The organism is Brenneria sp. g21c3, from assembly GCF_040240345.1.
Taxonomy (GTDB): Bacteria; Pseudomonadota; Gammaproteobacteria; order Enterobacterales; family Enterobacteriaceae; genus Brenneria.
Genome location: NZ_JBEIAB010000001.1, coordinates 288,357 through 346,027, shown reverse-complemented (window position 1 = coordinate 346,027; position 57,671 = coordinate 288,357). Strand labels below are relative to the sequence as shown.

The 57,671-nt window shown below is 55.9% G+C and carries 45 protein-coding genes (2 of these 45 cut by a window edge); 22 read left to right on the top strand and 23 right to left on the bottom strand.

Annotated features, from left to right (window positions below):
* Both ABRZ28_RS01570 and ABRZ28_RS01565 read left to right on the top strand, forming a co-directional pair.
* Positions 1–937: the 3' portion of a TIGR00366 family protein gene (locus ABRZ28_RS01570; RefSeq protein WP_319603504.1), read on the top strand. 386 nt of this gene lie to the left of the window's left edge; only the last 937 of its 1,323 coding nucleotides appear in the window; its start codon lies off the left edge, out of view; the stop codon is at positions 935–937.
* Positions 938–961: 24 nt separating this feature from the next.
* Complete coding sequence (locus tag ABRZ28_RS01565) at positions 962–2,143, top strand: acetyl-CoA C-acetyltransferase (protein WP_319603503.1); 1,182 nt, start codon at positions 962–964, stop codon at positions 2,141–2,143.
* 162 nt (positions 2,144–2,305) lie between these two features.
* Here ABRZ28_RS01565 and ABRZ28_RS01560 read toward each other — a convergent pair whose 3' ends face one another.
* Positions 2,306–2,773, bottom strand: a complete 468-nt coding sequence (locus ABRZ28_RS01560; protein WP_319603502.1) for an NfeD family protein — start codon at positions 2,771–2,773, stop codon at positions 2,306–2,308.
* Positions 2,773–3,687, bottom strand: a complete 915-nt coding sequence (locus ABRZ28_RS01555; protein WP_330519335.1) for an SPFH domain-containing protein — start codon at positions 3,685–3,687, stop codon at positions 2,773–2,775. Before ABRZ28_RS01555 ends, ABRZ28_RS01560 begins: the two co-directional genes overlap by 1 nt.
* Before the next feature lie 132 nt (positions 3,688–3,819).
* On the opposite strand from ABRZ28_RS01555, the gene ABRZ28_RS01550 reads away from it, so the two are divergent.
* Positions 3,820–4,002, top strand: a complete 183-nt coding sequence (locus ABRZ28_RS01550; RefSeq protein ID WP_319603500.1) for a hypothetical protein — start codon at positions 3,820–3,822, stop codon at positions 4,000–4,002.
* A 27-nt stretch (positions 4,003–4,029) separates the two neighbouring features.
* Here ABRZ28_RS01550 and yfaE read toward each other — a convergent pair whose 3' ends face one another.
* The 5 genes from yfaE to ABRZ28_RS01525 form a co-directional block, all read right to left on the bottom strand.
* Positions 4,030–4,290 carry a class I ribonucleotide reductase maintenance protein YfaE gene (gene yfaE / locus ABRZ28_RS01545; RefSeq protein ID WP_319603499.1) on the bottom strand — a complete coding sequence of 87 codons (261 nt, stop codon included), beginning with the start codon at positions 4,288–4,290 and terminating at the stop codon, positions 4,030–4,032.
* A 4-nt stretch (positions 4,291–4,294) separates the two neighbouring features.
* Positions 4,295–5,425, bottom strand: a complete 1,131-nt coding sequence (nrdB, locus tag ABRZ28_RS01540) for a class Ia ribonucleoside-diphosphate reductase subunit beta (RefSeq protein ID WP_319603498.1) — start codon at positions 5,423–5,425, stop codon at positions 4,295–4,297.
* Positions 5,426–5,719: 294 nt separating this feature from the next.
* A complete protein-coding gene (gene nrdA, locus ABRZ28_RS01535) occupies positions 5,720–8,005 on the bottom strand; it encodes a class 1a ribonucleoside-diphosphate reductase subunit alpha (RefSeq protein ID WP_330519334.1) in 2,286 nt (761 codons plus the stop codon).
* Between the two features lie 495 nt (positions 8,006–8,500).
* Positions 8,501–9,220: a bifunctional 2-polyprenyl-6-hydroxyphenol methylase/3-demethylubiquinol 3-O-methyltransferase UbiG gene (gene ubiG / locus ABRZ28_RS01530; protein WP_330519333.1), complete on the bottom strand. Its 720-nt coding sequence runs from the start codon at positions 9,218–9,220 to the stop codon at positions 8,501–8,503.
* Positions 9,221–9,303: 83 nt separating this feature from the next.
* A complete protein-coding gene (locus tag ABRZ28_RS01525; protein ID WP_330519332.1) occupies positions 9,304–11,430 on the bottom strand; it encodes a DKNYY domain-containing protein in 2,127 nt (708 codons plus the stop codon).
* A gap of 188 nt (positions 11,431–11,618) precedes the next feature.
* Here ABRZ28_RS01525 and gyrA point away from each other — a divergent pair, with 188 nt between their 5' ends.
* Together gyrA and rcsC are read left to right on the top strand one after the other, a co-directional pair.
* Positions 11,619–14,261 carry a DNA topoisomerase (ATP-hydrolyzing) subunit A gene (gyrA, locus tag ABRZ28_RS01520; RefSeq protein ID WP_319603494.1) on the top strand — a complete coding sequence of 881 codons (2,643 nt, stop codon included), beginning with the start codon at positions 11,619–11,621 and terminating at the stop codon, positions 14,259–14,261.
* 123 nt (positions 14,262–14,384) lie between these two features.
* The gene (rcsC, locus tag ABRZ28_RS01515; RefSeq protein ID WP_319603493.1) at positions 14,385–17,255 is read left to right on the top strand and encodes a two-component system sensor histidine kinase RcsC; all 2,871 of its coding nucleotides are present in this window, start codon (positions 14,385–14,387) and stop codon (positions 17,253–17,255) included.
* Positions 17,256–18,249: 994 nt separating this feature from the next.
* Here rcsC and rcsB read toward each other — a convergent pair.
* From rcsB to ABRZ28_RS01500, 3 genes are read right to left on the bottom strand one after another with little or no spacing between them, the layout of a single operon-like run.
* Complete coding sequence (gene rcsB / locus ABRZ28_RS01510; RefSeq protein WP_319603492.1) at positions 18,250–18,900, bottom strand: response regulator transcription factor RcsB; 651 nt, start codon at positions 18,898–18,900, stop codon at positions 18,250–18,252.
* Positions 18,893–21,565, bottom strand: a complete 2,673-nt coding sequence (gene rcsD / locus ABRZ28_RS01505) for a phosphotransferase RcsD (protein ID WP_330519331.1) — start codon at positions 21,563–21,565, stop codon at positions 18,893–18,895. The genes rcsB and rcsD overlap by 8 nt, the downstream gene beginning before the upstream one ends.
* A 16-nt stretch (positions 21,566–21,581) precedes the next feature.
* A complete protein-coding gene (locus ABRZ28_RS01500) occupies positions 21,582–22,748 on the bottom strand; it encodes an MFS transporter (protein ID WP_319603490.1) in 1,167 nt (388 codons plus the stop codon).
* Positions 22,749–23,060: 312 nt separating this feature from the next.
* Between ABRZ28_RS01500 and menF the strand changes: the two genes are divergently transcribed.
* From menF to menE, 6 genes are all read left to right on the top strand, one after another.
* A complete protein-coding gene (gene menF, locus ABRZ28_RS01495; protein WP_330519330.1) occupies positions 23,061–24,389 on the top strand; it encodes an isochorismate synthase MenF in 1,329 nt (442 codons plus the stop codon).
* Positions 24,390–24,572: 183 nt separating this feature from the next.
* Complete coding sequence (menD, locus tag ABRZ28_RS01490) at positions 24,573–26,249, top strand: 2-succinyl-5-enolpyruvyl-6-hydroxy-3-cyclohexene-1-carboxylic-acid synthase (RefSeq protein ID WP_330519329.1); 1,677 nt, start codon at positions 24,573–24,575, stop codon at positions 26,247–26,249.
* Positions 26,249–27,028 carry a 2-succinyl-6-hydroxy-2,4-cyclohexadiene-1-carboxylate synthase gene (menH, locus tag ABRZ28_RS01485; RefSeq protein ID WP_330519437.1) on the top strand — a complete coding sequence of 260 codons (780 nt, stop codon included), beginning with the start codon at positions 26,249–26,251 and terminating at the stop codon, positions 27,026–27,028. Before menD ends, menH begins: the two co-directional genes overlap by 1 nt.
* 5 nt (positions 27,029–27,033) lie before the next feature.
* Complete coding sequence (gene menB / locus ABRZ28_RS01480) at positions 27,034–27,891, top strand: 1,4-dihydroxy-2-naphthoyl-CoA synthase (RefSeq protein ID WP_319603486.1); 858 nt, start codon at positions 27,034–27,036, stop codon at positions 27,889–27,891.
* The gene (menC, locus tag ABRZ28_RS01475; RefSeq protein WP_330519328.1) at positions 27,891–28,862 is read left to right on the top strand and encodes an o-succinylbenzoate synthase; all 972 of its coding nucleotides are present in this window, start codon (positions 27,891–27,893) and stop codon (positions 28,860–28,862) included. Before menB ends, menC begins: the two co-directional genes overlap by 1 nt.
* Positions 28,850–30,244, top strand: a complete 1,395-nt coding sequence (menE, locus tag ABRZ28_RS01470) for an o-succinylbenzoate--CoA ligase (protein WP_330519327.1) — start codon at positions 28,850–28,852, stop codon at positions 30,242–30,244. The genes menC and menE overlap by 13 nt, the downstream gene beginning before the upstream one ends.
* A 505-nt stretch (positions 30,245–30,749) precedes the next feature.
* Here the strand turns inward: menE and ABRZ28_RS01465 are convergent.
* Positions 30,750–32,192, bottom strand: coding sequence for a catalase (locus ABRZ28_RS01465; protein ID WP_319603694.1), 1,443 nt, complete (start codon positions 32,190–32,192; stop codon positions 30,750–30,752).
* A gap of 249 nt (positions 32,193–32,441) precedes the next feature.
* Here ABRZ28_RS01465 and ABRZ28_RS01460 point away from each other — a divergent pair, with 249 nt between their 5' ends.
* The 3 genes from ABRZ28_RS01460 to ABRZ28_RS01450 all read left to right on the top strand — a co-directional run bounded on the left by ABRZ28_RS01460 (position 32,442) and on the right by ABRZ28_RS01450 (position 35,703).
* A complete protein-coding gene (locus ABRZ28_RS01460) occupies positions 32,442–32,984 on the top strand; it encodes a YfaZ family outer membrane protein (protein ID WP_319603483.1) in 543 nt (180 codons plus the stop codon).
* Positions 32,985–33,254: 270 nt separating this feature from the next.
* Complete coding sequence (locus ABRZ28_RS01455; RefSeq protein WP_330519326.1) at positions 33,255–34,502, top strand: nicotinamide mononucleotide deamidase-related protein YfaY; 1,248 nt, start codon at positions 33,255–33,257, stop codon at positions 34,500–34,502.
* 274 nt (positions 34,503–34,776) lie between these two features.
* Positions 34,777–35,703: an Rpn family recombination-promoting nuclease/putative transposase gene (locus ABRZ28_RS01450; RefSeq protein WP_330519325.1), complete on the top strand. Its 927-nt coding sequence runs from the start codon at positions 34,777–34,779 to the stop codon at positions 35,701–35,703.
* A gap of 202 nt (positions 35,704–35,905) precedes the next feature.
* Here ABRZ28_RS01450 and ABRZ28_RS01445 read toward each other — a convergent pair whose 3' ends face one another.
* From ABRZ28_RS01445 to tesA, 3 genes are all read right to left on the bottom strand, one after another.
* Complete coding sequence (locus ABRZ28_RS01445; RefSeq protein ID WP_330519324.1) at positions 35,906–36,766, bottom strand: co-chaperone YbbN; 861 nt, start codon at positions 36,764–36,766, stop codon at positions 35,906–35,908.
* Between the two features lie 91 nt (positions 36,767–36,857).
* Positions 36,858–37,634 carry an SDR family oxidoreductase gene (locus ABRZ28_RS01440; RefSeq protein ID WP_330519323.1) on the bottom strand — a complete coding sequence of 259 codons (777 nt, stop codon included), beginning with the start codon at positions 37,632–37,634 and terminating at the stop codon, positions 36,858–36,860.
* A 28-nt stretch (positions 37,635–37,662) separates the two neighbouring features.
* A complete protein-coding gene (gene tesA, locus ABRZ28_RS01435; protein WP_442878660.1) occupies positions 37,663–38,346 on the bottom strand; it encodes a multifunctional acyl-CoA thioesterase I/protease I/lysophospholipase L1 in 684 nt (227 codons plus the stop codon).
* Here tesA and ybbA point away from each other — a divergent pair.
* Together ybbA and ybbP are read left to right on the top strand one after the other, a co-directional pair.
* Positions 38,269–39,000, top strand: a complete 732-nt coding sequence (gene ybbA / locus ABRZ28_RS01430) for a putative ABC transporter ATP-binding protein YbbA (RefSeq protein ID WP_330519322.1) — start codon at positions 38,269–38,271, stop codon at positions 38,998–39,000. The two genes, tesA and ybbA, sit on opposite strands and share 78 nt — an antisense overlap.
* The gene (gene ybbP, locus ABRZ28_RS01425) at positions 38,997–41,426 is read left to right on the top strand and encodes a putative ABC transporter permease subunit YbbP (RefSeq protein WP_319603477.1); all 2,430 of its coding nucleotides are present in this window, start codon (positions 38,997–38,999) and stop codon (positions 41,424–41,426) included. The genes ybbA and ybbP overlap by 4 nt, the downstream gene beginning before the upstream one ends.
* Positions 41,427–41,470: 44 nt before the next feature.
* On the opposite strand, the gene speG is transcribed toward ybbP, so the two are convergent.
* A complete protein-coding gene (gene speG, locus ABRZ28_RS01420; protein WP_319603476.1) occupies positions 41,471–42,046 on the bottom strand; it encodes a spermidine N1-acetyltransferase in 576 nt (191 codons plus the stop codon).
* Between the two features lie 605 nt (positions 42,047–42,651).
* On the opposite strand from speG, the gene ABRZ28_RS01415 reads away from it, so the two are divergent.
* Positions 42,652–43,080 (top strand): hypothetical protein, encoded by a 429-nt coding sequence (locus ABRZ28_RS01415; RefSeq protein WP_319603475.1) that lies wholly within the window; start codon positions 42,652–42,654, stop codon positions 43,078–43,080.
* 75 nt (positions 43,081–43,155) lie between these two features.
* Here ABRZ28_RS01415 and ABRZ28_RS01410 read toward each other — a convergent pair whose 3' ends face one another.
* Together ABRZ28_RS01410 and ABRZ28_RS01405 are read right to left on the bottom strand one after the other, a co-directional pair.
* Positions 43,156–45,276: a TonB-dependent siderophore receptor gene (locus ABRZ28_RS01410; RefSeq protein WP_330519321.1), complete on the bottom strand. Its 2,121-nt coding sequence runs from the start codon at positions 45,274–45,276 to the stop codon at positions 43,156–43,158.
* Positions 45,269–46,375, bottom strand: a complete 1,107-nt coding sequence (locus ABRZ28_RS01405) for an ABC transporter substrate-binding protein (RefSeq protein ID WP_319603473.1) — start codon at positions 46,373–46,375, stop codon at positions 45,269–45,271. Before ABRZ28_RS01405 ends, ABRZ28_RS01410 begins: the two co-directional genes overlap by 8 nt.
* Positions 46,376–46,653: 278 nt before the next feature.
* Between ABRZ28_RS01405 and ABRZ28_RS01400 the strand changes: the two genes are divergently transcribed.
* Together ABRZ28_RS01400 and ABRZ28_RS01395 are read left to right on the top strand one after the other, a co-directional pair.
* Positions 46,654–49,002: a PAS domain-containing hybrid sensor histidine kinase/response regulator gene (locus tag ABRZ28_RS01400; RefSeq protein WP_319603472.1), complete on the top strand. Its 2,349-nt coding sequence runs from the start codon at positions 46,654–46,656 to the stop codon at positions 49,000–49,002.
* Entirely contained in the window at positions 48,986–50,044 is a 1,059-nt protein-coding gene (locus ABRZ28_RS01395) for an HD domain-containing phosphohydrolase (RefSeq protein WP_330519320.1), read from the top strand. The genes ABRZ28_RS01400 and ABRZ28_RS01395 overlap by 17 nt, the downstream gene beginning before the upstream one ends.
* 3 nt (positions 50,045–50,047) lie before the next feature.
* On the opposite strand, the gene purN is transcribed toward ABRZ28_RS01395, so the two are convergent.
* Both purN and purM read right to left on the bottom strand, forming a co-directional pair.
* Positions 50,048–50,686, bottom strand: coding sequence for a phosphoribosylglycinamide formyltransferase (gene purN, locus ABRZ28_RS01390; protein ID WP_330519319.1), 639 nt, complete (start codon positions 50,684–50,686; stop codon positions 50,048–50,050).
* Positions 50,686–51,723: a phosphoribosylformylglycinamidine cyclo-ligase gene (gene purM, locus ABRZ28_RS01385; RefSeq protein ID WP_330519318.1), complete on the bottom strand. Its 1,038-nt coding sequence runs from the start codon at positions 51,721–51,723 to the stop codon at positions 50,686–50,688. The genes purN and purM overlap by 1 nt, the downstream gene beginning before the upstream one ends.
* 320 nt (positions 51,724–52,043) lie before the next feature.
* On the opposite strand from purM, the gene upp reads away from it, so the two are divergent.
* The 3 genes from upp (at position 52,044) to hda (ending at position 55,082) form a co-directional block, all read left to right on the top strand.
* On the top strand, positions 52,044–52,670 hold the full coding sequence (gene upp / locus ABRZ28_RS01380; protein ID WP_319603692.1) for a uracil phosphoribosyltransferase: 627 nt from the start codon (positions 52,044–52,046) through the stop codon (positions 52,668–52,670).
* Between the two features lie 331 nt (positions 52,671–53,001).
* A complete protein-coding gene (uraA, locus tag ABRZ28_RS01375) occupies positions 53,002–54,294 on the top strand; it encodes a uracil permease (RefSeq protein WP_319603468.1) in 1,293 nt (430 codons plus the stop codon).
* Between the two features lie 80 nt (positions 54,295–54,374).
* On the top strand, positions 54,375–55,082 hold the full coding sequence (hda, locus tag ABRZ28_RS01370; protein ID WP_319603691.1) for a DnaA inactivator Hda: 708 nt from the start codon (positions 54,375–54,377) through the stop codon (positions 55,080–55,082).
* 18 nt (positions 55,083–55,100) lie between these two features.
* Here hda and arsC read toward each other — a convergent pair whose 3' ends face one another.
* The 4 genes from arsC to ABRZ28_RS01350 form a co-directional block, all read right to left on the bottom strand.
* Positions 55,101–55,457: an arsenate reductase (glutaredoxin) gene (gene arsC / locus ABRZ28_RS01365; protein ID WP_330519317.1), complete on the bottom strand. Its 357-nt coding sequence runs from the start codon at positions 55,455–55,457 to the stop codon at positions 55,101–55,103.
* Between the two features lie 21 nt (positions 55,458–55,478).
* Positions 55,479–56,942: a beta-barrel assembly-enhancing protease gene (gene bepA / locus ABRZ28_RS01360; protein WP_319603466.1), complete on the bottom strand. Its 1,464-nt coding sequence runs from the start codon at positions 56,940–56,942 to the stop codon at positions 55,479–55,481.
* Positions 56,943–57,142: 200 nt separating this feature from the next.
* Positions 57,143–57,610, bottom strand: coding sequence for a thioredoxin-dependent thiol peroxidase (gene bcp / locus ABRZ28_RS01355; protein ID WP_319603465.1), 468 nt, complete (start codon positions 57,608–57,610; stop codon positions 57,143–57,145).
* A gap of 2 nt (positions 57,611–57,612) precedes the next feature.
* Positions 57,613–57,671, bottom strand: partial view of a glycine cleavage system transcriptional repressor gene (locus tag ABRZ28_RS01350; RefSeq protein WP_319603464.1) — the final stretch only. Its footprint extends 511 nt past the window's final position; only the last 59 of its 570 coding nucleotides appear in the window; the start codon falls outside the window, past its right edge; it ends in the stop codon at positions 57,613–57,615.

The window sequence follows — 57,671 nt, the reverse complement described above, 5'->3', positions numbered from 1 at the left end:
TCGCGTACCTGGCTCCGATTATCCGCTGTTAATCGCCTGCGCCTACATCGGTTTCCTCTCCTGGGGCGGGGGATTCTCCGGCTCAATGCCGTTACTGGCGGCGACGCCGGGTAATCCGGTGGAGCATATCGCCGGCATTATACCCATCGGTGAAACCCTGCTGACCGGCTATAACTTTTTCATCACGATTGGGCTGATTATCGTCATGCCTTTCGTGACGAGAATGATGATGCCGAAGCCAGAAAATGTGATCGCCATCGATCCCGCATTGCTGGAAGAGGAACCCGATTTTCAGAAGAAACTGCCGGCCGATGCTTCGATAGCGGAAAAGCTGGAAGAAAGCCGGATTATTACGCTGATTATCTGTGCGCTGGGCGTGGCCTATCTCGGCATGTACTTCTGGAAAAACGGTTTCAATATCACCATCAATACGGTCAATCTGATGTTTCTGGTCGGCGGCATGTTACTGCATAAAACGCCGATGGCGTATATGCGGGCCATTTCCGCCGCGGCGCGTAGTACCTCCGGTATTCTGGTGCAGTTTCCTTTCTATGCCGGTATTCAACTGATGATGGAGCATTCCGGCCTCGGCGGCATGATTACCGAGTGGTTCATCAACATCGCCAATAAAGACACCTTCCCCGTCATGACGTTCTTCAGTTCCGCGTTAATTAACTTTGCCGTGCCTTCCGGCGGCGGACACTGGGTCATTCAAGGACCGTTTGTTCTGCCCGCCGCTCAGGCTCTGGGCGCCGATCTGGGCAAAGCCACCATGGCCATCGCCTATGGCGAACAGTGGATGAACATGGCTCAACCGTTCTGGGCGCTGCCGGCGCTGGCCATCGCCGGGCTGGGCGTGCGCGACATCATGGGCTATTGCGTCACCGCTTTGCTGTTCTCCGGCGTCATTTTCGTTATTGGTCTCACGCTGTTCTGACCCTCATCATAAGGAATACAAATAATGAATAATCCCGTTATCGTCAGTGCTACCCGTACCGCGGTAGGCAGTTTTAATGGCGGTCTGGCAACCGTGTCGGCCACCGATCTGGGCGCGTACGTGATCCGTGAAGCCATCCGCCGGGCCGGCATCGAGGCCGGCGTGATTGATGAAGTTATCATGGGAAATGTTTTACAGGCGGGGCTGGGACAGAATCCGGCGCGCCAGGCGGCGTTGAAAGGCGGTATTACGCAAGAAATCAGTTCATTCACCGTGAATAAAGTCTGTGGTTCCGGCCTGAAAAGCGTGGCGCTGGCGGCGCAGGCTATCCGTTCAGGCGATGCCCATGTCGTGCTGGCCGGCGGTATGGAAAATATGAGTCAGGCGCCGTATCTGCTTGATAGCAAAGCCCGCTGGGGATACCGCCTCGGTCATGGCAATCTTCAGGATGTTATTCTGCAAGACGGTCTGCTTTGCGCCATTAATGGTTACCACATGGGTATTACGGCGGAAAATGTGGCGAAAGCGTACCAGATTACCCGGGAACAACAGGATAACGCCGCGTTGGCTTCCCAGCAAAAAGCGGCGGCGGCGATAGAGCAAGGCGCTTTTGCGAAGGAAATTATCCCTGTGGTGATTAAAGGCCGAAAGGGCGAGGTGATTTTCGATACCGATGAGCATCCGCGGCCTGAAACCACGCTGGAAAAACTGGCTGCGTTGCGCCCGGCATTTGATAAACAGGGTTCGGTGACGGCGGGCAACGCCTCCGGCATCAACGATGGCGCGGCGGCGCTGATCGTGATGTCCGAAGCGCGCGCCCGCGAGCTGGGGCTGAAACCTCTGGCGCGTATCCGTGGCTATGCCAGCGGCGGCGTCGGGCCGGATGTCATGGGCATGGGGCCGGTGCCTGCAACGTTGAATGTACTGAAAAACACGGGATTAAGCCTGTCGGATATCGATCTGATTGAAGCGAATGAAGCCTTTGCCGCACAGTTTCTGGCTGTAGGGAAAGAGCTGGGGTTTGCTGAGGAAAAGGTCAATGTGAATGGCGGCGCGATTGCGCTGGGACATCCGATTGGCGCCAGCGGCGCGCGTATTCTGGTGACGCTGTTGCACGCGATGGAGGCCAGGGATAAAGCGCTGGGTCTGGCGACGCTGTGTATCGGCGGCGGTCAGGGAACGGCAATGATCGTTGAACGGGTTTAAGGATTGAGATACTCGGGGACGAGAGGTTTAGCCTCATCATGCTGTTTGCCTGAGTATCTTGACGTTCGGCTATCATCAGCGGTGTAGACGATACCCGTTTAAGGAAGGGTATTTAAGGTTCTGGCGTGGTATTTTCACGCCAGAATCCGATGGAGTATGGCGTCAACTCAGGGATTGCGGCGTGACCGGGCGCACATGCAGCGTAATGCCATCAATGGCGATCACTTCAATATGCGTTCCGGCTGCCAGATCCTGCTCTGATTTTACCCGCCAGGTGCCGTCGCCGATTTTGATGCGGCCAAAACCATCCACTATGGGTTCGACAAGCGTGGCGCGCCGGCCAATCAGCTGTTGTCCGCGCTGATTGAGCGTGGAGGCCGGACGGGCAAGCGTGCGCTTACGCAGCCAGTACCACCAGAGCACGGCGGTGATGATGGTCAGAACCGCAAAAGCCATGCCTTGCCACGGCCACGCCAGCGGCATCAGCCAGACCAGCAGCCCGACCAATACCGCGGATATCCCGCTCCATAACAGATAGCCGCTGGCGCCCAGCAACTCGGCCGCCAGCAGCAGACCGCCGAGCGACAGCCAGAACCAGTGCGCATTTTCCATCACCAGTTCAATATCCATTATCGACTCCGTTTATCCTGGCTATCTTTAATCAGTTCGGTAATACCGCCGATAGCCCCCATCAGGTTGCTGGCTTCCAGCGGCATCATGATGACTTTGCTGTTGTTGGATGAACCGATCTGTTGCAGCGCGTCGGTATATTTCTGCGCCACGAAATAGTTGATGGCCTGAATATTGCCCGCGGCGATCGCCTCGGAGACCATTTTGGTCGCCTGCGCTTCGGCTTCCGCCGCACGTTCACGCGCTTCCGCTTCTAAAAAGGCGGACTGGCGCTGGCCTTCCGCTTTCAGGATCTGCGACTGTTTCTCCCCCTCGGCGCGCAGAATGGCGGCCTGGCGAACCCCTTCGGCCTCAAGAATATCGGCGCGTTTGTTACGTTCCGCCTTCATCTGCGCATTCATCGCCGCAATCAGCTCGGCCGGCGGGCGCACATCGCGGATTTCGATTCGGGTGATTTTAACGCCCCAGGGGTTGGTGGCCTCATCGACGATATGCAGCAGACGGCTGTTAATGCTATCGCGCTGGGAGAGCATTTCGTCCAGCTCCATCGAACCCAGCACGGTACGGAAGTTGGTCATGGTCAGGTTGACGATCGCCTGCTCCAGATTGCTGACCTCATAAGCGGCGCGCGCCGGATCGATAACCTGGATAAAACAGACCGCGTCGATCGCCACATTGGCGTTGTCGCGTGAAATGACCTCCTGTGACGGGATATCCAGCACCTGTTCCATCATATTGATTTTGCGGCCGACGCGATCCATAAACGGCACCACCAGATTCAGCCCCGGCATTAATGTTTTGGTATAGCGACCGAAGCGTTCGACGGTCCATTGATAGCCCTGCGGGACGATTTTAATACCTGACCAGACGATGATCAGTGCGACAATAATCAAAACGGGAATGACGCTAAACATTATCTAAAACCTCCTGGTTGTTTTATCTGCCGTTAGTGTAACGTACTCAAGGATAAAAAGGGGAGGCAATGCGGTTTTATGATAGCGGCGAGGGGCGGTCTGGGGCGGGATACGTAATCAGGTAAGTGAAAGATGAAAAAACGTTTAAAATATGCGCTGATTGATTTGGTTTTCGAGCTTATTCCCATGATGGCGATAATCGCGATCGCCATTTTTTCCGTTAGTTTTTTCCCTGACCACTGGCACTATATTACCGGTGTGGGAATAGTGGTCGTGTTTATTTTATTTTGGAAATTAGCCAAAAAGCCCTGGTAAACGCTGAAGCGTCGTTCACTACCGGGCTTACATATCCAATTCAATATCGTTAACGGGCATGCAGCAGCAGGGCAGGATCTCCCCTTGCTGAATGCAGGCCAGCGGCGTCTGGCGGTAGGCGACTTTGCCTTTCAGCAGGCGCAGTCGGCAGGAGCCGCAGTAGCCGGAACGGCACTGGTACTCGACGCTGACCTGATGGGACTCCAGCACATCCAGCAAGGAATGTCCTGTCTCCGCACAGGTCAGCTGCGCGCCGGAAGCGCGCAGCGTGATGGTTGATGCCGTCATAGGATTACAGTTGGAAGTCGCTGAGGTCATCGGCATTGATTTCGGAATCAATCTGCCCCACCAGATAAGAGCTGACTTCCACTTCCTGCGGCGCGACCTGCACGTTATCGGAAACCAGCCAGGCGTTAATCCACGGGATCGGGTTGGTGCGCGTTTCGAACGGCAGCGACAGTCCCACGGCCTGCATACGAATATTGGTAATATATTCAATGTACTGACACAAAATATCTTTGTTCAGACCGATCATGGAGCCATCGCGGAACAGATATTCGGCCCACTCTTTTTCCTGCTGCGCGGCCAGGACGAACAGGTCGTAGCATTCCTGCTGACATTCTGCGGCAATCTGCGCCATATCCGGATCGTCATGGCCGGAACGCATCAGGTTCAGCATATGCTGGGTGCCGGTCAGGTGCAGCGCTTCATCGCGGGCGATCAGCTTGATGATTTTGGCGTTGCCTTCCATCAGTTCACGCTCGGCAAAAGCGAACGAGCAGGCGAAGCTGACGTAGAAACGGATCGCTTCCAGCGCGTTCACGCTCATCAGGCACAGGTACAGGCGCTTTTTCAGTTCATACAAATTGACGGTGACGGTTTTGCCATCCACCTGATGCGTGCCTTCGCCCAGCAGATGATAGTAGCCGGTCATTTCAATTAGCGTGTCGTAGTAGCCGGAGATATCCTTGGCGCGTTTGAGGATCTCTTCATTGGTGACGATGTCGTCGAATACCAGTGACGGATCGTTAACGATGTTGCGGATGATGTGCGTATAGGAGCGCGAGTGAATGGTTTCGGAAAACGCCCAGGTTTCCACCCAGGTTTCCAGTTCCGGAATGGAAATCAGCGGCAGCAGCGCCACGTTCGGGCTGCGGCCCTGAATGGAGTCCAGCAGGGTCTGGTATTTCAGGTTGCTGATGAAAATATGTTTTTCATGCTCAGGCAGCGCCTGATAATCGATACGATCGCGGGAAACGTCGACCTCTTCCGGACGCCAGAAGAAAGAGAGCTGTTTTTCAATCAGCTTTTCGAAAATTTCGTATTTCTGCTGATCGTAACGGGCAACGTTAACCGACTGACCAAAAAACATGGGTTCCAGTAGCTGGTCGTTTTTATTCTGTGAAAAAGTGGTATAGGCCATTGTTCTCTCCAAAAAAATGCCGGGAGCATTTTTTAACGCCGCTTGCGGCGGCCGTAGGGGCGGGCAGGATAGCCCGCCATAAAAAAATGCCGGGAGCATTTTTTAACGCCGCTTGCGGCGGCCCACAAAGGTGGTTGCAGGGATTGCCCGCGATAAAAAACGCAGAAGCTGCATAGCAGCCTGAGGTCGTCTGAGTCACCCTCTCCCGGCCTTCCCCTTGTCAGGGGGAGGCGCCAACTCCCTCCCCTGCGAAGGGGAGGGTTGGGGTGGGGTGTCGGCAGCCTGCGTCAAGGCTTAAATCTTACAGGCTCCGCCTTCGCAACCGTCGTCCTGCGGCTCGGCCGACAGGTCATCCTGCGCGTCTTCAGCGCCGTCGCGGGTGTTTTGATAGTAAAGCGTTTTGACGCCGAACTTATACGCCGTCAGCAGATCTTTCAGCAACTGTTTCATCGGCACTTTTCCCGATGCGAAACGCGACGGATCGTAGTTGGTGTTGGACGAAATGGCCTGATCGACAAATTTCTGCATCAGGCCGACCAGTTGCAGGTAGCCGTCGTTGCCGGGCATTTCCCACAGCAGTTCGTAAGCGTCTTTCAGCGTTTCATATTCAGGCACCACCTGACGCAGAATACCATCTTTGGACGCCTTAACGCTGATGTGACCGCGCGGCGGTTCAATACCGTTGGTGGCGTTGGAGATCTGCGAAGAGGTTTCAGACGGCATCAGCGCGGACAGCGTCGAGTTGCGCAAACCGTATTCCTTAATGTCGTTGCGCAGCGTTTCCCAGTCGTAATGCAGCGGTTCGTTGCAAATCGCATCCAGATCGCGTTTATAGGTATCAATCGGCAAGACGCCCTGAGAATAGGTGGTTTCGTTGAACCACGGGCAGGCGCCTTGTTCGCGCGCCAGCACGTTAGAGGCTTTCAACAGATAATATTGAATGGCTTCGAACGTTTTATGCGTCAGGTTATTGGCGCTGCCGTCGGAGTAGCGCACGCCGTTTTTCGCCAGATAGTAGGCGAAGTTAATCACGCCGATGCCCAGCGTACGACGGCCCATGGCGCCGCGTTGGGCGGCCGGGATCGGGTAGTCCTGATAATCCAGCAGCGCGTCCAGCGCGCGAACCGCCAGCGTCGCCAGCTCTTCCAGATCGTCAAGGCTGTCGATGGCGCCGAGGTTAAAGGCGGACAGCGTACAAAGCGCGATCTCGCCGTTTTCGTCGTTCACATCTTCCAGCGGCTTGGTCGGCAGGGCGATTTCCAGGCACAGGTTGGACTGACGCACCGGAGCGACCTCGGCGTCAAACGGGCTATGGGTATTGCAGTGGTCTACGTTCTGAATGTAGATGCGGCCGGTCGAGGCGCGTTCCTGCATCATCAGCGAGAACAGCTCAACCGCTTTAATGCGCTGCTTACGGATGCTGTCGTCCTGTTCATATTGTACGTAGAGACGTTCGAATTCGTCCTGATCGGCAAAGAAGGCGTCATAAAGCCCCGGAACGTCCGACGGGCTGAACAGCGTAATATCGCCGCCTTTCACCAGACGTTGATACATCAGCTTGTTGAGCTGCACGCCGTAATCGAGGTGACGAACGCGGTTGCCTTCCACGCCGCGGTTGTTTTTCAGCACCAGCAGACTTTCCACTTCCAGATGCCATAGCGGGTAGAACAAGGTGGCCGCGCCGCCGCGCACGCCGCCCTGGGAACAGGATTTCACCGCCGTCTGGAAGTGTTTATAGAACGGGATACAACCGGTATGGAAAGCCTCGCCGCCGCGGATCGGGCTGCCCAGCGCGCGAATGCGGCCGGCATTGATGCCGATGCCCGCACGTTGAGAAACGTATTTCACAATGGCGCTGGAGGTGGCGTTGATGGAATCCAGGCTGTCGCCGCATTCGATCAGCACGCAAGAGCTGAACTGACGGGTAGGGGTGCGCACGCCGGACATAATCGGCGTCGGCAGTGAAATTTTGAATGTCGAGATGGCGTCGTAGAAACGCTTCACGTAATCCAGTCGGGTTTCACGCGGATAGCCGGAGAACAGACACGCGGCGACCAGAATATACAGGAACTGGGCGCTCTCGTAGATTTCGCCGGTCACGCGGTTCTGAACCAGGTATTTCCCTTCCAACTGCTTGACCGCGGCATAAGAGAAGTTCATATCGCGCCAGTGATCGACGAAGCCGTCCATCTCGGCGAACTCTTCCGCGCTATAGTCTTCCAACAGGTGCTCGTCGTATTTGCCCAGTTCGACCATCTTTTTCACGTGATCGAGCAGCGCGGGCGGCTCAAACTGACCGTAAGCCTTTTTGCGTAGGTGGAAGATGGCGAGACGCGCCGCCAGATACTGATAATCCGGGCTTTCACGGGAAATCAGATCGGCCGCGGCTTTGATAATGGTTTCATGGATATCCGCGGTGCGGATGCCGTCATAAAACTGAATGTGGGAGCGCAGTTCGACCTGAGATACGGAGACGTTGTGCAATCCTTCAGCGGCCCAGGTAATGACTCGGTGGATTTTATCCAGATTGATTTTTTCTTTACTGCCATCGCGCTTGGTTACTAGCAGGCTCTGGTTCATGGGAAGTAACACCTATTATCCGTTTTTTTAACCCTGTAATGATTGCCGAGTACAACAGAAAAAGCCAGGCGCGACGGCGCCTTTTTGTTGGCGGCAAACACAATATATAGGGGGTGATTTTGATTTGATAACAAGATAATGAGAAAAACGGCTTATTGCAAGTGAGCAAAACCGGGGTAGATTGTGGATAACTTGGGTAGGAAATGTTATTGATTCGCTAAACGCCGGTTCACTCGCGGCCTGTGGTGTTGTCAATGCATGGGGATAAAAAAATAAATATTTGATCGGTTGCCGCTTTCTTGTTCGCGCTGAAAACCGCTGCTTTGATCCAATCGCCAATGCGGCATCCTGGCTCGGAATGGATTGCTTATCAAGTCGCCAGCTTTTAACGATATTTTAATAAAATAGCTTATGGCGCTACATTGCGGGCCGGACGGCTCGGCATACCCGTCGGCGCGGGTATGCGCGGGAGCCGCGAAGAGACGCGGGCGGCGGTTACGCCTCGCGCCGGGTGTGCAGCGTGTAATTAACATCCACGTTCGGGCCGAGTTTGAAGTGGTCCGTCAGCGGGTTGTAGTGCAGCCCGATGATATGTTGTTCGCGCAGCGGCGTGGCATCGATCCAGCCAATCAATTCCGCCGGACGGATGAATTTTTTTATATCATGCGTGCCGCGCGGCACCAGCTTCAGAATATATTCGGCGCCGATCACCGCCATCGCCCAGGCTTTAGCATTGCGATTAATGGTGGAGAAAAAGACGTCGCCGCCCGGTTTGACCAGTTGCGCGCAGGCCTGAACCACGGATTGCGGATCGGGAACGTGCTCCAGCATCTCCATGCAGGTCACCACGTCGTATTCGCCCGCATGCGCCTGCGCGTGGGCTTCCACGGTTTCCTGCACGTAGTTCACCGTTATGCCGCTTTCCAGTGCGTGCAATCGGGCCACCTGCAACGGCTCCGCGCCCATATCCAGGCCGGTAACCTCGGCGCCTTCTTTCGCCATGCTTTCGGCCAGAATACCGCCGCCGCAACCCACATCCAGCACTTTTTTGCCAAACAAACCTTCGGCATGCTGCGCGATATACCCCAGTCGCAGCGGGTTGATGCGGTGCAGGGGTTTGAATTCGCCTTCCAGATCCCACCAGCGCGACGCGATCGCCTCAAATTTGGCGATTTCCTGCTGGTCGACGTTCGCGGTTTGATTTTCTGCATTCATATGCAATCACTGCCTTTGGTTATCATTTATTGGGGCGAGTATATACCATACCGTCCATCTTACAGCCTGTACTCATGTCGACTTCAGTGATGTCTTGAGATTAACGACCACCATTCATAGCGACGATGGCAATCCTGCGCTCGCGTGCCGTCCAGGACGGTGAATGACGCGTAATCCGCCTGCTGCAAAGGGTGCAGCGTTCTGATGTCGTCAAAATAATAGATATGATTCCGGTCGCGGGCGAAATAGTGGTTGAGAAACGTCAGGGTGGGCAAGTGGATGCGCCGGGCGCTGACGGTATAACGTTCGCATAGCAACTTTTTTTGGCCGATCATCACAAAAAACGGATGGGGGAAGTGTAGTTCTTCGGGGGTAAAATCGATCTTGACCCGTTTTCCGTGGCAGAACAGATGCCGTTGGTCATAGGCATAAATACCGTGGAAATGCGTTTGCGCCGCGGACAGATCCTTTTTTATGCTGCCGTGATAATAAACGTGCGTCTTGTCGCGCGCCCAGCCGTAATCGTAGCTTTTGAATGAAGCCAAATCGGCTTTTTTTATCGCTTGCGGTAAATGATAAAAAATGGTGTGACACCATACCGTCGCGCCATCGGTGAAATAGGTTTGCGAATAATCGAGCAGGCGGAAGCGTTCTACGGGCTGCGCGGAAAAACGCTCCGGCACGTTTTTTTCCGGATTATGGAAAGGAATAAGGTATAAACCAAACCGATCGCCGCACAGGTACGGCGTCAGCAGCCGGAAGCTCTCCACGTCCATATCATCCAGCCGCTGTTGGTGAAAATAGAGCCAGCGTCCGGCCTGAAAGCCCTGACCTATCTCCCTGAGCGACGCCGGCGCCTCATCTTCCACATGATTAAGCCGCCGCCACCAGCGCGGCCGGTATTCAGGATGGGCGGCGAAAAACTCGCCCCACCGTTCTTTCTCCTGCTGGCCCATACTGCCGGTACTTCCCAGCGCCCGATTGTCGTCGCAGGTGAACAGTTGATCGTTCCACGGAACGGCGATAAAGCTGTCCGCGTCAACGTCCAGCGGTTTATTTTGATAAAACACCGTATGGTCGTCGCGATAATAGTTGTCGCAGATATGGCGGAAGGTCGCGCCGTCGGCGTTTTTAATGCGCTGTCCGCAGCAGTAGGCATAGCGATCGTCAACGGCGAAATAGTCGCTGTTTACCTGAGGGAGACGAGTATCGCTGAATATATGACCGCGGGGGTAAACCTTGAGCAGCCGAAAATCGCCGTGGTAACGGATTGTTTTGCCGGTAATGTAATACGCGCGTTTGGCGTCTTTGGCATAGCGCTGATTCAGGCGCTGGAACGTGGCAAGATCGCCGTTTTTGATCAGATAGTGGTAGATTTTGACCACCTTACTCCCCATTTGCCCCTGCACGATAAGATCCTCGCCATCGGTTCCCCAGCGCGGTGCAAGCATGCGGAAGTTTTCCGGATGTTTAATCGCCAACGGCTCGCCGTTTTTATCGCGCAGCGGTTGCAGCTTTGCATCGCAAATCTGTCCGTTCACCCATAAATAACCGTTGTGATTGGTTTGCCGCAGCGCGCCGGCCGGGTAGGGAAGGCGAGAGCCGGAAGCGTAGACGTCATCACCGTGAGTAAGGTACGTATACGGTGAAAATTGCGGCAATGGGCTAACGTTAAGCAGCGGCAGCGGCGCCAGTTTGCCGGGCGTCACTGCGTCCAGCCGTTCAAAATAGGGCAGCGTTTTTCCAGGTTGCGTCGTCAGCAAGTGATTGTGAACGTCTGAAATGTGGTAAACGCAATAGACGTTCGCCGCATCGCGAAGATAGTAGAGGGTATCGGCTTGCGTCGGCGTGAATAACCAGCAGAGGCGTTCGCCGAGGCGGAATGGCAGCGGCAGCGCTTCGGTAAACCAGGGTTCATTATCCGAATACAGGTTGTCCGGCAGGTAATAGTCGCATTCCGTAGCGCGCAGCAGCCAGGGAAAATCGCGGTGACGGTACAACGGCTCACCGGCACGGCACGGAGAGGCCGGGTGTCGCGAGCGCAACAGTTTGGCCGCACGCTGTTCTATATTTTCATGGGGATTGATATCGCCGTCCATACGGCGTTGTAAACGCGCTCGGGCATTGCTGGTTTCCGCCAGAAATTGACCGCCGATGAAAGCATAAGGTCCATGCCAGACTACAGGTTGTATTATCCACTCGCTGTTCACGCCGATTCCTTTTGTTGCTATTGGGTGAGTCGATGATTTTACTCATGCGGATTCAAAGAATGCCACAGGGATTGATGTGGGCCTACACATTCCCCGAGCGCCATAGTTTTCCCCGAATCCGCGCTTTGTGATATACTTTTTCACCTTTTGAACTCGGGTAGATGCATAAATAGAGGGATAGCGGCTCCATGAGCGACCTTGCCAGAGAAATCACACCGGTCAACATTGAAGAAGAGCTTAAAAGCTCGTATCTGGACTATGCCATGTCCGTTATTGTCGGGCGTGCGTTACCAGATGTTCGTGATGGACTAAAACCGGTACACCGGCGCGTATTATACGCGATGAGCGTATTGGGCAACGACTGGAACAAACCTTATAAAAAATCAGCCCGCGTGGTCGGGGATGTCATCGGTAAATATCACCCGCACGGTGATTCCGCCGTGTATGAAACTATCGTACGTATGGCGCAGCCATTTTCGCTGCGTTATATGCTGGTCGACGGACAGGGCAACTTCGGTTCGATTGACGGCGACTCGGCGGCGGCAATGCGTTATACCGAAATACGCATGGCGAGAATCGCCCACGAGTTGTTAGCCGACCTGGAAAAAGACACCGTTGATTTCGTGCCGAACTATGACGGCACAGAGCAAATTCCAGATGTCATGCCAACCCGTATACCCAACCTGTTGGTTAACGGGTCTTCCGGCATCGCGGTCGGGATGGCGACCAACATTCCGCCGCACAACCTCACGGAAGTGGTGAACGGCTGTCTGGCCTATATCGACGACGAAAACATCAGCCTTGAAGGCTTGATGGAGCACATTAAAGGGCCGGACTTCCCGACCGCCGCCATCATCAATGGTCGGCGCGGCATTGAAGAGGCTTATCGTACCGGTCGCGGCAAGATTTACATCCGCGCGCGCGCTGAAGTGGAAGCCGACGCCAAATCCGGGCGTGAAACCATCATCGTGCATGAAATTCCCTATCAGGTGAATAAAGCGCGCCTGATTGAAAAAATCGCCGAACTGGTGAAAGACAAACGTATCGAAGGCATCAGCGCGCTGCGCGACGAATCCGACAAAGACGGTATGCGTATCGTTATCGAGATCAAGCGCGACGCGGTGGGCGAAGTGGTGCTGAATAACCTTTACTCGCAAACGCAACTGCAAACCTCTTTCGGCATCAACATGGTGGCGCTGCATCAGGGCCAACCCAAGATCATGCCGCTGAAGGATATTCTGGCGGCGTTTGTTCGCCATCGCCGTGAAGTAGTGACCCGCCGGACGATTTTTGAATTGCGCAAAGCCCGCGATCGCGCGCATATCCTGGAAGGTCTGGCGATCGCGCTGGCGAATATCGATCCGATCATCGAATTGATTCGTCGCGCGCCGTCTCCGGCGGAAGCGAAAGCCGGATTGATCGCCCAATCATGGGAACTGGGTACGGTTTCCGCGATGCTGGAACGCGCGGGTGATGACGCCGCGCGGCCTGAATGGCTGGAGCCGGAATTCGGGATTCGCGACGGTCGTTATTATCTGACCGAGCAACAGGCTCAGGCGATACTGGATCTGCGCTTGCAGAAACTGACCGGCCTGGAGCATGAAAAGCTGCTGGATGAATATAAAGCCCTGTTGGAGCAAATTGCCGAACTGCTTTATATCCTGCAAAGTCCTGAGCGTTTGATGGAAGTGATCCGCGAAGAGCTGGAAGCCATCAAAGAGCAATACAGCGATGAGCGCCGCACGGAAATTACCGCCAATACCGCCGATATCAACATCGAAGATCTGATTAATCAGGAAGATGTGGTCGTGACCTTGTCGCACCAGGGTTACGTTAAATATCAGCCGCTGAGCGATTATGAAGCGCAGCGCCGCGGCGGCCGCGGCAAGTCGGCGGCGCGTATCAAAGAAGAAGACTTTATCGATCGCCTGCTGGTGGCCAATACGCACGATACCATCCTGTGCTTCTCCAGCCGGGGCCGTCTGTACTGGATGAAGGTTTATCAGTTGCCGGAAGCCAGCCGCGGCGCGCGCGGTCGTCCGATAGTCAACCTGTTGCCGCTGGAGCCGGACGAACGTATTACGGCGATCCTGCCGGTACGCGAGTACGAAGAAGGGCGCCACGTCTTTATGGCCACCGCCAGCGGTACGGTGAAGAAAACCGCGCTGACCGAGTTCAGCCGTCCGCGCAGCGCCGGTATCATTGCCGTTAATTTGAATGACGGCGATGAGCTGATCGGCGTGGATCTGACCGACGGCAGCGATGAAGTGATGCTGTTCTCGGCGGAAGGGAAAGTGGTGCGCTTCAGTGAAAGCGCGGTGCGTTCCATGGGCCGTACGGCAACCGGGGTGCGCGGCATCAATCTGCAAGGCGACGATCGCGTCGTTTCCCTGATCATTCCTCGCGGCGAAGGGGATATCCTGACCGTTACGCAGAATGGTTTCGGTAAACGTACCGCCGTCGCTGAGTATCCGACCAAATCGCGCGCCACCAAGGGGGTTATCTCCATCAAGGTGAGCGAGCGTAACGGCAAGGTAGTCGGCGCCGTTCAGGTGGATACCGCCGATCAGATCATGATGATCACCGATGCGGGAACGCTGGTGCGCACCCGTGTTTCCGAGGTCAGCATTGTTGGGCGTAATACCCAGGGCGTGACGCTGATCCGTACCGCGGAAGACGAACACGTGGTGGGGCTGCAACGCGTTGCCGAACCGGTGGAAGATGAAGAGTTGGATGGCGTCGCCAGCGTTGACGGCGAAATCGTCGAAGACGAAGAGGCTGCCGACGACGACATTGATGCCGACGACGACATTGTGGAAGACGACGAATAAGCACCGCCGCGCTTATTGTAAAGGTCAGGCCAGCGTGTGATGCGCTGGCTTTTTTTATGTAGTATCGGTACTGTATCGACAAATCATTGTCGCCATCAGCTGTCTCAATTCAATGGTATTCACTTGAAATATCTGGCCTCGTTCCATACGACATTAAAAGTCTCCCGTTATTTGTTCCGGGTGTTGGCGGTTATGCTGTGGACGCTTGGCGCGCTGATATCCATTTTTTATATCAGTAATACGCTGAATGACAAAGAGTCCGAGCTGCGCCAGGAATATAATCTGAGCTTCGATCAGTCGCAGGGATATATTCGCCACGCGGCGGATATTGTAAGAGAACTGAAGTATCTGGCCGCCAACCGCCTGATGAACGCGACGGGAAATCAGCAGCCGTCGCCGGATGGAAATTCATCTTTATCTATTTATCCCTTATCGCCCGGCGCCAATTGCTCGGTTAATTACGGCGCAAAGAATAGCCCTTTAGCCTCATTGAATGATTTTTTTAACGGCTGGCGTGAAAACTTTTCTGCGGTGTATGACCTGAATCGGGTATTTTTTGTCGGCGGCGATCGGCAGTGTATGGTGGATTTTGGTATTCGCAACCAGTCGCTAGATCGCGATAACCTGCTTAAGAATGTGCAAGATCGTTTTCTTGAGCAAAAAAATACCAACCAGTCCGCGATTAGGGATGAAACGGTCTATTGGATTACGCCGGCGTCGATATCGGATGTCGGCTATCTCTATGCGCTTACGCCGATTTATATCGGTAACAAGCTGGAAGTGATCATGGGGATTGAGCAAACCATTCGCCTTGATGACTTCGTGATCCTGGGTAAATTCCCGATAAGCGCCAAGCTGTTGAATCAATATAACCAGCCGGTGTTGCAGTTTACCGAAGAGTCGGGCCGCCATATCTCATCGATGAATAGCTATCCGGTCGATCATAACTATTTCGGCTACGTGAATGGTTATGGTGAAATTATTCTGAAAAAGAACCTGACGCCGACAGCGTTCAGCATCATTTATTCGCTGCCGGTAAAAGTTCTGCTGTCTCATATCGGTCCGCTGATCATTAATATGGTTATGCTCAATGCTCTGTCGGCGATACTCCTGTTTATGCTGACCTGGTTCTTTGAGCGGAAAATGCTGGTGCCGGCCGAAGTGAATGCGTTCCAGTTGGAAGAGAATGAACAATTCAACCGCAAGATTGTGGCTTCCGCCCCGGTAGGCATTTGTATTCTGCGCATCAACGACGGGACGAATATTCTCAGTAACGAGTTGGCGCATAATTACCTGAATTTGCTCACGCATGAGGATCGTCTGCGCATTACCCGTATTATTTGCGAGCAGCAGTCCAAGTTCGTCGATGTGATGACCAGCCGAAACCATCACCTGCAAATCAGTTTCGTTCACTCGCGTTATCGCAATGAGAATGTGGCGATTTGCGTGCTGCTGGATGTGAGCGCCCGCGTCAAAATGGAAGAGTCGCTACAGGAAATGGCCAACGCCGCGGAGCAGGCGAGTCAGTCGAAATCGATGTTTCTGGCGACGGTCAGCCACGAACTGCGTACCCCGCTTTACGGTATTATCGGTAATCTGGATTTATTACAAACCAAAGCGCTGCCCAAGGATGCCAATCGACTGGTGGCGGCGATGAATAATTCATCCTCGCTATTGCTGAAAATCATCAGCGATATTCTCGACTTCTCCAAGATTGAATCTGAACAATTAAAAATCGAACCCTGTGAATTTGCGCCGCACGAGGTGATCAGCCATATCTCCAGCAATTATTTACCGCTGGTGGTAAAAAAACGCCTGACGTTGTACTGCTTTATCGATCCCAATGTGCCGGTGAGCTTGTCCGGCGATCCGGTGCGTTTACAGCAGGTGCTCTCCAATCTGCTGAGCAACGCCATCAAGTTTACCGATACGGGATGCATTATTTTTCAGGTCGGCTGCCGCGATGGCTATCTGGAGTTTCTGGTGCGGGATACCGGCGTGGGGATCCCCGCCCGGGAAACCATTAAGCTGTTTGATCCGTTCTTTCAGGCGGGGAGCGGCGTGCAGCGTCACTTCCAGGGGACCGGGCTTGGCCTGGCCATCTGCGAGAAACTGGTCAATCTGATGGATGGGGATATTTCCATTGAGTCCGACCCTGGCCTGGGGAGTCAATTCGGCGTCAGGATCCCGCTCTATAAAGCGCGCTATGTGCCGGTGGCGATTAACGCCGGTTTGCAGGGGAAAATGTGCTGGCTCATGGTGCGCAATGTGCGCATGGAATCTTATCTGCTGACGTTCTTGCAGGCGCATGGGATGCGGGCCAGCCGTTATCAGGAGCAAACGATCGGCAGCGATGACGTGGTCATCAGTGATTATGCGGTATCGCAGCAGTTTGAGGCGCGGGCGCATATCATCATTAGCGGTTCGCATACCGGCGCCGCACAGGAAATCAGCCCCGGACGCTGGGCGCACAGCACCTCCACCCCGCAATACCTGCCGAATCTGCTGGAGAAAATTTATCGCCCGGCCGCCGCCGACGCATCGCACTCCGTGCTTTCGGCGCCGCTGACCAACTATAGCAGCATCGAGAACGGCGATATTATGATTCTGGTGGTGGATGACCACCCGATCAACCGCCGCTTACTGGCCGATCAGCTCGGATCGCTGGGCTATATGGTGATGACCGCCAATGACGGTATTGATGCGCTTGGCGTGTTAAGTAAAAACCAGATTGATATCGTGCTGACGGACGTCAATATGCCGAATATGGATGGTTATCGATTGACTCAGCGCTTACGCGAACTTGAGCAGACTTTCCCGGTTATCGGCGTGACGGCGAATGCGCTGGCGGAAGAAAAACAGCGTTGTTTGCAGTCGGGAATGGATAACTGTTTATCCAAACCCGTAACGCTGGATACGCTGCAACAGAGCCTGTCCTACTACAGTAGCCTGGTGCGTCAATCGCGGGAAAAGGCGGTCGCGTCGGAAACCTGAGCCGAAACGGATCGCCCGCGGCGAAAGCGTGATTCCCGCCTGTGACCATTCCCTCCGTGGCGGGAATCACTTAATGACTACGCACGGTTCCAGCAGAAGATTCCCGCCTAAAAACGCGGGAATGACGGGGAGTTGGACGCAGGAATAACAAGGAATTGGACGCAGGAATGACAGGGAGCGGACGCGGGGATCGCTACACTGTCATTCCCGCGCAGGCGGGAATCACTTAATGACTACGCACGGTTCCAGCAGGCGATTCCCGCCTAAAAACGCGGGAATGACGGGGAGTTGGACGCAGGAATGACAGGGAGCGGGCGCGGGGATCGCTACACTGTCATTCCCGCGCAGGCGGGAATCACTTAATGACTACGCGGGTTCCAGCAGGCGATTCCCGCCTAAAAACGCGGGAATGACGGGGAGTTGGATGCAGGAATGACGGGGAGCGGACGCGGGGATCGCTACACTGTCATTCCGCGCAGGCGGGAATCACTTAATGACTACGCGGGTTCCAGCAGGCGATTCCCGCCTAAAAACGCGGGAATGACGGGGAGTTGGACGCAGGAATGACAAGGAATTGGACGCAGGAATGGCAGGGAGCGGACACGGGGATCGCTACACTGTCATTCCCGCGCAGGCGGGAATCACTTAATGACTACGCACGATTCCAGCAGGCGATTCCCGTCTAAAAACGCAGGAATGACGGGGAATTGGACGCAGGAATGATAGGGAGCGGACGCGGGGATCGCTACACTGTCATTCCTGCGCAGGCGGGAATCACTTAATGACTACGCACGGTTCCAGCAGGCGATTCCCGCCTAAAAATGCGGGAATGACGGGGAGTTGGACGCAGGAATGACAAGGAATTGGACGCAGGAATGACAGGGCGCGGGCGCAGGAATGACGGAGAGCGGACGCGGTGATCGCTACACTGTCATTCCCGCGCAGGCGGGAATCACTTAATGACTACGCGCGGTTCCAGCAGAAGATTCCCGCCTTATTCTGTTTGCGAGCCATTGCCGTTAACGGAAGAAAGGTAGTTCAGCAGGGCGATATCGTTATCCACGCCCAGTTTGGTCATGGCTGACTTTTTCTGACTGCTGATGGTCTTGATGCTCCGATTGAGTTTCTTGGCGATTTCGGTGACCAGAAAACCCTCGGCGAATAACCGCAAGACTTCGCTCTCTTTCGGCGACAGGCGCTTGTCGCCATAGCCGCCGGCGCTGATTTTTTCCAATACCTTGGAGACGCTGTCCGGGGTGAATTTCTTGCCTTTCTGTAAGGCCGCCAATGCTTTAGGCAGGTCGGTCGGCGCGCCTTGTTTCAGCACGATGCCTTCAATATCCAAATCCAGCACGGCGCTTAGAATGGCCGGGTTATTGTTCATGGTCAGAACAATAATAGAGAGATGAGGGAAGTGACGCTTAATGTATTTAATTAAAGTGATGCCATCGCCGTATTTATCTCCCGGCATGGACAAATCGGTAATTAATACGTTGGCGTCCAGTTTAGGGAGGTTATTGATCAGCGCTGTCGAGTCTTCAAATTCACCAACGACATTGACCCATTCAATTTGTTCAAGCGACTTTCTGATGCCAAAAAGAACAATAGGATGGTCGTCGGCAATAATTACGTTTAGATTACTCATCGTTTAGGTTACTCATATGTTGGCTACCTTGCTGTAACAATGCACTGACGAATGCCTCAATTTCATGAAGGTTATTTTCTATCTGTACACTATCGTGCGCGGTAATATGCTGTTCCAGCTGCTCACACAGTTGTTTGCCGGGATGCAGATTTAACATGGCAAACACGCCTTTCAACCGATGTGCTGTCTGCGCAAGTGACAAAAAATCACCATCTTCCGCCTCAGTATACAGCCTCTTTAAATCATCCGGTACTGTCTCAACAAACAGCGAATAATAATCGCTTGCGGCCAACTGATTGGCATAAAAAGCGCTATCGTTGCCATCCCCTGTCGACGACGCGTCCGCGGGCGTTTCCAACTGCTGCTCAATCAGTTTAAGCAGCGCCTCCAGCAGTTGCTGGCTGATATTGAAATTCGCCTGTAGCCGCCGCGGCGCCAGCGAAATCAATGTCGTTTCATCGCCGCAAAGCAGTATGGAATAGTCCGCGTTTTTATCCGCATCGTCGGTGATATACAAATCCGCCGATTGGTTAACCTGACGTTCATCGGCCAGCGCATAATTGGCTCCCCAGCCGGTCAGCAGCCGGCTGACGATGTGCTGTACTTCCTCTGATGTAACGTCCAGCAATACCGTGATGCCTTCCAGCAGCTTTTCCTCTTCAACGGGGAGAGGCTCCGGCTCCAGGGGCAGCGTTAAAATATAGTGCGTTCCCAGTCCGGTTGTACTGTTGATATTCAGTTTACCGCCAAGTTTATTACAGAGTTGATTGCACAGAAATAGCGTCATGCCCGAGTTTTTATTGAAACGATCCGCCGTTGCCGGATGTAAAAACGGATAGTCGAGATTATCCTGCTCGCTGCCGGAAATTTGCGCGCCGGTATCGCTGATTTGAATAATCAGTTTGCCCGGGATATTCGCATCGCGATCGGTTGAAAGCGTAATCTTGCCGTAATCGGTATTGGTAATGGCGTAATTAAGCAGCAGCGACAGCGTTTTTTGCAGCAGTTCGCTATCGCCCAGATAGCTCTGGTTAATATCCAGCTTGTAGTGATTAAAGAGGGCCAGTCCTTTCTGATTAATTCTGGGCAGTAATGTCAGCAACAGATTGTCGATCACGGTCAGCGGCGAAAAACTATTTTGCGCGGGCTGCCATTCCGGCATCTCCAGTTTTTCCTGAAGTTCGATATTCTCCAGTAATTCAATGGCGCTGCCCGCATCGGTCAACAGTTGCTGAATGATGCGCTGTTGGTCGGCAATCTCGTCGGTACGACCAAGAGAAAGCATATTTTGACGCAGGGAAAGCAGGGGTTGCCTGATTTCATCGAGCAGATTTTTGAACAGACGTTTTCTGGCCTGAACATTCTTCTCATATTCCCGCTGCGCCAACTGAAGTTTTTTATTAACCAGAATTTCTTTGTCTTGTTCTCGCAGCAAAAATAGACAGTAATCCGGCGAATATTGACTGCGGAACTGGCGAATTTCATACATTTCATTATTCACCGTCACCTGAACAATGCCCTGATGTTCATCGGCCATATTGGTGATTTTCTGCAAGCTGAGGTGAGGTAATAAGCTCTCCGACAGCGCGTTCTGTATGACAACCTTGTTGCTGCTGAAATCATAGATCAGCACGCCCATCGGAATACGGCCGATCGTTTCATCATAAATATTCAACCGATCGCGCAACTGCTCGGAGACATCTTCGCCGGGATGGATATATTTCCGGCGGAAAATATAAAAGCCGGCAAGGGCGAAAAGCAGCAAGGCCAGATTAAGCAACAGCAGCCAAATATTATTATTCAGCATATTGAGCACCAGCACTCTTATCGGAATCTGAAAAACGATTTTTACCGGTGCGTTAATCAACTGGGAGGATATCTCAATCAATGAGCCGTTCAACTGAATCACCGAGATATCTTCGCTGCCGCTATTGGCATCAATACTGGTTGACGTATCTTGTCGCAGAATAAAATTTTCGCGCGACATATCGATGGGAATCAGGTCGTTAATGGGCAAGTCGAAAGCGATAATGGTCGCCAGGTGGCCGGGCTGATTAAAGGTGGTGCGCAGCGTGAAGTAATAGTTGTTATAAAAGCGCAGTTTGCGGATGGGCGAGAAACTTTCGCGTTCGTCTAACGCGTTGGCCTGCTGGAGCATTTCCGTGCGGCGCGCCTCCGCTATCGCGGTGATATAGCTCCCCCGAAACTGGGACGAGATGTCTTTCAACGTTTGGGTTGAGATCATCGTCAGACTATTATCGATGCCGTTAAGATAGTACATGGTGTAAACGTCGTTTTCCGCGCCCCACAGGATATCCAGATAGCGCGATATGCGGTAGACGGAATTCAAGGTTGAATCGTCGTGTTGACCGAATATCAGGGCGTCGGTCTTTTGATCGTTCTTCTCGACGTAAAAGACATCCGGCATCAGGCTGATGGCGTTGATAGTCGTGTCTTTCGGCGGGGCGCCGTTCAGGTTGCCATAAATCTGATAGGTAAAAAAGCGATAGGTATCAATGCGTTTTTGCACGCCCTGAGCAATATCCGTTAATGCATGTTTCTTATTGATTAGCCAGCTAGACAGGTAGTTATAGCTAAACGTGCCGGTGGTAAGCAGCAACAGCACGATGAACAGGGCAAAATAGCGCATGATTATTGCGGGCATTGATTAACGCTCCTGATTAACGAATAACGGCACGCGCGCTGAGACTGACGAGCAATAACAATAGCGCGACGCAGCCAAACGCCATTGCCAGGTCGCTGATTTGCGCGATAAACCCCAGCAGCGTCGGGCCAATCAGAATACCGGCGTAGCCGAGGGTGGTAATCGAGGCGATAGCCAGATTCGCCGGCATGACTTTTTGATTCCCCGCGGCGCTGAAAAGAATAGGCACCACGTTGGACGCTCCCAATCCCACCATAACGAAACCGAATATCGAGGTTATCGCGTTGTCGATGGCGATGGTCAGCAGCAGGCCTAACGCCGCGCACAGGCTGCCGCCGGCCAGAATGGCGAAACGCCCCAGAGCATTGACGATGCGGTCGCCATTCAGCCTGCCCAGCGTCATCGCAACGGAAAATGCGGCATAGCCGATACCTGCCTGCGCGCTGGTCAGATGGCGTTCGGCGCTTAAGAACAGGGCGCTCCAGTCCAGAATTGCGCCTTCAGCCAGAAACATAATAAAGCACAGCAGGCCGATAAACATGATCCAACCGCGCGGGATGACGAATAACGGGGTGTTATCGGCCTGCCGGGTGGCGCGCAACAGATGATTTTGCGCCGACGCCAGGAATATCAGCACCAGGACGGCAATCGTCAGAATCGCCATCAGCGGCGACAGCCCCAGCCACAGCAAGGCGCTGACGCCGCCCGCGCCGGCTATGCCGCCGACGCTGAAAAATCCGTGAAACCCGGACATCATGGCCCGGCCGCTGGCCTGTTCGACAATCACCGCCTGAATATTCATCGACACATCGATGGTGCCGATGGTTGCGCCAAAAAAGAGCAGGGCAAGAGCCATCAGCGGCAGGGTATCCGCCTGCGTCAGCATCGGCAACACCAGGCAAAGCAAGACGCCGGCCATTAATATGACGGTCCGGCATCCCAGCTTGCTGGTTAACATGCCGGTCAGCGGCATCGCCAGCAGGGAACCGATACCGAGCGAAAGCAGCAGCATGCCGAGGGAAGCGTCATTGATCGCCAGGCGATCTTTGACAAAAGGCACCAGCGGCGCCCAGGAAGCCATGGCAAACCCCGCGATAAAGAAAGTCATCCGCGTTGCCGCCTGCGCCTTTTTGCCGGGCTGTTGCTGATTAATGGACTGCTCGGGATTCAGTGTTGTACTCATCACCTGAAGGACACATACCTAATAGACGCAATGGGGCTTCTTTCTACCATAATTGCGTGGCTGAATCGAAGAGTTCGTCATTTTTGCGCCATAGATGGCGGGATTATCGGATAAGTTAACGCCGGTTGTACGAAAGATGAGCAATCATTCGGCGCGGGATAAATCTTGTACGCCGGAAGAATGCCGCGGCAAAGCGCATCGGGAGCGGGATCCCTTGCCCGGAAAATTCCTTTTATCCTGAATAACCTCTCACCCACAGCGCCTTTTTTTCCCGTATAATCCCCTACTTTACGTTAGGATTCCGGGGTTACGTTGAGACAACTTTCCGACTTGTTGCGTCACATGCAGCAGGATTTGCGCAAGCCACTGCCATCAAATGCGGGATTCAAACAGATAACGCGCTCCCTGGTTATCAGCGAACCGGCTGAGTTATTGCCGTGGCTGGCGACGCAACCCGCCTATCCGCAGTTTTACTGGCAGCATCGTCAGGAGAGTGAAGAAGCGGCGGTTTGCGGGCGAGTATGCGGTTTTCATCATATTCGGCAGGCGGAAGCGTTCCTTGCTCAGCATCATTGCGCGCCGGACGTACGCATCTGGGGGCTTAACGCGTTTAACCAAACGTCCCGCGAAAACGAGCAGGGCGCCTCTGCCGGTTATCTCTTTTTGCCGCGCGTCGAGTTATTGCGTCAGGGCCATACGCTCAGGCTGCAAATTAACCTGTTTAGTGAAACCTCGCTCCGGCAGGATGCTGATGAAGCGGCGGCGTTTATCAATTTTCTTCTGCCGGTCAGGCCGCTTCCCCCTTTGCAGAGCGAGATTAAGACGGTGGAACACCAGCCGGATCGTCGGCACTGGGATCGTCTGATACAGCTTGCGCTGCGCGATATTACGGCCGGAGAGATGGACAAAGTGGTGCTGGCGCGAACCACGACGCTAACGTTGGATCAACCATTGCAGGCCACGACGTTTATGGCCGCCAGCCGCGCCGTCAATCACCACTGTTTCCATTTTATGCTGGCGCATGACGCCCGGCAGGCGTTTCTCGGTTCCAGCCCTGAGCGGCTTTATCGCCGATGCGATACGCAGCTTGAAACCGAAGCGCTGGCCGGTACGGTAGCCAATGATAAAGACGCGGGCAAAACCGCGGCGCTTGCCGACTGGCTGATGAAAGATAGCAAAAACCAACGCGAAAACATGCTGGTGGTTGATGATATCTGCCAGCGGTTGCAACAGTCTGCGCGCGCGCTGGATGTGATGCCGCCGGAAATCGTGCGTTTGCGCAAGGTGCAGCATTTGCGTCGAACCATTCAGGCGGAGCTGAAGGAGAAGTCGGACGCCGTCTGTCTTGATGATTTGCAGCCCACGGCCGCGGTGGCCGGTCTGCCCAGAACGGCCGCCCGTCGTTTTATAACGCAATATGAGCCGTTCGACCGCGGCTGGTATGCCGGTTCCGCCGGTTATCTCTCCCGTCTGCGATCGGAGTTTTGCGTGGCGCTGCGTTCAGCGGAAATCAACGATAATATTCTCAAGCTGTACGCCGGCGCCGGCATTGTGGCGGGATCCGATCCGGAACAGGAATGGTGGGAGTTGGAAAACAAGGCCGCCGGGTTAAAATCCCTGTTAGAGGGCGATATGTCCTAGTTTGATTTTATGTCTGTTGTACCAGGCGCCGGTTTATATCAACGTCGGCGCTACATACCCAATTGATGTCGAGTTGCAGGCCTGCTGCCTGCGGCAGCCCGAAGAGGGCGTATAGCCGGGTCAGCGCCGTTGCGACTGGAAAGATGATGGGGATAGTCCGCCACCTGAGTTGTTGAGTGAATAATGTCAACAAGTGTATTTAATCGTCGCTGGGCCGCGTTATTGCTGGAGGCGCTGACCCGTCATGGCGTCCGCCATATCTGTATCGCGCCCGGCTCCCGTTCGACGCCGCTGACGCTGTCCGCGGCGGAGCATGGCGCGTTGATTTGCCACACCCATTTTGACGAGCGGGGGTTAGGGCATTTGGCGCTGGGATTGGCGAAAACCCGCGGTGAGCCCGTCGCCATCGTCGTGACGTCCGGTACGGCGGCGGCCAATCTTTATCCCGCGATTATTGAAGCGGGATTGACCGGCGAGCGTTTGATCGTGCTGACGGCCGACCGTCCTCCCGAATTAATCGACTGCGGCGCCAATCAAGCCATTCGCCAGCATGGGTTATACGCCTCTCACCCGGCGCAGGCGCTGAACCTGCCGCGTCCCACGCCGGATATTCCCGCCCGCTGGCTGGTTTCGACGCTGGACAGCGCGCTATCCGAACTCGCGCACGGCGCATTGCACATCAATTGCCCGTTCGCCGAACCGTTATACGGCGCGGATGATAAAGATGCCTACCTTGACTGGCTGGCGCCTTTGGGCGACTGGCTGCAAGGGCGCGAGCCCTGGCTGCAACAGGTACGGCGGCAGGCGTTGACGGTTCAAGCCGACTGGGGGGAATGGCGGCAGCGACGCGGCGTGGTGATTGCCGGCAACGTCGGCCCGCGGCAGGGCGCGCAAATCGCGCAATGGGCGGCCGCCCTTGGCTGGCCGCTGATTGGCGATGTGTTATCGCAAAGCGGTCAACCCTTGCCCTGCGCCGATATTTGGCTGGCCTGTCCCGCGGCGGTTGAACGGCTGCGGCAAGCCGAGATTGTGGTGCAGTTCGGCGGCAATTTGACCGGCAAACGGCTGTTGCAGTGGCAGGCGCAGTGCCAACAGCGCGAGTTTTGGCTGGTCGATGAGCGCCCCGGCCGGTTGGATCCGGCCCACCATCGCGGACGGCGCCTGATTGCCGATGTCGGCGACTGGCTGAGCGCGCATCCGCCGGTCAGGCAGATCCCCTGGGCCGACGACCTGACAACCATCGCGCATCATGCCCGCCGGCAGGCTATGGCCTATCTGGCGCCGCGTTTCGGCGAAGCGCAACTGGCGCAACGCGTACCAGAACTGTTGCCGCCGGAAGGACAGCTTTTCGTCGGCAACAGTCTGGCGATCCGTCTTATTGATGCGCTGGCGCAGCTGCCGGCGCAATACCCGGTGTACGCGAATCGCGGCGCCAGCGGGATTGATGGGTTAATCTCGACGCTGGCCGGCGTGCAGCGCGGCAATTCGCGCGCCACGCTGGGGATTGTGGGCGATCTTTCCGCGCTGTACGACCTGAATGCGTTAGCCCTGCTGCGTCAGGCGCCGGCGCCGCTGGTATTGATTGTGGTTAACAACAATGGCGGTCAGATCTTTTCTCTGCTGCCGACGCCGGAGGCTCAGCGGGAGACGTTTTACTGCATGCCGCAAAATGTGGAATTCGCGCACGCCGCCGCGATGTTCGGCCTGAGTTATGTGCGCGCCGAGCGGTGGCAGCAGGTGGCCGATGCGGTCGCCAACGCTTGGCGGCAGGGCGGCGTGACGCTGCTGGAGGTTATCGTGCCGCCGCAAGACGGCGCGCAAACGTTGAACGCGTTGGTTTCTCAGGCGGAGACGTGGTGATGCTGCACTGCCGGAAAATTACCCCTGAGAGCGTTTCGCCCGCGCGGCCGTGGCTGGTATGCCTGCATGGCCTGTTGGGCAGCGGCGAGGACTGGCGGCCGGTGACGCCGTTTTTCAACGACTGGCCTTTGCTGCTGGTGGATTTACCCGGACACGGCGGATCGCGGGCGGTAAGAACCAGCGGCTTTGCACAGGTCAGTCGGCAGTTAACCGCCACGTTGCGGCAGCAGGGTATTGACGACTTTTGGCTGCTGGGGTATTCGTTGGGCGGCCGTATCGCCATGTATCACGCCTGTTACGGGCCGGCGTGCGGAATGCTCGGGCTGCTGGTCGAAGGGGGAAACCCCGGTCTGGCGCAACCGCGATCACGGCAAGAACGCCTATCGCACGATGCCGACTGGGCGCGGCGTTTTCGCCATGAGCCGATCGAGGCGGTGTTGGATGATTGGTATCGACAGGCGGTGTTTGCGGATTTAGACGCCGTTCAGCGCGCCGCGCTGGTTGCCCGGCGTCGGCATAATGACGGCGCGGCGGTAGCCGATATGCTGGAGGCCACCTCGCTCGGGCATCAACCCTGGTTAGGAGAAACGCTGCGCCAGCGGGCTTTCCCTTTCGCTTACCTGTGCGGCGAACAGGACGCTAAATTTCAAACGTTGGCAAAACAGGATAACCTGCCGTTACTGACGGTGACTCAGGCCGGTCATAACGCCCATTTAGCCAATCCGGCGGAGTATGCCGCGCGGATACTTTCTTTCATTTCGCATCCCGTTAAGGATTAATTATTATGCTTTATCCCAGTGAAGAACTGCTTTACGCCCCGGTAGAATGGCACGATTGCAGCGGCGATTTCGTCGATATCCTTTATCACAAATCCGCCGACGGCATCGCCAAAATCACCATCAACCGTCCTCAGGTGCGTAATGCCTTTCGCCCGCAAACGGTGAAAGAGATGATCCAGGCGCTGGATAACGCCCGTCACGACGACGGCATCGGCGTGATTATTCTGACCGGCGCGGGCGACAAGGCGTTCTGCTCCGGCGGCGATCAGAAAGTGCGCGGCGATTACGGCGGTTATCAGGACGACAGCGGCGTACACCATCTGAACGTGCTGGACTTCCAGCGTCAAATCCGCACCTGTCCGAAACCGGTGGTGGCGATGGTGGCCGGCTACTCCATCGGCGGCGGACACGTGCTGCATATGATGTGCGATCTGACCATCGCCGCGGAAAACGCCGTCTTCGGCCAGACCGGGCCGCGCGTCGGATCCTTTGACGGCGGCTGGGGCGCATCCTATATGGCGCGCATCGTCGGACAGAAAAAAGCGCGAGAAATCTGGTTCCTGTGCCGCCAGTATGACGCCGCCCAGGCGCTGGATATGGGGTTGGTCAACACCGTGGTGCCGTTGGCCGAGCTGGAAAAAGAGACGGTGCGCTGGTGCCGCGAGATGTTGCAGAACAGCCCGATGGCGCTGCGCTGCCTGAAAGCCGCCCTCAACGCCGACTGCGACGGTCAGGCCGGTTTGCAGGAACTGGCGGGCAACGCCACCATGCTGTTCTACATGACCGACGAAGGGCAGGAAGGGCGTAACGCCTTTAATGAAAAACGCCAGCCTGACTTCAGCAAATTCAAACGGAATCCGTAATGCGTCAGGTTAAGGTTTATCGCTACAGCGTACCGATGGAAGCAGGCGTGGTGCTGCGTAACCAGCGTCTGAAAAGCCGCGAGGGGCTAATCGTTCACCTGCGTCAGGGCGACGAGCAGGGCTGGGGAGAGATTGCGCCGCTGCCGGCGTTCAGCGCGGAAACGCTGGCGCAGGCCGAATCGGCGACGTTGGCGCAGTTGTCGCGCTGGGCGGCCGGCGAGTCGCTGGCCGATGAACTTCCGCCATCGGTCGCCTTTGGTCTGAGCTGCGCGCTGGCCGAGCTGGATCAACGCTTGCCGGCGCAGGCCGACTATCGCAAGGCGCCGCTGTGCAACGGCGATCCCGACGAACTGTTCGCCATGCTTCAGGGACTGCCGGGCGAAAAAGTCGCCAAGGTCAAAGTCGGCCTGTATGAAGCGGTGCGCGACGGCATGATCGTGAATATGTTGCTGGAGGCGTTGCCGGATCTGAAACTGCGGCTTGATGCCAATCGCAGCTGGACGCGCGCCAAAGCCGACGGTTTTGCCCGCTATGTGGATCCGGCCCTGCGCTCGCGCATCGCTTTTCTGGAAGAACCGTGCAAAACGCGACAGGAATCCCGCGAGTTCGCGCGGGAAACCGGTATCAATATCGCCTGGGATGAAAGCGTGCGCGAGGCGGATTTCCGGGTCGAAGCGGAGCCGGGCGTCAGCGCGATTGTGATAAAACCAACGCTGGTCGGCAGCCTGGCGCGTTGTCAGCGCCTTATTCAGCAGGCGCATCAGGCGGGGCTAACGGCGGTTATCAGCTCCAGTATCGAATCCAGTCTGGGGTTAAGCCAACTGGCGCGGCTGGCGCATTGGCTGACGCCCGACGCCATTCCCGGCCTGGATACGCTGGAATTGATGCAGGCGCAGGTGGTCAGACGCTGGCCGGAAAGCGAATTGCCGCTGTTGACGGCCGGGCAACTGGAACCGGTATGGCAATCCTGAACGACTGGCCCTGGCATTACTGGGCCGAACGCGCGGCGCAACGCGTCGCGTTAATCGAAAACGATACCTGCTGGAACTGGCGGCAGACGGCCTGCCGGATTAATCAACTGGCTGCCTGTTTTACGCGACAGGGGGTGGCGCCGGGATGCGGCGTCGTGCTGCGAGGCAGGAACAGCGCCGACATGCTGTTCTGTTATCTCGCGCTGTTGCAATGCGGCGCGCGGCTGCTGCCGCTGAATCCGCAGTTGCCGGAACCATTGACCCATTCGCTGCTGCGTTCGCTTGATATCGACCACGGGCTATGTCTGAACGGGCAAGCGTGGCCGTCCGGCATAGCCGCGTTGCGGCATGAAGCCGTTGAACCGCTCTTTTCCGCGTCGCCGGTACTGCGCTGGCAACCGCAACGGTTGGCGACGCTGACGCTAACCTCCGGCTCCAGCGGCGAGCCTAAAGCGGCGGCGCATACCTTTGCCGCCCATCTGGCCAGCGCCGAAGGCGTGTTGGCGATGATGGCGTTCGCGCCCGGCGATAGCTGGCTATTGTCATTGCCGCTGTTTCACGTTTCAGGGCAGGGGATCGTATGGCGCTGGCTCTCCTCTGGCGCAACCGTTGCGGTGCGCGTCAATCAACCTCTGGAGTCGGCGTTGCAGGGGTGTACTCACGCGTCGCTGGTGCCGACCCAACTGTGGCGTCTGTTATCGCATAATACTCTGCCGGCCACATTGAAAGCGGTATTGCTGGGCGGCGCGATGATCCCGCAGGATCTTACGCGGCTGGCGGAAGCGCGCGGCGTGAGCTGCTGGTGCGGATACGGCTTAACTGAACTGGCTTCAACGGTGTGCGCCAAACGCGCCGATGGCCGGGGCGGCGTCGGACTGCCGTTGCGCGGACGGGAAATCCGGCTGGTGGATGAAGAGGTACAGTTGCGGGGCAGTTCGCTGGCGTCGGGCTACTGGCGGGATGGGCGGCTTTCGCCGCTGGTCGATGAGGACGGATGGTTCCATACCCGGGATCGCGGCAGCTTTGCCGATGGCGAGTGGCGAATTCTGGGGCGACTGGACAATCAGTTTTTCAGCGGCGGCGAAGGTATTCAACCGGAAAATATTGAATCGGTGTTGCTGGCGCACCCGGATGTTCAGCAGGCCTGCGTGGTGCCGGTTGATGACGTGGAGTTCGGCCAGCGTCCGGCGGCGGTGGTTGAAATAACCGGCTCGACCACGCTGGATGCGCTGCGGGATTGGTTGCAGCCGCAGTTGGCGGGATTCCAGCGCCCGGTCGCCTATTATTATCTGCCGGCGGTATTGAAGAACGGCGGTATTAAAGTCTCTCGCCGTCAGGTGCAGGCGTGGGTTGATAGTGAGCGCAATCAGAAGCAAGGCTGAAGCGTGTTTTCGTTTGGTTTGCTGACCGACTTTGTTGTTCCGACCCCACCCCGGCCCTCCCCTTCGCAAGGGCTGTCTCTTATACACAAATGCGGGAGCGCCGACAGGGTTGGTTGTTACGCGGCGTAAAAAATTATGCAGCGGTGGACTTGGCCGCCGAGTGAGCCGCATGGATGCGGCGAAAGCTAGTGCCGCGTCGGGAACGCGTCACTGGCGGCTCGAATAGCGGTCAAGAACACCGATGGCACCGCGCAGCGGCATAATTTAGCCGCAAGCCCGGGTTCATAGGGGGCTGGCGCTTGAGCCCCCTATGTCGGGCGCGTGCTACGACGTAGCATGGAAATGGCGGCATTGTGGCGCACGAAACTGCCTCTGAGTCCGCATAAAAATGTGACTAAGAGACAGTCGCAAGGGAGGGGGACAGCACCTCCCCCTGACAAGGGGGAGGCCGGGTGGGGGTTGTTAAGGACAACGCGAGTCCTGAAACGACCTCACGCTCATTCAGTTATTTCCCAACGGCCGCCAGCGCTTTTTTGACCCCGTCGCCATAAGCGGGATCGACCTTATTGAATAGCGCAATCTGGCGCTCCTGAATAAATTCAGGCACCTGCGACAGTTCTCCGGCGATACGCTGGAACATGCGCTGGTGTTCCTCTTCGCTCAGCAGATGGAACAGCGCCCTGGGCTGGCTATAGTAATCATCATCTTCACGGTGATTCCAGTGATCGGCCGCGCCTTCAATGGTTAACGGCGGTTCGCTGAAGTCCGGCTGTTCCTGAAAGACGCCAAAGCTGTTCGGTTCATAGGTCGCGCCGTTGCCGCTGTTGCCGTCGACGCGCATGGCGCCATCGCGGTGGTAATTGTGGAACGGACATTTCGGCGCATTTACCGGGATCTGGTGGTGGTTAACCCCCAGGCGGTAACGTGCGGCGTCGCCATAGGAGAACAGGCGGCCCTGCAACATTTTATCCGGCGAGAAGCTGACGCCGGGTACGACGTGCGCCGGGTTAAAGGCGACTTGTTCCACTTCGGAAAAATAGTTATCCGGATTGCGGTTCAGTTCGAAAAAGCCGACATCGATTAGCGGATAATCGCCGTGCGGCCACACTTTGGTCAGATCGAACGGGTTATACGGAACCTGCGACGCTTCGGCTTCCGGCATGATCTGAATCTGTAGTTTCCAGCGCGGGAAGTCGCCGTTTTCAATGGCGTTGAACAGATCGCGCTGCGAACTTTCGCGGTCTTTGCCCACCAGCGCTTCCGCTTCGTCATCCATTAGATTTTCGATGCCCTGCTGGCAACGGAAGTGAAATTTCACCCAAAAGCGTTCATTGGCGGCGTTGATAAAGCTGTAGGTGTGGCTGCCGAAGCCGTGAATATGACGGAAGGATTTGGGTAATCCACGGTCGCTGAAATCAATCGTCAACTGGTGCAGCGCTTCCGGCAGATGAGAGAAGAAATCCCATTTGTAGACCGGGTTACGCAGATTGGTGCGCGGGTCGCGTTTGACGATGTGGTTAAGGTCGGGGAATTTCAGCGGGTCGCGCAGGTAAAACACCGGGGTATTGTTGCCCACCAGATCCCAGTTGCCTTCTTCGGTATAGAATTTCATGGCGAAACCGCGGATATCGCGTTCCGCGTCGGCGGCCCCGCGTTCACCGGCCACGGTGGAAAAACGCGCAAACATCTCGGTTTGCTTGCCTATTTCAGAAAAGATTTTAGCCCGGGTATAACGGGTGATATCGTGGGTCACGGTAAAGGTGCCGTGAGCGCCGGAGCCTTTGGCATGCATACGTCGTTCCGGAATGACTTCACGGTCGAAGTGCGCCAGTTTTTCCAAAAACCAAACGTCTTGCAATAACATCGGGCCACGCGGGCCGGCGGTAACAACATTGTTATTATCAACCACGGGCGAGCCGGCAACGGTGGTCAGCTTTTTCTTGCTCATCATTTTTTCCTTATATCTATCTCGCTATGCGTATTTGAGTTTCTCCCTTAAATACTATTAGTCATTATGTGGTTTTTAGGCAAATTGAGGCGCTTATCTTTTTAGGCCCGTCAGGCGGCGGCGCTGCCGGGAATAAATGAACTTTTCGGACAAGGTTACGCTGGAGTCGCTATACGATTCGCGTAGAATCGGCGACGATACCTACCTATTTTGCACGCGCGTTTATAACTGCTTTGAAGGATATTCAAAATGAAAAAGTTTGTGATTGCTTGTGCGGGAAGTTTGCTGTTTGCCGCATCCTCTGTATCCGCCATCGGCATCTCCGGAGAAGCCGGGCGTGATTATGCGGGGGCAAATGTCGGTTTTGGCCTGCTTGTCCCCGGATTGTCGGGTAATGTGAGCTATGCGCACGGGGACAATAATAACGATATTTATGGTTTCGGTCTGGGCTACACGCTTCCGGTGGGGCCGCTGAAGGTGACGCTCGGCGGCAAGGCGCTGTATTTGAATCAGGATCGCGGTTCAGACGGCCATGCGCTGGCGCTGGGCGGCGGTCTGCAATGGCCGATCAACCGCTACTTCTCCCTCTATGGCGAAGGTTATTACTCTCCGGACGCCTTCTCCAGCCACGTCGATCACTATGTTGAAGGCAAGGCCGGCGTTCGCTGGCAGGTCATTGGTCCGCTCAATGTCGATGTCGGTTATCGTTATATCAATCTGGCCGGCGAGAACGGTCGCTCGGATAATAAACTGGCCGATTCCGCCTATATCGGCGTGGGTTTGAATTTCTGATCATCGTCAACGAAATAGCCGGGGGCGATGTTCAACGTCGCCTGCGACGCCCCGGCATTTTCTTTCCGCTACGGCGGCAAAGAAACATTGTGTTTCGCCCGCCGAGTTTCTAAAGTGTCCGTTATACCCCCATCTTTCAAGTGACTACGGCGTTGGCTTCCCTTCCTTCTTCCCGTTATCTGATTGACGAAACGCTCAGGGATTTATCCGGCGGCCGCCCGACTTCATCTTGAAAACGATGAGGCGTAGAACAACAAATAGGAGTGGAAAATGCTTAGGGTCGAGATGTTATGTACTGGCGATGAAGTGCTGCATGGTCAAATTGTTGATACCAATGCGGCCTGGCTGGCGGATTACCTGTTTCATCAGGGGCTGCCGATGGCGAGCCGCATGACGGTGGGGGACGATCTTGAGGCTTTGGTCTCGGCGTTGACCCAGCGCAGCCAAATTGCGGACGTCTTGATCGTCAATGGCGGATTAGGGCCAACCAGTGATGACCTTAGCGCGTTAGCGGCGGCCACGGCAGCCGGAGAGGGGTTGGTCGAACATGAGGAATGGCTTGAGCGGATGGAAGCCTTCTTCGCCGAGCGGGGCCGGGTGATGTCGCCGAACAACCGTAAACAGGCGCAACTGCCGGCGAGCGCGGAAATGATTGATAACCCTGTCGGCACCGCCTGCGGATTTGCCCTGCGGTTAAATAAGTGCCTGATGTTTTTTACGCCGGGCGTGCCGTCCGAATTCAAGGTTATGGTGGATCGGCAAATCATGCCGCGTCTGCGCGAACGCTTTACTATTTCCCCGCCGCCGCTGTGTCTGCGTTTAACCACCTTTGGCCGTTCGGAAAGCGATCTCGCCAGCCAACTGGACGGGGTCGCGCTTCCTTCCGGCGTGGTATTGGGCTATCGCTCCTCCGTGCCGGTGATTGAATTGAAATTAACCGGGCCGGCCGCACAGCGGGCGGCAATGGAACAACGCTGGGAACAGGTGCGCGCCGTAGCCGGAGAAAATACGCTATTCGAAGGCACGGAGGGGCTGCCCGCACAGTTGGCGCGTCGGCTGGCTGAACGCGATCTGCAACTGGCGGTGAGTGAAGATTTTACCGCCGGTATGCTGAACTGGCAGCTACGGTCGGCTAATGTACCGCTGTCCGGCGGCGAGTTATTGGTCAATACGGAACCGCGGACGTTAGGCCGACTGGCGGACGATGCCCGTCAACTGGCGGCGCGCCATCAGGCCGCGCTGGCGTTGATGGTCGGCGCCCGGCCGGACGATCGCCTGGCGATCGCGCTGCATACGCCGCAAGGCGATTTCGCGTTGGCGATACAGTTTAACGTGGCGCGTTATAGCTTGCAGACGCATCAGGAAGTGGTGGCGATGCTGGCGATGAACATGTTGCGCCGCTGGCTGAACGGCTGGCCGGTATGTCGCGGCCACGGCTGGATAAATGTGCTGGAAACGCTGGATATGCCCGCCAACGGTCGCGGGCATGATGGAGCGAGCGCCATTCCCGCGAAATAACCCCGTGACTCCCGCGAAGGCGGGAGTCAGCCGATAGCGGTTTCAGGCCACTGCCGCGGGGATGATGGCGTCATATTTTACTACGGGATGACGGCAGCGGAAAATCCCCTTGTCAAAGTGCGAGCCTGATCCAGACGAGAGCGGGAATTAACCCGCCATTGCCGGTGAAACGCGAACGCCTGCTTATTTCCCGCTATTCATGGAACAGTTGTATTTACCCGTGCCCGCCAACCCGCCATGATGGACGAACCATCATTCACCACCGGGCGCATGGATGAAAAAAACCGCCTCCTCTACGCCGCACGACGCGGCATTTAAAGCCGTACTCACCCATCCGCAGGCGGCCCGCGATTTTCTGGACATCCATCTGCCGCCGTTGCTGCGGGAATTATGCAATCTGGATTCGCTGCAACTGGCTCACGGCAGCTTTATCGAAGAAGATTTGCGCGCCTGTTATTCCGATGTGCTCTGGTCGCTGACAACCCGGCACGGCGAAGGCTACGTCTACACGCTGATTGAGCACCAGAGCACCCCCGACAGACATATGGCGTTTCGTTTGCTGCGCTATGCCGTAGCCGTGATGCAGCGTCACCTTGACGACGGTCATCAGCAATTGCCGCTGGTTATTCCCATCCTATTTTACCATGGGCAGACCAGTCCTTATCCTTACCCGATGTGCTGGCTACAGGCGTTTGCCGACCCGGCCGTAGCGCAAACATTGTACAGCGGGAATTTCTCGCTGGTGGACGTGACCGTTATCCCGGACGATGAAATTATGCGCCACCGTAGTGTGGCGATGCTTGAACTGCTGCAAAAACATGTTCGCAGCCGTAACCTGGACAAACTGCTGGATCGTCTGGTCATCCTGCTGATTGCCGATTACACTACCGATACGCAGTTGACCACCCTGATAAACTATATGATGCAGGCCGGTAACGCCGCCAACCCGAACGCTTTTATCCGCAAACTGGCGCAGCGCGTACCAAGGCATAAGGAGGCTCTGATGACAATCGCACAGAAACTGGAACAGAAAGGGCTGAAGCGCGGTGTACGGGAAGGAATACGACTGGGCAAACAAGAAGGCAAATTGGAGGGCAAATTGGAAGTCGCCCGTAGTTTGTTAAAAATGGGGCTGCCGCTGGCGTCTGTTCAGGAAGCCACCGGCTTGACGGCGGAAGCGCTGGCGAATATCTCTCATTGATCGGTTCGCGCTGAACTCAGCGAAAGAATAACGGCCTGCCATGTTGATTATCCGACAGCACACTACGCGCCGGCGCGAATAAGCCGTTTACGGTTTCAGGCGGCGATCCCCGCCTACTGCCGCGGGGATGACGGAGTAGCAGACGGGGATAACGCGCGGTTGGCCGGCACGGCGATGGCGGTTTGCGCTGCGGACGACGGCGTCAGTACAACAGCGAGTAGAGCTGACGGCGGTAGCGGGCGGCGAGAGCGTCGCCCGTGCCGAGCGCGGACATGATATCCATCAGCGTCTTGCGCGCGTTGCCTTGCGCCGCGCCCAGATCTTGTTTCAGAAAGCCCATCAACAGTTCGAGCGCTTCTTCATTACGGCCTACCTGATGCATCTGCAACGCCAGTTTTACCGCCAGCTCGGCATTTTGCCCATCGGCCGCCAACTGCTGTTGCAATTGCTGAATTTCCGGGGTGTCGGCCGCCTTCTTCAGGAGTTCGATCTGCGCCACCAGGCTATGGTAACGGGTATCCTGATCCTGTAGCGGAATGGTCGCCAGCACCGCTTCGGCATCTTCGCTGCGGTTAAGCTGGATCTGCACCTCGGCCAGCATCAAACCGATATCGCTGCGCTGTTGGCTAAGCTGCCAGGCTTCCTTCAGCAATAACATCGCTTCCGGCAGTTTGCCTTCCTGAATCAACTGCTGAGCTTCGGCGACTTTGAGTTCTTCCGCTTTCGGCAATGCGCGCTGGAGCAGTTCGCGGATCGCGTCTTCCGGCTGCGGCCCCTGGAATCCATCCAACGGCTGGCCGTCTTTGAACAGATAGACGGTTGGGATCGCCCGCAGGCCGAATTGCGCCGCAACGTGTTGCTCTGCATCGCAATCCACGCGGGCAAGAATAAATTGACCGGCATATTCCTGCGCCAGTTTATCCAGTACCGGTTCCAGTTGCTGGCAATGCTGACTGCGCGCCGACCAGAAGTAAAACAGTACAGGCAGCGTCGCGGAATGTTCCAGAACCTGATGAAGGTTGGACTCGTTAACATCAATAATATTTGCTTGTTGTTCTAGCATGGGGGTTCTCTCTCATCCGTTTTGACTGTATGCCCGTCATTGATATCTATCAGGTCTATGTGGGGGCTGAATTCGCCGCTTCAAGCCAAAATCAGGAACGGGTGCGTAATACATTATCCAGATAGCGCCCGGGCAGCAGACGACGCAACCACGATAGGCTGTGTGCAACCAGCGTCACCGGGTAACGCAGTTTGGGGCGCGGGCTTTCCAGTGCATGATGAAGTTTCGGCAATACGGCTTCCGGCGGCAGCGTAAAGCGTTTGGCGATGCCGGGATTGGTGACCGGCTTATCCGTTTGGGTCTGGTCGACGTTGGCGGAAAAACGGGTCGACAGCGGGCCGGGTTCGATCAGGCTGACGTGCAGACCGCTGCCGTAAAGCTCCATACGCAACGTGTCCGACCAGGCCTCAAGGGCGAACTTGCTGGCGGCATAGGCGCCCCGACCGGGCGTGGAGACCAGTCCCATCACGGAACTGGTCTGAATAATACGACCTTCGCCGTGCGGCAGCATGGCGGGCAGCAGCAACTGGGTCAGTTGATGCGTACCAAACAGGTTACTGGAAAATTGATGCTCCAACTGCCGGCGCGAAATGCCGCTTAATAGCCCGTATAAACCGTAGCCGGCATTATTAAACAGTCCATACAGGCGGTTGCCGGTTAACGCAATCACCCGGGCGGCGGCTTTTTCCACGCTGCCGGCATCATCCAGGTTCAGTTCAATGCCTTCCAGCCCCAAATTCGCCATGCGTTCGACATCCTCAGGACGCCGACAGGCCGCCAGCACGCGATAGCCGCGCTTGTGCAGATCCTGCGCGGCAATCAGGCCAATCCCGCTGGAACAGCCGGTAATGAGCACCGTTTTTTGCATAACTTTACCTAATTCAACAGCCTATTGGTTAAGACTCATGTTTAACTAAGGGGCCTAGCCGTTCCGCCATCCAATCGGCGATAAAGGGTTGGGCGTCGCGGGTCGGGTGAATGCCATCCTCCAGTATCCATTCTGGCTTAAGGTAGACCTGTTCCATAAAGAACGGCACCAGCGGAATGGCAAACTGTTGCGCCAGCCGCGGATAGATGTTGCTGAATGACTCCGTGTAGCGGCGGCCATAATTGGTCGGCAGACGAATTTGCATCAATAACGGCTGAGCATCGGCCTGTTTGACCTGCGTAATGATTTTGGTCAGATCCTGCTCGATGCTCGGCGCAGGAAAGCCGCGCAGTCCGTCATTGCCGCCAAGTTCGATCAGCACCCAACGAGGCTGATGCTGTTTCAACAGCGCGGGCAGCCGCGCCAGCCCTTGCGCGGCGGTATCGCCGCTGATGCTGGCGTTAATGACGGTTATCTCTTTCGCTTGCGTCTGCCATTTCTGATTCAGCAAGGCGGGCCAGGCATTGGCGGCGGGCATCCGATAGCCGGCGCTGAGGCTATCGCCCAGTATCAATAAAGTATCCGCCGCGAATGCGCGTACACTGAATAATCCCAGAAGTAAAAGGATGAAAATATGTTTGCAGAGACCAGTCCAGCGAGTGCCACGCCTGTCGAAACCGGGCCCGCGGAAAACATTCTTGAAGTTCATCATCTTAGTAAACACGTTGGTCAAGGGGAACATCGGCTTTCCATCCTTACCGGAGTTGAGCTGATTGTCAAACCCGCGCAGACAATCGCGCTTATCGGCGAGTCCGGTTCCGGCAAATCAACGCTGCTGGGCATTCTTGCCGGTCTGGATGACGGCAGCGAGGGCGACGTCAGCCTGATGGGCGAATCATTGCAAAAACTGGACGAGGAAGGCCGGGCCGCTCTGCGCGCCAGAGACGTGGGATTCGTGTTTCAGGCCTTTATGCTGGTGCCGACGCTGACGGCGCTGGAAAACGTTCAGTTGCCGGCGTTGCTGCGCGGCGAAAGCGACGGCCGCAGCCGCGGGCAGGCGGAGCAACTGTTGCAGCAGCTTGGACTGGGCGGGCGCCTGCATCATCTTCCCGCTCAGCTTTCCGGCGGCGAGCAGCAGCGGGTGGCGCTGGCCCGCGCCTTCAGCGGGCGACCTAAAGTGCTGTTCGCCGATGAGCCTACCGGCAATCTGGACCGTAAAACCGGCGAGCGTATCGTGGATTTGCTGTTTTCCCTTAATCGCGATTACGCCACTACGCTGATTCTGGTTACGCATGATGAACAATTGGCGGCGCGCTGCGAGCGGCGCCTGCGTCTGGTTGACGGCAAGTTGAGGGAAGAATCATGATCTGGCGCTGGTTCTGGCGCGAATGGCGCTCGCCGTCGTTATTGATTGTCTGGCTGGCCCTGACGCTGGCAGTCGCCTGCGTGCTGGCGCTGGGCAGCATCGGCGATCGGATGGAAAAAGGGCTAAGCCAGCAAAGCCGTGATTTTCTGGCTGGCGATCGGGTTTTGCGCGCCTCGCGTCCGGTGGATGAATCCTGGCTGCAAACCGCCCAACAGCAAGGCTTAACGCTGAGCCGGCAAATTTCGTTTATGACCATGACGTTTGCCGGCGATACGCCGCAGCTGGCAAGGGTGAAGGCAACGGACCAGCGCTATCCGTTATACGGCGAGCTCCAGACCAATCCGGCCGGGTTGAGAGCGGAGGCGGGAACCGTATTGGCGGCGCCGCGCCTGTTGGCGCTGCTGGGGTTGAAGGTCGGCGACATGCTGGATGTCGGGGATACCTCCCTGCGCATCAGCGGCGAACTGATTCAGGAACCCGACTCGGGGTTTAACCCGTTCGACACGGCGCCGCGCATCCTGATGAATCTGGCGGATGTGGAAAAAACCGGCGCGATACAGCCCGGCGGGCGTATTACCTGGCGCTATATGTTTGCCGGCGATCAACAACAAATCAGTCGGTTCAGCGATTTTATCAAGCCGAAACTGAAGCCCGATCAGCGCTGGTACGGCATGGAGGATTCAGAGGGCGCCCTGAGCCAATCGCTGAAGCGTTCGCAGCAATTTCTGCTGTTGTCGGCGTTGCTGACGCTGCTGTTGTCTATTGCCGCCGTTGCCGTTTCCATGGGGCACTATTGCCGCAGCCGCTATGATTTGGTTGCGGTATTAAAAACGCTGGGCGCCGGAAGAAAAGCCTTACGACGGCTGATTGTCGGACAGTGGCTGTCGGTGCTGGGGCTGGCCGCGTTGTGCGGCAGTCTGGTCGGACTGGGCTTTGAAGCGATATTGATGAAAATGCTGGCGCCGGTATTGCCCGCCGCGCTGCCGGCCGCCGGACTATGGCCGTGGGTATGGGCGTTGGGATCGTTAGTGTCGATCTCATTGCTGGTCGGGCTGCGTCCTTACCGTCTGTTGCTGGCGACGCAGCCGCTGCGCGTGCTGCGTCAGGATGTGACGGCGAATGTCTGGCCGCTGCGCTATTACCTGCCGGTGGTGCTGCTTATCGTGGTGGGACTGCTCGCCGCGTTGTCCGGCGGCAGTTCCCTGCTGTGGGCGTTGCTGGGCGGCATGGCGGTGCTGGCGCTGTTATTGGGCGTGATCGGCTGGGGCGGGCTGCTGCTGCTGCGCCGTTTGACGGTTAAGCAATTGGCGATGCGTCTGGCGATCAATCGTCTGCTGCGTCAGCCGTGGTCGACGATCGGCCAACTGGCGGCCTTTTCGCTGTCATTTATGCTGCTGGCCCTGCTATTGGCGATGCGCGGCGATATGCTGGAGCGCTGGCAACAACAGTTGCCGCCGGGGAGTCCGAACTATTTTCTGTTAAACATCGCGGCGGAGCAGGTTCCGCAGGTGAAATCCTTCCTTGAGCGGCATCAGGTGAAGCCGGAACCCTTCTATCCCATCATCCGGGCGCGGCTGACGGAAATTAATCAGCAGGTGGCGACGGAGGTCATTCATGAGGACGATCCGGGCGGCAACACCGTCAACCGCGAACTGAATCTGACCTGGATGAACGGCATCCCCGATCACAATGTGCTGGTTGAGGGACAGGCGCCGAAAGCGGGCGAGGTCTCGATGGAAGAGAAAGAAGCCAAAGAGATGGGGATCAAGATCGGCGATACGCTGACCTTTACCGGCGATACGCAGCCTTTCAGCGCCAAAGTGACCAGTTTCCGCCAGGTGGATTGGGAGAGTCTGCGCCCGAACTTCTTCTTTATTTTCCCCGCCGGCGCGTTGGATAACCAGCCGCAATCCTGGCTGACCAGCTTCCGTTACGATGGCGATGAGAAGGTGATTACTCAGCTAAACCGCCAGTTTCCGACGCTGAGTCTGCTGGATGTCGGCAGCATGCTGCGCCAGATAGGACTGGTGTTGCAGCAGGTGAGCCGGGCGCTGGAAATCATGGTGGTGCTGGTGCTGTTCTGCGGCACCCTGCTGCTGCTGGCGCAAATTCAGGTGGGAATGCGTCAGCGCCGGCAGGAACTGATGGTGTACCGCACGTTAGGCGCGGGATTGCGTTTATTGCGCACCACGCTGTGGTGTGAATTCGCCGTGCTGGGGCTGGTGGCGGGAATGGCCGCCGCTATCGGGGCGGAAGCGGCGCTGTGGCTGCTGCAAAGCCAGGTTTTCAATTTCGCGTGGCAACCGAACCTGGCGATGTGGGGACTCTTGCCGCCGTCGGCGGCGCTATTGCTCTCGCTGTGCGGCGGCTGGCTGGGGCTGCGCTTACTGCGCGGCAAGGCGCTGTTCCGCCAGTTTGCGGGGTAGCTGCCCGCCTTACTCCGGCGCCACCGGAGTAAGGCGGCTTCCCATCACAAGGTGATATCGGCGCCCGGCGCGGAGCCGCCAGTGCCGGTCACCGTTTTATGTTTTGCCAGATACTGGTGCTGGAAAATACACATTCGAATGGTATTGCGATATTCGCCGTTGATGAAGAACTCGTGTATCAGCTCGCCTTCCACTTCAAATCCCAGCTTGCTGTAGAGATGTATCGCCTTTTTGTTTTCCTTATCCACAATCAGATACAGCTTGTACAGATTCAATACTGAAAAGCCGTACTCCATCGCCAGTTTCGCCGCCGCGCTGGCATAACCCTGCCCCTGATACGCGGGGTCGATAATGATCTGGAACTCGGCCCGGCGGTGAATGTGCGTGATTTCCACCAGTTCCACCAGGCCGACTTTGGTCTGCTCATGTTCGATGATAAAGCGCCGCTCGCTTTGGTCATGAATGTGTTTGTCATACAGATCGCTAAGTTCAACAAAGGCTTCGTAGGGTTCTTCAAACCAGTAGCGCATCACGCTGGCGTTGTTATCCAACTGATGGACAAAGGTCAGGTCGTCCCGCTCCAGCGGTCGTAGCCGAACGACGTTACTCGTACCGGACATGTTTTATCCTCAAGGTTAATCCGTTAGTCGTCCTAGATTGTATGCCAAGATTGGCTTCATCGGGCCATTTCCCCTAATGCATTATTCATCACCGTCATCTTTCCGGGCGCGCCGGTTGACTTCACTCGCGGGCCTTTTTTCGCAGTGTTTGAAAAAGCGCTATTTTATCCCCTATCTGAAATTCGGCGGGCCGCGTGTCCGATAGGGAGAATGAATAATAGGGCGATGAAAATCACAATGTTGGCTAATGTATATTTTTTGATTGGTTTTCCTCTTATTTAATTTGGGTGGAAATTAAATTATTTATTATAATTAGGCTGTTTATTAATTTGAATGTTATTCATGTTTCATGAATTATTTTTATTGCATCTATTTTTAATTCTTTTTTTCTTTTTGTTAATGTCATGATAATTTATTGATTTTACATGTTTTATTTTGGTGTTTTTGCTGCTTGTTTACGCTTTCAAGCCTGGTTTTTATTTTTTCCCGTTTGTGAATTGATTATTAAAATAGTCTGGTTTTTTAAAGCCAAATAAAATAGTATTGTGCGGCCCGAAATTACGGTGGCACTTCTCTTTACTATCAAATTAAGGATAATGTTCGTCATGAATAATAAATTTAAATTGGCTGCGGCTGCATTTGCAGTTTCATTGTTAGCGGGTTGTTCTTCTTATAATACCAGCCAGCCGACTTCCGCACTGGTAGGCAATGTCGAATCTACCGTAAAAGCGGATATTCAGGTTGGTGAAAAAATCCAGGGTGAAGCGACTGCTAACGTGCTGATGGGTTTCATCAAATGGGGTGAAGGCAACAACTACGTTGACGGCGTAAGCTATGGTACTGGCGGCGCGCTGTCTTTTGCCGATGCTTCCGCTTCTGTTAAGTCCGCTGCGACCTACAACGCGGTTAAAGCCGCAGGCGCTGACTTAATCGTCGCTCCGCGCTATGAAGTAACGACACAAGACTACGGCGTATTCAAGAAAATTCACGTTGTTGTTCGTGGTTATAAAGGGACTATCACCAGCGTTAAGTAAGCTTGATATCACCCGTTGCCTGACGGCGTCGACCGTCAGGCAGTTTTTCCCTTCCGTTCGTGACTCCCCAATAAATCAGAAATCCACGCTGGCGCGCAGCACGAACTGGCGCGGTTCGCCGATGGCGATGCGCAGGTTGTTTCCGCTGGATGGGTAATAGGTTTTATCGAACAGGTTCTTAACGTTGAACTGCCATTTCACCTTATAGCCGTTGATCGGCGTGCTGTAGGCGACAAAGGCGTCCGCCACCGTATAATCGTCCAGATAGAAGCTGTTCGCGGCATCGCCGGCGCGGCGTCCCACATAACGCGCCCCGGCGCCGGCGCGCAGATTATCGCCGGCATGCAGCCCCAGCGTACCGAAGTCCTGCGTCAGGAACAATGAGGCGGTATGGCGCGCCGCGTTGGTCATCTCATGGCCGTTATTTTCCGGATCGGCGGTCACTCTGGCATCGGTATAGGCGTAAGAGCCGATCAGGCTAAGCGAGTCGGTGAGTTTCCCGGCCAGATCCAGCTCAACCCCCTGAGAGCGGACTTTGCCGGCGGTGCGCGTCACCGTCTCTCCGTTGCCGTCAAGTTCGCTTACCATCACATTGCGTTTCTGAATATCGAACAGCGCCACGTTGGCGGTAATCCGATTGGGCAGATCCAGCTTGGCGCCGATTTCATAGGCGGCGCCGATTTCCGGCGGCAGCGAGTCGATTTGCGTGGCGATCGACGAGTTGGGTTTAAACGACTCGCTGTAGCTGGCATAAAGCGATGAATTCGGCGTCAGACTGTAAATAATGCCCGCGCGCGGTACGACGCGATGGTATGAACTGTCCGTATTGGTCTTGAATGGCCGGCCTTTGCCCGCCATCACCTCAAAGCTGTCGTAACGTAAACCGCCCAGCAGTTGCCAGCGATCGTTAAGGCGGATCGCGTCCTGTATGAAGAAGCCGGTGCTGTCGATATTTTCCCGCTGATCGCTGTCTGCCGCGCTGACTCTGGTGGTGGCCGGCTGCTGGCCGTAGACCGGGTTGTAAATATCGAAACCATAGCGCTTGCTCGCCTGGTCGCGCAGCATATCGCCGCGGTATGTGCGGTCGGCCTCGTGGTCAAAGCCGAACAGCAACTGGTGATTGACGCGTCCCCAATCGACATCGCCATTCAGCGTTAATTGAACCGCCTGCGTCTGGGCATGGGCGTAGCCGGTGGCGTCCGCCTGACGGGTCAAGATGCCCGTATCGGCATTATAGCTGGTCGCCCGCGCCTGATTATCGCTGTAGCGGTTGCGGCTATAAGCGTAGGTCAGGCTGCTTTTCCAGCGGTCGGTCAGGTTGCGATCAACCTGCAAGGTAATGCTGTCCTGATCGCCGCGGGTGGCGTTGTAATGCTCGTCGAAACGACGTTCGCGCGGGGTATTCACCGGCTTGCCGGTATTGGAATCGATAACGGTGCCGCGGTCGAACGGCGTCAGATATTCCATATGCTCATAGGCCACCCGCAGCGTGGTGTCTTCCCCGTACCACATCAGCGACGGCGCGATGGTGGTTTGACGGTTGCGGCCGAAATTACGCCAATAGTCGGTTTCATCATGGTCGACGATCATCCGGTAAGCCAGCCCGGAAGCGCCCAGCGGCCCGGTAACGTCTAACTGGCCGCCGCCGCCGTTAAAGCTGCTGCCCCAGCCTTCAATATGCGTCTTTTGCGTTAACTGCGGTTTTTTGCTGATGATATTGATCACGCCGCCGGGTTCGCCCATGCCATACAGCATGGAGGCGGGGCCTTTCAGTACCTCGACGCGTTCGCCGGACGGCGTAAAATTACGCGCCTGAATCGAGCGCACGCCGTCGCGAAACAGCGAACCGTCACGATTATCGCCAAAGCCGCGTTTCATCAGCGCATCCTGGGTGCCGCCGAGCGTGTTGGCCTGCGTAATACCGCTGACGTTATATAACGCTTCATCAATATTGCGTACCGCCCGGTCTTCAATGACTTGCTGCGGCACGACATTTACCGCCTGCGGGACATCCAGCAACCGGCTTTCGGTGCGGGTGCCGGTAACGGTTTTATGCGGCTGATAGCCGGTTTCTGCGCCGGATGTCGTTCCCGCCGTCGCCGTGACTTCCAGCGTATCCTCCTGGGTGGCGGCCTGAATATTGAAAGGCAGCAGCGTCAGCAGCGGCCAGCCATATCGTAACAACGTGTTATTCATGTGCAAGTTGACTCCAGTAAGTCCCTGAATAATCAATAGGTAAAAAGTCTTGGTAGAGTTTTTTCATGGTTAATTGCGGGTCGATATCGGCGAAGAGATCGGGGTAGAGCGCTTTTGCGAACATCTCCACCATCACCATGTGGTAAGGACTAAGGTAAAAGTTGTGCCACATACTCCAGGCTCGACCCGTTCGAACCGCCTGTAGATGAGATAAGAGCGGATCCTGACGAATCAGCTTGCCGAAGCTGTCCTGCGCCTGTTGAGGATTGACCTGCGGGCCGAGCATCAGGTTGGAAAAGCGTTTCCCTTCCGGCCCTGCCATGCCGGTGGCGATATAAACCTCGGGGTTGGCCGCCAGCACCCGTTCCGGGCTGAGTTCGCCGTACACGCTGCTGATGGCGCCGGCGGCAATATTTTCACCGCCGGCGAAGGCTAGCAACTCGCCCAGATTCCCGCCGACGGCGGTGGTGCAGCAGGTGTCGCGGCGACCAAGATGCAGGTGCAGCATCACCGTGGTTTTTTTACCGTGGTATTGATCGAGGCGTTGACGAATGACAGTCATGTGCCGCTGATAAAATTCGCTGAACGCCGCGGCCCGCTCAGGTTGATTCAACACCTCTCCCAATAGTCGGAGGCTGGGGAGCGTGTTGTTGAGCAAATCGATGCGTAAATCGACATAGATCACCGGCACGCCGGCATTGGTCAGCGTTTGTAGCAGTTGCTCGTCATCGGCGGTGGTTTTCGCCAGCCGCGGCAGAATCACCAGGTCGGGTTTTAACGGCAGCAGAATTTCCGCGTTCATACTGTGCAAATTGCCGTTGCCTAACTGGGGGATCCGGCTGATTGACGGAAATTTTTCCGTATAGCGTCGCCAGCTTTGCGCATCGTAACGCGCCATATCGCCCGGCCAGCCGACGATATGGCGCGCCGGATTGTCCGGATCAAGCAGCGCCAGCGTGTAAAGCATGCGGCTTTCGCCAACGACGATGCGTTGCGGCGCATCCGGAATGGCGACCTGCCGGCCGAGAATATCGGTGACGTTTTTAGCCAGGGAGAAGGAACTCAGGAGTGATAAAAAAAAGAGTATGACGACGCGCATGATGAGTTCTGCAAAAAAAAGATGGCAGAAGATAATCATTGTTATTCTTATTATCAACGCTCAAAGGGTGGGGATAATGCGCGGCGAAAGCAGATAGCGTTATAGATCTTGGTGTTATTGCCGATTAAATAAGTAATTAAAGCGAAAGGCGTCCGGCGGGGGCGATAGGAAAGCACGTTAATCGTTAGTCTAATATAAGAGCATTCCTATTGTTAATGAAGATTGGATGGCGATGCGTTACCATTGCGGGGCAGGATCGCCATGCAAGGAGAAAGGGAATGGGGGAATCGAGCGGGATAGGGGAGCAGTTTCAGCATGACAATAAATCCGGCCGGTTGATTATGCTTGGCCCGGTTTGCAGCGGGATAACGTTATCGGCATGTCATCGGTCTTCTCTCACGCTGGTACGCGGCGCGGCGCTGGAACAATTGCCGGAACCGGGCAACAGCGATATTGAGATATTATTTACCTCATTGGACTGGATGAGGTCGCTTTCGCCCGCGCAGGGCGTCGAACTGGCGCGCTATGGACGCAACGTCGACGCCTGGGTGGCGTTTACCGATGGCGCGACCCGCATCCACGAACAACTCGATTGGCAAAAACAAGGGGTAGATTATTTTTTTCCCGCCATCCGGGAAACGTCCGATCTGGCGCTGGTGCTGGATGCGGTCAGTCCTCGGCCCGACCGGCACGACGATCCCGCTAACTGCGTGCCGGGCAATCTGTTGCAATCCATACTCGATCATCTTCCCGCCGGCGTATTCTGGAAGGACTATGACTCGCGCTATCTCGGCGCCAACCGTTATTTTACGCATGATGCCGGGCGGCGCGATCCCGCTGAAATCATCGGGCGCGATGATTTTGAACTGTTTGACGGCGCGCGGGCCGCGGCATATCGCGAAGACGATCTGGCGGTACTGAACAGCGGTCGGCCCAAAATGAATATTCTGACCTGCGTTGAGCCGGAGACGGGCGAAAAACGCTGGCTAAGCGTGAATAAGGTTCCTTTGCGTGACGCGCGCGGCGAACAAATCGGCTTATTGGGCCTGTATCTCGATATTACCCGTTTTAAGGAAGCCGAGCGGGCGTTGATCGAAAGCGAAGCGCGTTTCCGTTTCTTTCTGGACAATGTCGATGAAGGCGTGGTGGTGTTCGATCGGCAAGGCATCATCGTCGATGTCAGTTCGCGCTGGCTTGAACTGTTCCGCTGCCGGCGCGAGGACGCGGTCGGTCTGCCGGTGCTTGATTTTACCAGCCAGACGGCTGTTCCCATGGCGATACAGTTGATCGGCGAAAAATGGTCTGAGTCCTATGAATCCGAAATGCTGAGGAAAGACGGAACGACGTTTCCCGCCATTGTGCGCGGCCGGGATCAGCTTTTTGGCGGCCAGGGTTTGCGCCTGACGACCGTGCTTGATATCACCCGGCAAAAAGAGGGCGAGCAGGCGCTGAAGCTCGCCAAGATGGAAGCGGAACGCGCCAACCAGGCTAAATCCGAATTTCTTTCCAGCATGAGCCATGAATTGCGCACGCCGATGAATGCCATCCTGGGCTTCTCCCAGATTATGGAATTCGACGAGCAATTGAGCGACGATCAATTAGACAATGTCAGAGAAATTCTCAAAGCCGGTCGGCATCTGCTTGGTTTGATCAATGAAGTGCTGGATCTCGCCAAAATTGAATCCGGCGCGGTGACGCTGTCAATTGAAGCGGTGGCGCTATCTGAGCTACTGCGGGATTGTCGGCAACTGCTCCAGCCCCTGGCCGCCGACAGGCAAATATCCCTGAATCTGGACGTACCCGCTGCGCTGGCGGTGAGCGCCGATCGGATCCGCCTGAAACAGGTGCTGCTGAATTTACTGTCCAACGCCATCAAATATAATCGCCCCGGCGGTGAAGTGCGTATCGAGCTGGAAAGGCGCGCGACATGGCTGCGTATGGCCGTCGTTGATACGGGCAACGGCATCGCCGGCGAGCGCCTGAGGGAATTATTTCAATCCTTTAACCGGCTTGAGGCGGAAAACAGCCAGATTGAGGGAACCGGTATCGGTCTGGTGATTACCCGTAAACTGACCGAAGCCATGGGCGGCAGAATCGGCGTGGAAAGCGAACCCGGCAAAGGGAGCCGGTTCTGGGTGGAATTGCCGCTGACCGATCTGACGCCGCAGGAGCAAGCCGTGAGGGAGAGAGTTCCCCGCGTGATGCCGCTCACCGACGATCGCCGTCGGCATTACATCCTGTATATCGATGATAATCCGGTTAACCTCAAGCTGGTGGCGCAAATTCTGGATAAATTGCGCCACCTCTCGTTGATAACGATGCATACGCCCGAACTGGGGATCGAATTCGCCGCCGCTCACCAGCCTGATTTGATTCTGCTGGATATCAACCTTCCCGGCATGGATGGTTACGAAGTGCTCAAGGTACTCAAATCTCACATCCGGCTGCGGCAGGTTCCGGTGATTGCCGTATCGGCCAACGTGATGCCGCGCGATATTGAACGGGGCATGGCGGCGGGTTTTTCCGACTATCTGACCAAGCCGCTGGATATCGGCCGGTTCCTGGCCAGCATTGATGCTTATTTGTACCATGACAAAGGGAATTCACACCATGATGAACAAGCATGATGATGCCCGCATCCTCATCGTCGATGATGAAGCGGCGAACCTCAAAGTATTGGCCAAACTGTTGGTCAGCGCGGGGTATTGCCACCTGGTCAGCATTCAGGATCCGCGCCTGGTGATCCGTACTTATCTGGAATCCCGACCCGATCTGATCCTGCTGGACATCAATATGCCGTATTTGGACGGTTATCAGATTATGCAGCAGCTGAAGGCGTTGAACGATCCGCTGTTGCCGCCGGTCATGGTGCTGACTGCTGACCAGGGGCGTGACCGATTATTGAAAGCGCTGAGCATCGGGGCGCGGGACTATGTCAGTAAACCTTTCGATCGCACCGAACTGCTGATGCGGGTGCGCAACCTGTTGGATGCCCACCTGGCGCATCGGCTGATGTATGAACAGAAAGACGTGCTGGAAAAGATGGTTCGCCTGCGCACCAGGGAATTGCTTGATACGCGTTTGCAGGTTGTGCGCCGGCTGGCTCGGGCGGCGGAATATCGCGACAGCGAAACCGGTCTGCATATTACGCGCATGAGCCAGACTTCTGCGCTGCTGGCGCGCCGCATGGAGTGGCCGGACGATGATGTCGAACTTATCCTGCATGCCAGCCCGATGCATGATGTCGGGAAAATCGGTATTCCGGACGCTATTCTGCTCAAACCGGGCAAACTTGATGCGGATGAATGGGAAATTATGCGTCAGCATACGGTTATCGGCGCCGAATTACTGGCTGGCGATGACTCCATGCTGATGGCGATGTCGCGGGAAATCGCGTTGACCCATCATGAAAAATGGGACGGCAGTGGTTATCCGCGCGGCTTGTCGGGCGAAGATATTCCGCTGGCGGGACGAATTGTCGCGGTGGCGGACGTGTTTGATGCGTTGCTTTCCGTGCGGCCGTATAAACCGGCCTGGCCGCGGGAACAGGCGATTGATTACATCAAGTCGGAAGCGGGCGCCCATTTCGATCCCGACGTGGTCGGCGCTTTTCTGGATATCCTGGATGATATCGTCGCCATCCAGGAGCGGTATTGTGAGTCCAGGTGAAGGCTATTCGGCGGCATAGCCCTGGGGAGGCACGCGCACGCCATCCAGCCAGGCTTCATTTTCCTGCATGCGTAAACGGCCCGACAGGAACCAGTTGACCACCAGGGGATAAATGGTGTGTTCCTGTACATGAACGCGTTGCTTCAGACTTTCTTCGTCATCATCCGAAAATACCGGCACTCTGGCCTGTAGGATCAGCGGGCCGCCATCCAGTTCGTCCGTCACGAAATGCACCGATGCGCCATGGACGGCGTCGCCGTTTTGCAAGGCTTGGCGGTGGGTGTGCAGCCCAGGGTATTTCGGCAGCAGGGACGGGTGGATATTCAGCATTTTGCCGCTGAACTGCGCGACGAACGTCGGGCTGAGGATCCGCATATAGCCGGCCAGTACAATCAGCGCCGGATCATACTGGGCGATTTCCTGCGCCATTGTCGCATCATAAGCGGCGCGATCGGCAAAATCCGCCGGATTGATGACATGCGCCGGTATTTCCGCTTCTTGCGCGACCTGCAAGCCGTAGGCTTCAGGATTATTGCTGAATACGGCGGCTATCTTTCCATTGATACGATTACGCTTGCAGGCGTCGATCAACGCCTGCAAGTTGCTTCCTTGACCCGATATCAGGATAACAAAGTTCTTCATCAGTTAATGACCACTGCCTCTCCGGCGTCAGTCTGATTAATCACGCCGATTTTCCATGCTGTTTCGCCACTGCCGTTTAATAAGGCAATGGCCTCGTCTGCCAGTTCGGTCGGCAGTGCGATGATCATACCAACACCACAGTTGAATGTGCGATACATTTCGTGGCGGCTGACGTTGCCCGCCTGTTGCAGCCAGTTGAATACCGCCGGCCACTGCCAGCTTGATTCATCAATGACGGCCTGCATGCCTTCCGGCAATACGCGCGGAATGTTTTCCCAGAAGCCGCCGCCCGTCAGGTGGCAAATGGCGTGGACGTCGATTTTTTCGATCAGCGCCAGGATCGACTTAACGTAGATTTTCGTCGGCGCCAGCAGGTGGTCGGCCAGCGGCTTGCCTGCCAGATCAACCGTGGCCGGGTCGGCTTTACTGACTTCCAGGATCTTGCGCACCAGCGAGTAGCCGTTCGAGTGCGGGCCGCTGGAGGCCAGGGCGATCAGCGTATCGCCCGACTGTACTTTACTGCCGTCGATGATTGCGGATTTTTCCACCACGCCGACGCAGAAGCCGGCGACGTCATAATCTTCGCCGTGATACATGCCCGGCATTTCCGCCGTTTCGCCGCCCACCAGCGCGCAGCCTGATTGTTTACAGCCTTCCGCGATGCCCGTAATCACGCTGGCCGCCGTATCGACATCCAGTTTGCCGGTGGCGTAGTAATCCAGAAAGAATAAAGGTTCAGCCCCTTGCACGACTAAATCGTTAACGCACATGGCGACCAGATCGATACCGATAGTGTCATGGCGTTTGAGATCCATCGCCAGACGCAGCTTGGTGCCGACCCCGTCAGTGCCGGAAACCAGAATGGGTTCGCGGTATTTTTGCGGTAAGGCGCACAGGGCGCCGAAACCCCCCAGGCCACCCATAACTTCCGGGCGGCGGGTCTGTTTCACTACACCCTTGATACGGTCTACCAATGCATTACCCGCATCAATATCCACGCCTGCGTCTTTATAGCTGAGAGAGGTTTTGTCGGTCACTACGGAGTCCCCACGGAGGTTACAATTTGTGGTCAAAAACACTTGTCGGTAAAAATGGAGCGCGCTAATTCTAACAGCGCGAGCAAACGTTTGCGAGCGATGAGTCGCCGGGGTTTCATTTTTCCTCATCGCCGGCAATTTCCTTTACCGGTTGATCTGGATCACGCTTAATCGTATGTCGCTTGCGTAAAAAAGCGGTATAATCCGGCGATTTTTTTGATAGCGGGCTGTTCTGCCCGCCACCCTGCGGGCCGCCGCAAACGGCGTTTAAAAAACGCTCCGGGCGTTTTTTTACCGTCCACTGTCTAGGGAGAATAATGATGAAGATCGTTGAGGTGAAACACCCGCTCGTCAAACATAAACTTGGCCTGATGCGTGAGAACGATATTAGCACCAAACGTTTCCGCGAGCTGGCTTCCGAAGTGGGGAGTTTATTGACCTATGAAGCAACGGCCGGTTTAGAAACTGAGAAAGTGACCATCGAAGGTTGGTGCGGCCCGGTTGAAATCGATCAAATCAAGGGCAAGAAAATTACCGTTGTGCCTATTCTGCGTGCCGGTTTAGGGATGATGGAAGGGGTGCTGGAAAACGTTCCCAGCGCCCGTATCAGCGTGGTGGGCGTTTACCGTAATGAAGAGACGCTGGAGCCGGTACCCTATTTCCAGAAGCTGGTTTCCAATATCGATGAACGTATGGCGCTGGTGGTGGACCCGATGCTGGCGACCGGCGGCTCAATGATCGCCACTGTCGATCTGCTGAAAAAGGCCGGCTGCCAGAGCATCAAGGTACTGGTGCTGGTCGCCGCGCCGGAAGGTATCGCCGCGCTGGAAAAAGCGCACCCGGATATCGAACTTTACACCGCGGCGATTGATAAGGGCCTGAATGCGCAAGGTTATATCATGCCGGGTCTGGGCGACGCGGGCGATAAGATATTCGGCACCAAATAACCGTCAGGCCGGCTTAATCAGTCGGCTTTTTTATGGCGGGCTGTCCCTGCCCGCCACCCTTGCGGGCCGTCGCAAGCGACGTTGAAAATCGCTCCGGGCGATTTTTTATGGCGGGCTGTCCCTGCCCGCCACCCTGCGGGCCGTCACTTCGTGACGTTGAAAAACGCTCCGGGCGTTTTTTTATGGCGGGCTATTCGTGTCCGCCGCCCCGCAATCATAACAGCATCTTTCTACCTGAATATGAGCTTTGGGCGGGGTGGGTGCGGCAGTAATAACACGTGCGGACGCCATGCCGAGCACGATAAATAGCCACTTTACAGAGGATACAAAGATGACACGTCGCGCCATCGGGGTAAGTGAACGTCCGCCCTTGTTGCAAACCATACCGCTGAGTTTCCAACATCTGTTTGCGATGTTCGGCGCCACCGTACTCGTGCCTATTCTGTTCAAGATTAATCCGGCTACCGTATTGTTGTTCAACGGTATCGGCACCCTGATCTATTTATTCGTCTGTAAAGGCAAGATCCCGGCCTACCTGGGATCCAGCTTTGCCTTTATCTCGCCGGTGCTGCTGCTGTTGCCTCTGGGCTATGAAGTGGCGCTGGGGGGCTTTATTGTCTGCGGCTTACTGTTCTGTCTGGTGGCGCTGATCGTCAAAAAAGCGGGAACGGGATGGTTGGATGTGCTGTTTCCGCCGGCGGCGATGGGGGCGATCGTGGCCGTTATCGGTCTGGAGCTGGCCGGCGTGGCCGCCGGAATGGCCGGCTTGCTGCCTGCCGACGGCGCCTCTGTCGATACCACGGCGGTGACCGTTTCTCTGACGACGCTGGCGGTAACGATTCTGGGTTCGGTGCTATTCCGTGGTTTTCTGGCGATTATCCCGATTCTGATCGGCGTGCTGGCCGGTTACGCGCTGTCATTCGCCATGGGGATCGTGGATTTGACGCCTATCGCGCAGGCGAATTGGTTCGCATTACCGACGTTTTACACCCCGCGTTTTGAATGGTTCGCCATTCTGACCATCCTGCCGGCCGCGCTGGTGGTGATCGCCGAACACGTCGGGCATCTGGTCGTCACCGCCAATATCGTGAAAAAGGATTTGATGCGTGAACCGGGTCTGCATCGTTCCCTGTTTGCCAACGGCATTTCTACCGTGCTGTCAGGTTTCTTTGGCTCTACGCCGAACACCACCTACGGTGAAAATATCGGCGTGCTGGCCCTGACCAAGGTATATAGCACCTGGGTGATTGGCGGCGCGGCGATCCTGGCGATTCTGTTGTCCTGCGTCGGCAAACTGGCGGCGGCGATTCAGGCGGTGCCGGTTCCGGTGATGGGCGGCGTATCGCTGTTGCTGTACGGGGTGATTGGCGCGTCGGGTATCCGTGTCCTGATTGAATCCAAAGTGGATTACAACAAGGCGCAAAACCTGATTTTGACCTCCGTTATTCTGATTATCGGCGTTAGCGGCGCGAAGGTGCATATGGGCGCGGCCGAACTGAAAGGGATGGCGCTGGCGACGGTCGTGGGGATTGGCATGAGCCTGCTGTTTAAACTGATTAGCCTGTTCCGTAGCGAAGAAACGATCCTTGATGCGCAGGAAACAGAGGAATCGGCTTCACGTTGAGGCCGGGTATCGGCAACGGGCTCAACAGAGCCCGCTTTCTGTGATAGACTCAAATCGTTTTCCTGCCTGTCTTGCTTGAGGTGATTCTGAACACGCCGGCACAGCTTTCATTGCCACTTTATTTACCTGATGACGAAACCTTCTCCAGTTTCTATCCGGGAGAAAACGCGTCTCTTCTTGCCGCGATTACCGCCGCTCTGCATCAGGAACACGGAAGCTATATTTATTTCTGGTCGCGGGAAGGCGGCGGACGCAGTCACCTGCTGCACGCGGCGTGCGCTGATTTATCCCATCGCGATCAGGCGGTCGGCTATGTGCCGTTGGATAAACGCGCCTATTTCGTGCCTGAAGTGCTGGACGGCATGGAGCAGCTGGCGCTGGTGTGCATCGACAATATTGAATCGATCGCCGGCGATGAAGCCTGGGAAATGGCGGTGTTTAACCTCTATAACCGTATTCAGGAAACCGGCCGCACCCGCTTGTTGATCACCGGCGATCGTCCTCCTCGCCAGCTTAATCTGCGTTTGCCGGATCTTTCCTCCCGTCTGGATTGGGGACAAATCTATAAACTTCAGCCGTTATCGGATGAAGAGAAAGGGGAAGCATTGCAACTGCGGGCGAAACTGCGCGGTTTTGAACTGCCGGAGGATGTCAGCCGTTTTCTGCTTAAGCGGCTCGATCGGGAAATGCGCACGCTGTTCATGACGCTGGATCAGCTCGATCATGCCTCCATCACCGCCCAGCGCAAACTGACCATTCCCTTTGTCAAAGAGATCCTCGGGCTTTAGTTCGAGGATCTTCGCCTTTTACAGAATTTCCAGCACCTGTTCCGGCGGACGACCGATGCGCGCCTGCGTACCGGCCACCACAATGGGGCGCTCGATCAGTTTTGGATGTTCGATCATCGCTTGAATCAGTTGCTCTTCGCTCAGACTCTCGTCGGCAAGGTTGAGCTGACGGTAGATTTCTTCTTTACGGCGCATCAGATCGCGCGCGCCGCCCAGACCGAGCTGATGAATCAGACGCGTCAGGGTCGCGGCATCGGGCGGCGTTTCCAGATACAGCACCACCTGGGGAACGACGCCGTGCTGTTGCAGCAGCGTCAGCGTTTCCCGGCTTTTGGAACAGCGTGGGTTATGGTAAATCGTCACAGCGTGGGTCATGCGTTGCTTTCCTTATATTCATCAGGACTTCTGGTACTGACGAAAACGTTGTTGAAGCTGGCGCAGTTGATCGATACGGGCGTCGTAGCGAGCCTGTTCCAGACTGCCGAGTTTCACCAGCGAGCTGGCGTTGCTCAATAAACGGATCGACTGGTCGAGCTGACCGGCCAGCGCCAGACTTTCCGCCCGGGCGGATAATTCCTCCGCGCGCACGCCTTGCGCGGCGGCGGCCTGCGCCAGCAAATCCCAGCCGTTGGGATCGTCGGCGTGGGCGTAGGTGTAGCGATAGAGAATTTTACTCGCGGCGGCAGGCTGTTTCCCTTCAACGTAGGCATTCGCCAGATTAAGCTGGAGCACCGGATTGCTTTGTACGCCCGATGCCTTTTCCAGCCGCGCGATAGCCTGCGGCGCGCGATTTTGCCCCAAGTCGATATCGGTCATTAAATCCAGGAACCACGGATTATTCGGCGCGTTGCTCAGCAAAGGTTGTAAGACGCGGCGAGCGTCATCGTATTTTTTTGCCTGATAGAAACGGATGGCCTCGCCGTATTTGGCCGCCAGCTGTTCGCGGACGTTTCCTTTCGCCCAGGCATTCAATAGATCGTCGCTCAGCGGATATTGCGCTGAACCATACATGCCGAAAGTCCGCACTTTGGCGAGCAGGAAATCCTGAGAGGATTGCACCGGCGTGGAACGCATCTGATTGGCGCGGTTGCGCGCATCGGACAGACGACTTTCGGGCAGGGGGTGAGTCAGTAAAATTTCCGGCGGTTTTGATGAATATCGCGACTGGTCGGCCAGTTTTTGCAAAAAATTCGGCATGGCTTGCGGATCAAAGCCGGCGCGTTGCAACACCTGGATGCCGATGCGATCCGCTTCCTGTTCGTTAGCCTGCGTAAAGGTAATCAATCCCTGCTGACTGCCGGCAATCGTCCCGCTCAGCGCCGCCATCCCCAACTGGGGGTTAGCCATCGCCAGCAGAATGGAGCCTAACGCGCCGACCCAGGTCAGCGGCGCGCTGCGTTGTTGCGACTCCATGGTGCGCGCCAGATGGCGCTGGGTAACGTGCGAAATTTCATGCGCCAATACCGACGCCAGTTCGCTTTCGCTGTCCGCATAGCGAAACAGCGCCGAGTGCAGAACGACGTTGCCGCCAAAAAAGGCAAAGGCGTTGATCTCGTCGTTGCGGATCAGGAAAAAGTGAAAGGGTGTACGTACCGAATCGGCCTGTTTGACCAGACGATTGCCTAATTGGTTAATGTAGTTGGATAACAGCGGATCGTTAATCAGCGGGGCGCCGGCGCGTAATTGGCGGACATAAAAATCGCCCATCGCCAGTTCCTGATTGATGCTAAGCGTGCCGCCGGCCGTGGTGCCGATCTCAGGCAATCGATCCTGTACCTCAGCCTGCGCAGGAAGCATATTGCCGCTCAGTATCGCCCCCGACAGGATGGCTATGACCATTTTTCTTAACCGGCTAGACATAACGGAAGATAACCTTATCAACATCTGTACGTGAAGGATTCTGCTAACCATCTTAGCCAGCGCGGGCGCACAAAGAAATATTTGTACGGGAAAATCGTGGGGTGGAACGGGAATATCATCGGCCGGGCGCGCAGACGGCAAGACAGCGTAAACCGGCAACCTGGGTAAAGTTGCCGGCGCTGCGGCTGGCGACCTGCGGCTCAGGCCGTTTTCAGGTAGTCCAATACGATATCGTGGTGATTGCTGGTTTTAAAATCATCAAACACCTTGATGACTTTGCCCGTTTCATCAATCAGGAAGCTGATGCGATGGATGCCGTCATAGGTTTTCCCCATAAACGTCTTTTCGCCCCAGACGCCGAAGGCTTGTGAAACCTGATGATCTTCGTCGGACAGCAGGGTGAAATTCAATAACTCTTTTTCGACGAAGCGAGACAGTTTCTCTGGTTTGTCGGTGCTGATCCCCAGAACTTCAACGCCATATTTTTTGAGTTCGTCCATGTTGTCGCGCAGACCGCAGGCCTGGACGGTACATCCCGGCGTCATGGCTTTGGGGTAGAAATAGACCAACACCTTCTGTCCCTGGAAGTCGGTTAAATTTATTTGCTCGCCGTCCTGGTCGGGCAAGCTAAATTTCGGTGCGATATCACCGGCTTTCAGTGTATTCATCACTACTCTCCGTCTTTTTCTTCATGCTGTGGATAGTTTACGACGCTAATACTGCCTTGTG

Coding starts and splice junctions, on each gene's coding strand:
- ABRZ28_RS01415 (WP_319603475.1), top strand. CDS start 42,652: ATGAATAATAAATTTAAATTGGCTGCGGCTGCATTTGCAGTTTCATTG.
- menC (WP_330519328.1), top strand. CDS start 27,891: ATGCGTCAGGTTAAGGTTTATCGCTACAGCGTACCGATGGAAGCAGGC.
- tesA (WP_442878660.1), bottom strand. CDS start 38,346: ATGATGAACTTCAAGAATGTTTTCCGCGGGCCCGGTTTCGACAGGCGT.
- ABRZ28_RS01440 (WP_330519323.1), bottom strand. CDS start 37,634: ATGCAAAAAACGGTGCTCATTACCGGCTGTTCCAGCGGGATTGGCCTG.
- ybbA (WP_330519322.1), top strand. CDS start 38,269: ATGTTTGCAGAGACCAGTCCAGCGAGTGCCACGCCTGTCGAAACCGGG.
- rcsB (WP_319603492.1), bottom strand. CDS start 18,900: ATGAGTAATCTAAACGTAATTATTGCCGACGACCATCCTATTGTTCTT.
- menD (WP_330519329.1), top strand. CDS start 24,573: ATGTCAACAAGTGTATTTAATCGTCGCTGGGCCGCGTTATTGCTGGAG.
- ABRZ28_RS01460 (WP_319603483.1), top strand. CDS start 32,442: ATGAAAAAGTTTGTGATTGCTTGTGCGGGAAGTTTGCTGTTTGCCGCA.
- ABRZ28_RS01450 (WP_330519325.1), top strand. CDS start 34,777: ATGAAAAAAACCGCCTCCTCTACGCCGCACGACGCGGCATTTAAAGCC.
- arsC (WP_330519317.1), bottom strand. CDS start 55,457: ATGACCCACGCTGTGACGATTTACCATAACCCACGCTGTTCCAAAAGC.
- menH (WP_330519437.1), top strand. CDS start 26,249: ATGCTGCACTGCCGGAAAATTACCCCTGAGAGCGTTTCGCCCGCGCGG.
- gyrA (WP_319603494.1), top strand. CDS start 11,619: ATGAGCGACCTTGCCAGAGAAATCACACCGGTCAACATTGAAGAAGAG.
- ABRZ28_RS01405 (WP_319603473.1), bottom strand. CDS start 46,375: ATGCGCGTCGTCATACTCTTTTTTTTATCACTCCTGAGTTCCTTCTCC.
- ybbP (WP_319603477.1), top strand. CDS start 38,997: ATGATCTGGCGCTGGTTCTGGCGCGAATGGCGCTCGCCGTCGTTATTG.
- ABRZ28_RS01465 (WP_319603694.1), bottom strand. CDS start 32,192: ATGAGCAAGAAAAAGCTGACCACCGTTGCCGGCTCGCCCGTGGTTGAT.
- bcp (WP_319603465.1), bottom strand. CDS start 57,610: ATGAATACACTGAAAGCCGGTGATATCGCACCGAAATTTAGCTTGCCC.
- yfaE (WP_319603499.1), bottom strand. CDS start 4,290: ATGACGGCATCAACCATCACGCTGCGCGCTTCCGGCGCGCAGCTGACC.
- purN (WP_330519319.1), bottom strand. CDS start 50,686: ATGAAGAACTTTGTTATCCTGATATCGGGTCAAGGAAGCAACTTGCAG.
- ABRZ28_RS01400 (WP_319603472.1), top strand. CDS start 46,654: ATGGGGGAATCGAGCGGGATAGGGGAGCAGTTTCAGCATGACAATAAA.
- ubiG (WP_330519333.1), bottom strand. CDS start 9,220: ATGAATGCAGAAAATCAAACCGCGAACGTCGACCAGCAGGAAATCGCC.
- ABRZ28_RS01565 (WP_319603503.1), top strand. CDS start 962: ATGAATAATCCCGTTATCGTCAGTGCTACCCGTACCGCGGTAGGCAGT.
- rcsD (WP_330519331.1), bottom strand. CDS start 21,565: ATGCCCGCAATAATCATGCGCTATTTTGCCCTGTTCATCGTGCTGTTG.
- speG (WP_319603476.1), bottom strand. CDS start 42,046: ATGTCCGGTACGAGTAACGTCGTTCGGCTACGACCGCTGGAGCGGGAC.
- nrdA (WP_330519334.1), bottom strand. CDS start 8,005: ATGAACCAGAGCCTGCTAGTAACCAAGCGCGATGGCAGTAAAGAAAAA.
- ABRZ28_RS01500 (WP_319603490.1), bottom strand. CDS start 22,748: ATGAGTACAACACTGAATCCCGAGCAGTCCATTAATCAGCAACAGCCC.
- menE (WP_330519327.1), top strand. CDS start 28,850: ATGGCAATCCTGAACGACTGGCCCTGGCATTACTGGGCCGAACGCGCG.
- ABRZ28_RS01555 (WP_330519335.1), bottom strand. CDS start 3,687: ATGTTTAGCGTCATTCCCGTTTTGATTATTGTCGCACTGATCATCGTC.
- menB (WP_319603486.1), top strand. CDS start 27,034: ATGCTTTATCCCAGTGAAGAACTGCTTTACGCCCCGGTAGAATGGCAC.
- ABRZ28_RS01455 (WP_330519326.1), top strand. CDS start 33,255: ATGCTTAGGGTCGAGATGTTATGTACTGGCGATGAAGTGCTGCATGGT.
- ABRZ28_RS01445 (WP_330519324.1), bottom strand. CDS start 36,766: ATGCTAGAACAACAAGCAAATATTATTGATGTTAACGAGTCCAACCTT.
- nrdB (WP_319603498.1), bottom strand. CDS start 5,425: ATGGCCTATACCACTTTTTCACAGAATAAAAACGACCAGCTACTGGAA.
- ABRZ28_RS01410 (WP_330519321.1), bottom strand. CDS start 45,276: ATGAATAACACGTTGTTACGATATGGCTGGCCGCTGCTGACGCTGCTG.
- upp (WP_319603692.1), top strand. CDS start 52,044: ATGAAGATCGTTGAGGTGAAACACCCGCTCGTCAAACATAAACTTGGC.
- ABRZ28_RS01560 (WP_319603502.1), bottom strand. CDS start 2,773: ATGGATATTGAACTGGTGATGGAAAATGCGCACTGGTTCTGGCTGTCG.
- ABRZ28_RS01550 (WP_319603500.1), top strand. CDS start 3,820: ATGAAAAAACGTTTAAAATATGCGCTGATTGATTTGGTTTTCGAGCTT.
- uraA (WP_319603468.1), top strand. CDS start 53,002: ATGACACGTCGCGCCATCGGGGTAAGTGAACGTCCGCCCTTGTTGCAA.
- bepA (WP_319603466.1), bottom strand. CDS start 56,942: ATGTCTAGCCGGTTAAGAAAAATGGTCATAGCCATCCTGTCGGGGGCG.
- ABRZ28_RS01395 (WP_330519320.1), top strand. CDS start 48,986: ATGATGAACAAGCATGATGATGCCCGCATCCTCATCGTCGATGATGAA.